The 40,626-nt window shown below is 41.1% G+C and carries 35 protein-coding genes (1 of these 35 cut by a window edge); 16 read left to right on the top strand and 19 right to left on the bottom strand.

What is annotated here, in order from left to right; genetic code table 11:
* Window positions 1-393: 393 nt before the first annotated feature.
* The 10 genes from R2Q80_RS14565 to R2Q80_RS14520 all read left to right on the top strand — a co-directional run bounded on the left by R2Q80_RS14565 (window position 394) and on the right by R2Q80_RS14520 (window position 11,782).
* Complete coding sequence (locus R2Q80_RS14565) at window positions 394-1,344, top strand: outer membrane protein assembly factor BamD (protein WP_316800288.1); 951 nt, start codon at window positions 394-396, stop codon at window positions 1,342-1,344.
* A gap of 3 nt (window positions 1,345-1,347) precedes the next feature.
* A complete protein-coding gene (locus R2Q80_RS14560) occupies window positions 1,348-1,674 on the top strand; it encodes a DNA-directed RNA polymerase subunit omega (RefSeq protein WP_047798485.1) in 327 nt (108 codons plus the stop codon).
* A gap of 77 nt (window positions 1,675-1,751) precedes the next feature.
* A complete protein-coding gene (coaBC, locus tag R2Q80_RS14555) occupies window positions 1,752-2,942 on the top strand; it encodes a bifunctional phosphopantothenoylcysteine decarboxylase/phosphopantothenate--cysteine ligase CoaBC (RefSeq protein ID WP_316800287.1) in 1,191 nt (396 codons plus the stop codon).
* Between the two features lies 1 nt (window position 2,943).
* A complete protein-coding gene (locus tag R2Q80_RS14550) occupies window positions 2,944-3,834 on the top strand; it encodes a DUF4835 family protein (protein ID WP_316800286.1) in 891 nt (296 codons plus the stop codon).
* A 158-nt stretch (window positions 3,835-3,992) separates the two neighbouring features.
* Window positions 3,993-4,364: a BlaI/MecI/CopY family transcriptional regulator gene (locus tag R2Q80_RS14545; RefSeq protein WP_047798488.1), complete on the top strand. Its 372-nt coding sequence runs from the start codon at window positions 3,993-3,995 to the stop codon at window positions 4,362-4,364.
* 25 nt (window positions 4,365-4,389) lie between these two features.
* On the top strand, window positions 4,390-6,273 hold the full coding sequence (locus R2Q80_RS14540; protein WP_316800285.1) for a M56 family metallopeptidase: 1,884 nt from the start codon (window positions 4,390-4,392) through the stop codon (window positions 6,271-6,273).
* A gap of 94 nt (window positions 6,274-6,367) precedes the next feature.
* Window positions 6,368-8,020, top strand: a complete 1,653-nt coding sequence (recN, locus tag R2Q80_RS14535; RefSeq protein WP_316800284.1) for a DNA repair protein RecN — start codon at window positions 6,368-6,370, stop codon at window positions 8,018-8,020.
* 42 nt (window positions 8,021-8,062) lie between these two features.
* Window positions 8,063-9,292 (top strand): carboxypeptidase-like regulatory domain-containing protein, encoded by a 1,230-nt coding sequence (locus tag R2Q80_RS14530; RefSeq protein WP_316800283.1) that lies wholly within the window; start codon window positions 8,063-8,065, stop codon window positions 9,290-9,292.
* 76 nt (window positions 9,293-9,368) lie between these two features.
* The gene (locus R2Q80_RS14525; RefSeq protein ID WP_316800282.1) at window positions 9,369-10,604 is read left to right on the top strand and encodes a carboxypeptidase-like regulatory domain-containing protein; all 1,236 of its coding nucleotides are present in this window, start codon (window positions 9,369-9,371) and stop codon (window positions 10,602-10,604) included.
* A gap of 110 nt (window positions 10,605-10,714) precedes the next feature.
* The gene (locus tag R2Q80_RS14520) at window positions 10,715-11,782 is read left to right on the top strand and encodes a PA0069 family radical SAM protein (RefSeq protein WP_316800281.1); all 1,068 of its coding nucleotides are present in this window, start codon (window positions 10,715-10,717) and stop codon (window positions 11,780-11,782) included.
* A 53-nt stretch (window positions 11,783-11,835) separates the two neighbouring features.
* Here R2Q80_RS14520 and R2Q80_RS14515 read toward each other — a convergent pair whose 3' ends face one another.
* Together R2Q80_RS14515 and R2Q80_RS14510 are read right to left on the bottom strand one after the other, a co-directional pair.
* Window positions 11,836-12,360 (bottom strand): CAP domain-containing protein, encoded by a 525-nt coding sequence (locus tag R2Q80_RS14515; protein WP_316800280.1) that lies wholly within the window; start codon window positions 12,358-12,360, stop codon window positions 11,836-11,838.
* 127 nt (window positions 12,361-12,487) lie between these two features.
* Window positions 12,488-15,037 carry an ATP-dependent Clp protease ATP-binding subunit gene (locus tag R2Q80_RS14510; protein WP_316800279.1) on the bottom strand — a complete coding sequence of 850 codons (2,550 nt, stop codon included), beginning with the start codon at window positions 15,035-15,037 and terminating at the stop codon, window positions 12,488-12,490.
* 779 nt (window positions 15,038-15,816) lie between these two features.
* On the opposite strand from R2Q80_RS14510, the gene R2Q80_RS14505 reads away from it, so the two are divergent.
* Both R2Q80_RS14505 and R2Q80_RS14500 read left to right on the top strand, forming a co-directional pair.
* Entirely contained in the window at window positions 15,817-16,131 is a 315-nt protein-coding gene (locus R2Q80_RS14505) for a hypothetical protein (protein WP_316800278.1), read from the top strand.
* Between the two features lie 41 nt (window positions 16,132-16,172).
* Window positions 16,173-17,696 (top strand): DUF4394 domain-containing protein, encoded by a 1,524-nt coding sequence (locus tag R2Q80_RS14500; protein ID WP_316800277.1) that lies wholly within the window; start codon window positions 16,173-16,175, stop codon window positions 17,694-17,696.
* A 1,293-nt stretch (window positions 17,697-18,989) separates the two neighbouring features.
* On the opposite strand, the gene R2Q80_RS14495 is transcribed toward R2Q80_RS14500, so the two are convergent.
* The 5 genes from R2Q80_RS14495 to R2Q80_RS14475 form a co-directional block, all read right to left on the bottom strand.
* Window positions 18,990-21,179: a hypothetical protein gene (locus tag R2Q80_RS14495; RefSeq protein ID WP_316800276.1), complete on the bottom strand. Its 2,190-nt coding sequence runs from the start codon at window positions 21,177-21,179 to the stop codon at window positions 18,990-18,992.
* A 572-nt stretch (window positions 21,180-21,751) separates the two neighbouring features.
* Complete coding sequence (locus tag R2Q80_RS14490) at window positions 21,752-22,963, bottom strand: hypothetical protein (protein WP_316800275.1); 1,212 nt, start codon at window positions 22,961-22,963, stop codon at window positions 21,752-21,754.
* Between the two features lie 15 nt (window positions 22,964-22,978).
* Window positions 22,979-23,497: a T9SS type A sorting domain-containing protein gene (locus R2Q80_RS14485; RefSeq protein WP_316800274.1), complete on the bottom strand. Its 519-nt coding sequence runs from the start codon at window positions 23,495-23,497 to the stop codon at window positions 22,979-22,981.
* 316 nt (window positions 23,498-23,813) lie between these two features.
* A complete protein-coding gene (locus R2Q80_RS14480) occupies window positions 23,814-24,965 on the bottom strand; it encodes a hypothetical protein (protein ID WP_316800273.1) in 1,152 nt (383 codons plus the stop codon).
* A 185-nt stretch (window positions 24,966-25,150) separates the two neighbouring features.
* Window positions 25,151-25,813, bottom strand: a complete 663-nt coding sequence (locus R2Q80_RS14475; RefSeq protein ID WP_316800272.1) for a DUF6624 domain-containing protein — start codon at window positions 25,811-25,813, stop codon at window positions 25,151-25,153.
* Between the two features lie 730 nt (window positions 25,814-26,543).
* Between R2Q80_RS14475 and R2Q80_RS14470 the strand changes: the two genes are divergently transcribed.
* From R2Q80_RS14470 to R2Q80_RS14455, 4 genes are read left to right on the top strand one after another with little or no spacing between them, the layout of a single operon-like run.
* Complete coding sequence (locus tag R2Q80_RS14470; protein WP_316800271.1) at window positions 26,544-26,966, top strand: DUF1761 domain-containing protein; 423 nt, start codon at window positions 26,544-26,546, stop codon at window positions 26,964-26,966.
* A 9-nt stretch (window positions 26,967-26,975) separates the two neighbouring features.
* Window positions 26,976-27,563 (top strand): YdeI/OmpD-associated family protein, encoded by a 588-nt coding sequence (locus tag R2Q80_RS14465; RefSeq protein WP_316800270.1) that lies wholly within the window; start codon window positions 26,976-26,978, stop codon window positions 27,561-27,563.
* A 38-nt stretch (window positions 27,564-27,601) separates the two neighbouring features.
* Window positions 27,602-28,567, top strand: a complete 966-nt coding sequence (locus R2Q80_RS14460; protein WP_316800269.1) for a YafY family protein — start codon at window positions 27,602-27,604, stop codon at window positions 28,565-28,567.
* Between the two features lie 24 nt (window positions 28,568-28,591).
* Window positions 28,592-29,368: a DNA-formamidopyrimidine glycosylase family protein gene (locus R2Q80_RS14455; protein WP_316800268.1), complete on the top strand. Its 777-nt coding sequence runs from the start codon at window positions 28,592-28,594 to the stop codon at window positions 29,366-29,368.
* 102 nt (window positions 29,369-29,470) lie between these two features.
* Here the strand turns inward: R2Q80_RS14455 and R2Q80_RS14450 are convergent, their stop codons facing one another.
* From R2Q80_RS14450 to R2Q80_RS14400, 12 genes are all read right to left on the bottom strand, one after another.
* Window positions 29,471-30,193, bottom strand: coding sequence for an SDR family oxidoreductase (locus R2Q80_RS14450; protein ID WP_316800267.1), 723 nt, complete (start codon window positions 30,191-30,193; stop codon window positions 29,471-29,473).
* 112 nt (window positions 30,194-30,305) lie between these two features.
* The gene (locus R2Q80_RS21925) at window positions 30,306-30,437 is read right to left on the bottom strand and encodes a hypothetical protein (protein ID WP_410478746.1); all 132 of its coding nucleotides are present in this window, start codon (window positions 30,435-30,437) and stop codon (window positions 30,306-30,308) included.
* Window positions 30,434-30,673 (bottom strand): hypothetical protein, encoded by a 240-nt coding sequence (locus R2Q80_RS14445; RefSeq protein ID WP_316800266.1) that lies wholly within the window; start codon window positions 30,671-30,673, stop codon window positions 30,434-30,436. The genes R2Q80_RS21925 and R2Q80_RS14445 overlap by 4 nt, the downstream gene beginning before the upstream one ends.
* Before the next feature lie 177 nt (window positions 30,674-30,850).
* Entirely contained in the window at window positions 30,851-32,449 is a 1,599-nt protein-coding gene (locus R2Q80_RS14440) for a carboxylesterase/lipase family protein (protein ID WP_316800265.1), read from the bottom strand.
* A 59-nt stretch (window positions 32,450-32,508) separates the two neighbouring features.
* A complete protein-coding gene (locus R2Q80_RS14435) occupies window positions 32,509-32,805 on the bottom strand; it encodes a hypothetical protein (RefSeq protein WP_316800264.1) in 297 nt (98 codons plus the stop codon).
* An 80-nt stretch (window positions 32,806-32,885) separates the two neighbouring features.
* A complete protein-coding gene (locus R2Q80_RS14430) occupies window positions 32,886-33,737 on the bottom strand; it encodes a phytoene/squalene synthase family protein (protein WP_316800263.1) in 852 nt (283 codons plus the stop codon).
* 52 nt (window positions 33,738-33,789) lie between these two features.
* Entirely contained in the window at window positions 33,790-34,833 is a 1,044-nt protein-coding gene (locus R2Q80_RS14425; RefSeq protein WP_316800262.1) for an aldo/keto reductase, read from the bottom strand.
* Window positions 34,834-34,893: 60 nt separating this feature from the next.
* Window positions 34,894-35,385: a MarR family transcriptional regulator gene (locus tag R2Q80_RS14420; protein WP_316800261.1), complete on the bottom strand. Its 492-nt coding sequence runs from the start codon at window positions 35,383-35,385 to the stop codon at window positions 34,894-34,896.
* Window positions 35,386-35,417: 32 nt separating this feature from the next.
* Window positions 35,418-36,530 carry a metallophosphoesterase gene (locus R2Q80_RS14415; RefSeq protein WP_316800260.1) on the bottom strand — a complete coding sequence of 371 codons (1,113 nt, stop codon included), beginning with the start codon at window positions 36,528-36,530 and terminating at the stop codon, window positions 35,418-35,420.
* Between the two features lie 494 nt (window positions 36,531-37,024).
* Window positions 37,025-39,232, bottom strand: a complete 2,208-nt coding sequence (locus R2Q80_RS14410; RefSeq protein WP_316800259.1) for a TonB-dependent receptor — start codon at window positions 39,230-39,232, stop codon at window positions 37,025-37,027.
* Window positions 39,233-40,249: 1,017 nt separating this feature from the next.
* Window positions 40,250-40,375: a hypothetical protein gene (locus tag R2Q80_RS14405; RefSeq protein WP_316800258.1), complete on the bottom strand. Its 126-nt coding sequence runs from the start codon at window positions 40,373-40,375 to the stop codon at window positions 40,250-40,252.
* A gap of 82 nt (window positions 40,376-40,457) precedes the next feature.
* Window positions 40,458-40,626 carry the 3' end of an efflux RND transporter permease subunit gene (locus R2Q80_RS14400; RefSeq protein WP_316800257.1) on the bottom strand. 2,870 nt of this gene lie beyond the right edge of the window, so 169 of the gene's 3,039 nt are visible here — the last part of the coding sequence; its start codon lies off the right edge, out of view; the stop codon is at window positions 40,458-40,460.

The following is a 40,626-nucleotide window of genomic DNA, read 5'->3' as shown; positions in this document are numbered from 1 at the left end:
TAAAATGTATATTAACAATGAACGAATGGTGATTTATATATCCAGAGTTATGAAGCGATATCTACGCCCTGGTATCCGGCAGGTCAGCGATCAATTGCAATAGATAATATCAGTTTTTGTATTTTGGAACATTGAAAGAATGGACAAGTAGCACATGTTAAAATAAGCCGATATTACAAAGCACCGTTATCGACAATTTAAGGTCATTCACACCATACTATGTTGTTGAGATACTTGCGTAGACCTCGCCGATACTACCTTAAAAGCCCTACAACTAAACAAATTCGCTTTTGTTAAAAATTGTTAACTATATATAGGTAGTGAATTGCTTTGCATAGCTTAGCGGCGAATTGTTTTTATTGATGTTATCGTATTATTAATTATCTTTGCAGAATGTTTAAAGTTAAACACTTAATTATTTTAGTATTTATAGCCGCTTTAGGTATTGCGGGTTGTAAAAGTCGTTTCGAGAAATTGAGAGCGAGTAACGACGTTGCAAAAAAATACCAGGAAGCCCTTCGTCTGTATAACAAAAGAGATTACAGTAAGGCACTTGTGCTTTTTGAAGACCTTTCTCAAAAATACCGAGGTCGTGCAGAAGCCGAAGATTTAAACTATTACTACTCTTATACCTTATATAGATTAAGCGATTATACTACTGCAAGATATCAGTTCAAAAGCTTCGCAGATACTTATCCGGCAAGTAAAAATGCAGAGGAAGCCCGTTATATGGCCGCATACTGCTATTACCTGGAGTCACCTGTTTTCTCACTGGATCAGGAAAATACTTACAAAGCAATTGACGCGCTTCAATTGTTTATCAACTTATACCCTACAAGCGACCGTGCAGCGGCAGCAGGCAAGTATATCGCTGATTTGAGAACAAAACTGGAAGACAAGGCTTTTGAAAATGCGAAGATGTACTTAACAACAGGCCCGAGTAATGTAGACAATTACAGAGCAGCAGTTATTGCACTTCAAAACGCACAAAGAGACTATCCGGATATTAAATATGCCGAAGAAATGGATTTCCTGATGATCAGGGCACAATACCTGTATGCTAAAAACAGTTATTTATTCCGCCAGGAAGACCGCTTTAACGAAGCGATCTCTTTATATACTGCTTTTGCTGACAAATATCCCGACAGCCCTTTTTCCAAAGATGCTAAAGGATTAAAAGCTGATGCCGAAGCAGGGATTGTTTTGACAAAACAGGAAATTGCGCTCAATAATAATGAGCAGGAAAAATACAGACAAATGCTGATTAGAACCGGAAAGATTAAAGACACTGTGTCTGCAACTCCTCCAAACAAATCAGAAATAACGAATATTAAAAACAAGTAATACATGAATACTAACAAACCTGCTGTACCAAACACTACAGTTACCAGAAATGTGCACGATTTAGATAGAACTACAGACAACCTTTATGAGTCTTTAGTTGTAATTGCTAAAAGAGCAAATCAGATTTCGAACAACGTTAAAGAGGAGTTGCACGGTAAATTAGCAGAATTTGCATCAAGCAACGATAATTTGGAAGAAATTTTCGAAAACCGTGAGCAAATTGAAATCAGCAAGCACTACGAGCGCATGCCTAAACCTGTTTTAGTAGCGATGGATGAGTTTTTAAATGGTAAAGTTTACCACAGAAATCCTGCTAAAGAACAAAAATAATATTGGCACAATGCATGGAGTTTGGAGCCGGGCGTTTAGAGTATGCTCTTTGCACTATGCTTTAAACTCCTTGCTCAATGCTCAACAATAAAAACATTATCCTAGGCGTTTGCGGCAGTATTGCAGCCTATAAGTCGGCCTTTCTGGTTCGTCTTTTGGTTAAAGCTGGTGCAAACGTCAAAGTTATTTTAACCCCTGATGGCGCAAATTTCATTACGCCACTTACCCTTGCTACGCTTTCTAAAAACCCGGTATACACCCAATACTTCGAAGAAGAAACCGGGGTATGGAGCAACCATGTAGAATTGGGGCTTTGGGCTGATCTTGTACTCATCGCGCCCATCAGCGCAAACACACTGGCAAAACTGGCGACCGGAATATGCGATAATCTCCTCACTGCAGTTTACCTTTCGGCTAAGTGCCCTGTTTATGTAGCTCCGGCAATGGATCTCGATATGTGGAAGCACGAAACAACCCAGCAAAACATTGCCAGGGTTACGAGCTACGCAAATACCATCATCTATCCCACAAGCGGCGAACTGGCCAGCGGACTTTATGGTGAAGGTAGAATGGCCGAACCTGAAGAAATTGTTTCATTCTTAACCAATGCCATTAAACAATCGCTTCCCTTGTTTGGGAAAAAAGCGATGGTAACAGCAGGCCCCACCTATGAAGCGATTGACCCCGTGCGTTTCATTGGCAACCACTCTTCCGGTAAAATGGGTTTTGCCCTTGCTGATGAACTGGCAAGGCTGGGCGCAGAAGTAACTTTGATAGCTGGTCCAACCGCCCAAAAGGCTGAACAGTCTTTAAAAAGAGTCGACGTGGTAAGTGCCGAAGAAATGCTGAATGCCTGTTCTTCCCTGTTTCCTGAAACAGATATCACCGTCATGTGTGCAGCCGTGGCAGACTACCGCCCTAAGACGGTTTCAACCCAGAAAATTAAAAAACAGGAAAATGAGCTGGTGCTGGAACTGGAAAAAACAACCGATATACTGGCCTCACTCGGAAAAGTAAAGAAACCCGGGCAGATCCTGGTTGGCTTCGCGCTTGAAACGAACGATGAAGAAAACTATGCCAAGGGAAAGCTGGAAAAGAAAAATCTCGATCTTGTAGTACTCAACTCTTTAAACGATAAAGGAGCAGGTTTTAAATCTGATACCAATAAAATTACTATTTTTAACAAAGCATTGCAACGTACCACCTTTGAAACAAAATCGAAAGTTGCTGTTGCTAAAGACATTTGTGAGGCTATCTTAAAATTGTAAGATGATAAAGAAAATCGTTTGGATATTATTATTGTTGGTTACCGGCAAAATACATGCCCAGGAGCTTAATGCCCGGGTTACAGTTCTGGCACCTCAGGTTTCCAACATTAGCAAACCTGGTTTAGAGGCATTGCAAAAAACAATCCGTGATTTTTTAAACAATAACAAGTTCAGTAATGAAAACTACAGACCCAATGAACGTATAGATTGCAGTTTTATTATTACCATCAATTCATGGGATGGCGGATCAGGGTATACCGCTGAAGCACAGATTCAGAGTAGCCGACCTGTTTTTAATAGTACCTATAACAGCACTTTGTTGAATATGAGCGATAAAAACTTCGACTTCAGTTTTAATGATGGCTCTACTATAGATTTTTCAGACCAGAACTACATTTCCAATATCAGTGCCTTGCTCACCTACTATGCTTATACTATTATTGGATTGGATAAAGACAGCTTCGCCCGTATGGGAGGAACAACCTACTTCAAAAAAGCACAGAATATCATTAACCTCGCTCAGGCTTCGGGAAATACCGGCTGGAAAGCAGCCGACGGACTTAGAAATCGTTTCTGGTTCAATGAAAATGTTTTAAATCCGGTTTTCAAAGAGTTAAGGAATTTCATTTACAGCTACCACCTTAATGGCCTGGATCAATTAACCGATAATGACAAGGGCCTTACGCAAATAGTAGCAGCATTGCCTGCGTTACAGGAAATGGATAAACAAAAGCTGGGCTCTATTTTTCCAAATGTCTACTTCGCATCAAAAGCCGAAGAAGTAACCAATGTCCTGTCTAAACTGAATACGCAGGAAAGAATCAAAGCTTACAATATGCTGGCCGAAATTGATCCTGCAAATATCGGGAAATACGAGGGACTAAAACAATAATCAATAGATTTCTTGGCCTGATGCAGAGGCTAATCCATGTTCCTGAGCTCCATTGGAGCAAAAAAACTGAACATCAATAATTTTTTTCTAAAATATTTTGTTTATACGAATATCTTCGTACATTTGATTACGAAATAATTCGTACAACGTGTAACAATATGACAGCCAGTAACATCAAACCTACAGAAGGCGAAATGGAAATCCTGCAGGTGCTTTGGCAAAGAGACCGGGCAACTGTGAGGGAAGTTCATGAAGCGCTGAATAAAAAAGATGCCGGATATACCACCACTTTAAAACTGATGCAAATCATGCACGAGAAAGGCATGGTAGAAAGAGATACCAATCAGAAAACACACATTTATAAGGCAATTGTAAACCAGGATAAAACGGAAAAACAACTGGTAAATAAAATGATTGATAATGTTTTCAATGGTTCAGCTGCAAGGCTTGTGATGCAGGCACTAGGTAATCACAGTGCAAGTGCGGATGAAATTGATGAAATTAAAAAATATTTAGATAGCCTGAAATAAGTCGAAGAACCCAAAAATCACCATTATGGAAACTTTAGTACAACAGTTTGTTAAAGCATTTGGTTGGAGTATATTAAACTCCCTCTGGCAAAGCGCCATCATTTATGGTATCCTATTCATTATCATGCTTAGCCTGCCTAAGCTAGCTGCCAAACACAAGCACAACCTCGCTTTTGGTTCAATTATCTTCATGTTTGCAGGTTTTGCCTATAATTTTTTTCAGCAAATTATGATTACCGCACCTAAGCAGTCTCACGGGCTTAGCACAGATCAAATTCAGGCGTACCAGTATTTCAATAACCTCCCTCCTAGTTTCGCCAGCAGGGCAGAGCAATACTTTCCGGTAGTTGTCGCCTTTTATATCCTTGGCATTTTATTACAGCTTTTCGTAATTGCAAAAGGTTATAAACAGCTTTCGAAATTAAAGAAAGACAGCCTGAGTATTATTCCCGACGAATGGAAGAACATTTTTGCACATGTAACCGCGCAGCTGAACATTAAAAAACAAATCCGGTTTAACCTGTCAGCTTTAGTAAATGTTCCATTGGTAATTGGCTACCTGAAGCCGGTGGTATTGTTTCCTGTTGCCTTGGTCAATCAATTGGATAAGGATCAGGTAGAAGCGATACTCATCCACGAACTTTCTCATATCAGAAGAAATGATTTTCTGTTAAATCTGATTAAAACCGCTATTGAAACACTACTTTTCTACAATCCATTTGTATGGATGGCCGGCAGGTTTATCCACATCGAACGCGAACATGCCTGCGATGATCTGGTACTGAAAATTACCGGCAAACCACTGAACTATGCACATGCGCTGCTCAAGCTGGAACTTCTTAAAGATAAATCGAGCCCTGCATACGCAATGGCTGCAACAGGGAAAACACAAAATTTATATCAACGCATTAAAAGGATAACCAATATGAAAACGAATTATTTAAATGCAAAACAACAAATGGCTGCCCTTACCCTGGGAATAGCCTGTATTTTCTCGATTGCATGGATTAATCCCGCAGAGAAAACCAAGGATAATAAAAAGTCTATGGTTGAACAGGTGATAAGTTCTAATAATAAATCGAATGATTTACAAACCATCATATTCCAGGATACTACTAAAAAACGCAAATTAAAAATAGTCACCATAGATAAAAATGGGAACAGAACAGAATACAACTCTATGAAAGAAATTCCGGATAGCATCAAAAAGGATCTTGATGCGAATGAATTATTTTCAGGTCGGAATGTCTTCCGCATCACTTCTGATTCTGGTTTCAAATTCCGTGATTCGGTTTTCCATGCTAAAATATATAAACAGTTCAATTCTCCCGAGGCCCAGGCTAAATGGAAAAAATTTGGCGAAGACTTAGCAAAAAAGTATAATTCGCCAGAAGAACAAGCGAAATGGAAAAAGTTCGGTGAAGATGTGGCAAAGGAATATTCTTCACCCGAAGCACAGGCAAAATGGAAGAAATTTGGTGAAGATATCGCTAAAGAATACAACTCGCCTGAAGCACAGGCTAAATGGCAGAAGTTTGGTGAAGATGTTGCAAAACAGTATTCATCACCAGAAGCTATTGCAAAATTTGAAAAAATTGGTGAGCTCGTTGCTGCCTTGCCTACAGTGGAAAATTTAAAAGGAGATACAAAGGTTAGGCTTTATACGAATGAAAATTACGCTAAGCTGAAGGACCTCAGACGGCTAAAGCTCGATACTGCTTTTAACAGCGGACGAGATGTCTACACTTTTGATTCAAACAATGACAATGTTATATTCCTGAACGGCGAATCCCTCAAGCTTAAAAATTCTGAAGAGTATAAAAAGCTCAAAGAAAAATTCGATAAGGAAGTAAAAGAGCTTAAAGTCAAAATGGAAAAGTCAGAACAAAAAGAAAAGTCTAAAAATTAATCAAACCAAACAGCTCAAACAGCGGAGAAATTTCTCTGCTGTTTTTGTTTTATACTGGCTGTTGGAATAACTTTTAGTATTTTCGTAACCAAGTATGCTACAAAAACTTTCTATTCGTAATTACGCACTAATCGATAGCCTTGATATCGAATTTGATAGAGGATTGAATATTATCACCGGAGAAACGGGTGCTGGAAAATCCATTATACTCGGTGCATTATCACTCATTTTAGGGCAGCGGGCGGAAAGCAAATATTTCTTTAACCAAGATAAAAAATGTGTTATTGAAGGAAATTTTGTCCTCGCCGATGAAAACTTAAAAGAAATATTTGAGGAGTACGACCTGGATTTTGAGCGGGAGAGTATACTTCGCAGGGAGATCTCAATAGATGGAAAATCAAGGGCTTTTATAAATGATAGTCCGGTAAACTTAACTACGTTAAAACAAATTGGCGAAAAGCTGATCGACATCCATTCCCAGCACGCCACGCAGGAAATTAATGATGCATCTTTTCAATTGCTTATTGTAGATGCACTGTCCAGCCACAATACTTTGCTCGGCGATTATCGTTCGGGTTTTAGAATGCTCAGACAAGAACGCACTCGCTTAAAAACACTGATAAGCGATGCGGATGAGGCCAGAAGCAAGCAAGACTACGAACAGTTTTTGTACAACGAGCTGGAGCAGGCGCGACTGAAAACCGGTGAACAGGAAGAGCTGGAAGTTGAACTTGAAAAACTTACCCATGCAGAAACCATAAAAAGGGCGTTACTTACCACTGCAGGTCTTATAACTGAAAGCGAGCCGTCCGGTTTGCAAATGCTGAAAGAGGCCCAGCTACAACTGCAGGGTGTGGAGAGATTCGATCCGACAATCAACACCCTGTATGAGCGTCTTAAATCATGCATTATTGAAATTAAGGATATTGCCGATGAGGTTTCAGTTATCGAGGAAAATACACTCCATAGCGCCGAGCGGTTAGAAACCATTAACCAGCGTTTAGATCTTTTTTATTCTCTGCAGCAAAAGCACCGCGTAAGCAGTAATGACGAATTACTGGCATTACAGCATCAGCTTGAACAAAACCTGAATCAATTGCTTTCATCAGATGAAAACATTGAAAAACTGCAAAAAGAAATTGAAGCGCTTAAAACAACGCTTACTAAGCAAGCCAACCAATTAACTCAAAACCGCAAAAAAGCCATAAAACTTGTGGAGGAAGAAACCAGTAAAACCCTTCAAAATGTCGGTATGGCCAGTGCCCGTTTGGTGCTGGAACAAAAGCCCCTCGACGAGTTGGGCAAAGATGGTTTGGATGAAATTACTTTATTATTTACGGCAAATGCAGGGCAGCGCCCTGCGCCTGTAAATAAAGTCGCTTCAGGAGGTGAACTTTCCCGCCTGATGCTGGCGATCAAAGCATTGCTGGCTAAACATACTTCGCTCCCAACCATTATTTTTGATGAAATTGACACGGGTATTTCAGGGGAAACGGCGCTGAAGGTTGGGGAAGTGATATCGGCTCTCGGAGAAAATATGCAGGTAATTTCAATTACTCACCTGCCACAGATTGCTGCTAAAGGAGAATCTCATTACTTCGTGCACAAGAACGAGTCTGGAGGTAAAACAACCACCGGTATCCGTAAACTGAAACAGGAAGAACGCGTGGCCGTTATTGCAGAGATGTTGAGCGGAAGAAATCCTGGTGCTTCGGCAATAGAAAATGCAAAAGAATTATTAAGCTAAATATTTTTTTCATAAAACTAATTATTTAGTTATTTTTAAGGAATGAAGTCTTTACTTTTCTTTATTCTTCTCCTCGCCTGCTACGCAGTACAAGCTCAGCAAACCATTACCTTAAGTGGAACCATTAAAGACAAAAATGGCGAACCACTTCCAGGAACGGGTGTATACGTAAGCGACTACAAAATTGCTACATCGACTGATGATAAAGGTAGATATGCACTTAAATTAAAAGCTGGAAACTATAATATCCTGGTACAGTTAATTGGTTTTAAGGCCACTAACAAAAATGTAGTGATCAACGATCAACCTGTAAACCTCAATTTCACTTTAGAAGAAAGTGAAACACAATTGTCGGATGTAACCATAAAACCTGATCCCAACCGCTTACATTATCTTAATACCTTTAAAACATATTTTATCGGCTTAACTGAAAATGCTCAGAAGTGTAAAATGCTTAACAGCGAAGTCCTTCGTTTTGATTACGATGGGGAGAAAAGAACATTAACCGTGCAGTCTGATGAATTTCTGATCATAGAGAACAAAGCGTTAGGATACAAAATCAAATATCTCATTAAAGAATTTCAATACGATTACAAAACCAGAATTGTTTATTACGAAGGTTATCCTAATTATGAAGACCTTCCGGGCACAGACAACCAGAAGAAAAAATGGGCGATTAAAAGATCAGAAGCCTATAATGGCTCGTCACAACATTTTTTTAGTGCCTTATTTAACAACTCAATAAAAGAAGAAGGGTTTATCATCAATAAACTGATCAGAAATCAGGTTCAGGAAAATCTTGCAGATAGCATTATCCAGGCACAGGTTGGTGGTTTTACTTCACCTCTGCTTACCCTGCCAGGCACACACCAGTTTGGTTCACCGAAAACTACAAATACTGCGGTTACTATATCCAAACCCAAACAGTCGAAAGGCTTTGCCGCATTAAACAGAGCGGAAATTTTAACAGACACATTAGTTCACCGTTATAATGATCAAATCAAAAAGATAGATTTCACAAATGTACTTTATGTGATCTACACCAAAGAGCGCGAAAGCTCAAGTTTTAAAGCCCGTATTGGCATGCCAGTGAACAGGCCTTCTGAATTGAACAATACGCAAATCTCTTTGATCAACATGACATCCCCACCGGCATATTTCTATAAAAATGGTAGTGTTTACAACCCCCGTGCAATGCTTTATGAAGGCTACTGGGCCTGGGAAAAGATAGCAGACAGCGTTCCAATGGATTATATTCCGACAGCAAAATAAGCCTTAAAATGTTAAAATTGTTAAATATATTCAAAGATTTTAATAAATATTACGCCTTTTGGCTACATTCGTCAGTATGTATAAACGCCTTTTAGTCGCCCTGTTTTTCTTCATTTCAGGCGCTAATGCACTTGCACAAAATACGTTCTCCATCAGTGGAATTGTCAGAGATAAAAAGGATGGTTTGCCTGGAGCAAGCATATACCTGAGTGGATACAAAGTTGCCACAGTAGCTGACAACAATGGGAGGTTTAAGCTCACTAATCTAAAACCCGGAAGCTACGATTTACTTGTACAGATTGTTGGATACCTCCCCTATTCTAAAAGTGTTATTATAGCGGATAAATCAGTAGAGGTTGACCTGGTATTGAAAGAAAATGTTGCCCAGCTGGATGAGGTTACCGTCCGGGCAGATCCCAATCGTCAGAAATATATTAACCAGTTTAAGGAATTTTTCATCGGAAAAACTCCGAATGCAACGCAGTGTAGAATTTTAAATCCACAGGTCTTGAACGTAGATTTTGACATTACCAAAAGTACACTCACTGTTTCTACCACTGAATTTCTGGTCGTGGAAAACAAAGCCCTGGGTTATCGCTTAAAATATATGCTCGATCATTTCGAATACAACTCCAGAACACATATTATTTATTATTCAGGTCATCCGTTTTTTGAAGAGTTAAAAGCATCTGCCGCCAAAAAAAGGAAATATATCGCCGCACGCGAGATTGCTTACTATGGCTCATCACAACACTTTTTCAGGTCATTGTATGCAGGTAGAAGCCAGGAAGAAGGATTTATCATCAACAAAATGGTAAAAATACCAAACCCAAACCGGTATCCTGAATACCTGATCAACGGTAATCTTGAAAAGATTAAAGCCGTTGCCGAAAAAACAGGAATCAGGCAGAACAAAGGAAAGATAGATACTGCTTTACTGGCTTTCTGGACCAAGCAAAAAGAAATGCCGAAAACTATCGACAAATTCTCAAGGGCTGATGTGCTTACCGATACATTGGTGCATTATTTCAATCAGAACCTAAGGTATCTAAACTATACCGACGGCTTGCTGATTCAATATACCAAAGAGAAAGAATCCCTTGCTTATTCTAAAACAGGTTTCTGGATTTTCAGACCTTTAGATGTACCCGAAAATGAAATTTCTGTTGCCAATTTAACCGAAGGTCCTGTTCGGTTCTACGAAAATGGCGGTATTTATGATTCGCGTTCATTACTCTATGAGGGCTATTGGGCATATGAAAAAATCGCAGATATGGTACCCATGGATTACATTCCGCTACCTAAGAAATAAGAACATCTAAGATGGATGGGCTGAACTGATCAAATTATTTTATAGCAAATTGTTGAAAAGTAGCCTCACCTACCCAATCAAATTACTAAATTTATTAGTAATTTTAGATCATGATTGGTGGCGAAGAAAAACAATATTTCAGGGGAAGAGGCGCTCAAGTAAATCCGCATAACAGATTTTTAAAAGATGTTTATGTTAAGGAATACGATGAAGGAATTGACGATTGGGAAGAAAGTGATCGCAAAACAACCTTCCTTTTTGAAAACTCAAAAACCATCGTTAACAAAGTGGATAGCCCGGATGTTGGCATGGCTTATTCTCTGAACCCGTATCAGGGCTGCGAACATGGCTGTACCTATTGTTACGCACGAAACTCTCATCAGTACTGGGGCTACAGTGCAGGTTTGGAATTTGAGCGAAAAATTATCGTTAAAAAAGATGCCCCTGCTCTTTTCAAAGCGTTCCTGGAGAAAAAAGGTTGGGATGCTACCACAATTTCGTTATCAGGTAATACTGATTGTTATCAGCCTGCAGAAAGACAATTCAAACTGACGAGACAACTTTTGGAAATAGCGCTTGAATTTAAGCAACCCATAGGTATGATTACCAAAAATTCGCTTATTCTGCGCGACCGCGATATCCTGCAGGAGATGGCCAAACTTAACCTGTGTATGGTTTATGTTTCCATTAATAGTTTAAATGAAGATTTAAGGCAGGTGATGGAACCGCGTACCACCACCGCAAAACAACGGCTCAAAGTAGTTGAGGAAATGAGTAAAGCCGGGATTCCGATGGGCGTAATGGTTGCCCCGCTCATCCCCGGACTTAGCGATCACGAAATTCCAGCTATACTCAAAGCAGTAGCCGCTGCAGGCGCAATCAAAGCTGGTTATACCGTAGTCAGATTAAACGGCGCGATCGGGCAAATATTTGAAGACTGGCTCCGTAAAAATTTCCCCGACCGGTTTGATAAGGTGTGGCATATGATCCAGAGCTGTCATGGTGGGAATGTAAACGATAGCAGATTTGGCGACCGAATGCGGGGAGATGGAAATGTTGCTAAAATGATCCGGGACAATTTCAGGCTCCATTGCCGGTTAAATGGATTAAACAAAAACGATATCATATTAGACCATACACTTTTTAAAGTTCCGGGTAGCCAGATGAGTTTATTTTAATCTCTGCAAAACGTCAGCAGGTTAATCAATTCCTTACACATGAAGTTTTGAATTTATCTTGCTCCAAAAACCTGCACCCAGTACACCCCTGACTTTGCGGCGCCCATGTCTTTAAAGGATGCATTCATGATGTTTTTGCAATGGCTTTCACTTTTAATCCAATCGATAAAAACCTGCGCTTCTGTTGTTTGTCCTTCAGCAAGGTTTTCCCCAACGGTGAGCCAGATGTAACCTGCTGCTTTTGCCCTGTCGCCAACAGTTTCGCCCTTAGCCGAAGTATGCACCAATTGTTTGATAGATGCCATGTAGTTACTTTGATAAACCGCAGCTGAAGCTAAATTAGCATTCCACGTTACAGTGCCTACAGGAGGCATCGTGGTTGTACCGCATGTACAGCCTGCCAGTCTGGTATCATTCACCAGTTTTAAAAGGGCATCATTGTTAATGTTTGTTGTAGTAGATGCTTCGATTTTTAGGGTTGCGGAAGCTTCTGAAGGAGAAGTGTCAGTTCCTTTTTTGCATGATGAAGCAAGGCAAAGCATCACCACGCACATTATTTGGTTAGTTAAAGATTTCATTAGAAAGTTTGTTCGGGGAAAGATACAGGGATTTTCGAGAAATATTTACGCTCAGACAAAAATATTCGTATTCCTGGATGTGATTAAACAAAAAAAACTCCCAATTTTCATTGGGAGTCTTTCTATTTTATTTACTTGAAGAATCTTCTTCTTTGGGGGCTTCCTTTTCTTTTTCGCCTTTTTTGTGAACAACCGAAATCACTTCCGTTGTTTTGTCATAATCGATTTCTAAAACATCGCCTTCAGTGAGTTCACCTTTCAAAATTTCCTCTGCAATCGGATCTTCAAGATATTTCTGTATCGCCCTTTTTAGCGGACGGGCACCGAAATTACTATCAAAACCTTTTTCAGCAATATATTCCTTGGCGTTCTCAGTTAAAGCAATTTCATAACCTAATGTATGAACACGACCAAATAAAGCTTTCAATTCAATGTCGATAATTCTGAAGATTTCTTCTTTCCCTAAACTATTGAATACCACAACATCATCTACACGGTTTAAGAATTCAGGTGCAAAAGCACGCTTTAATGCGCTCTCAATTACACCACGACTGTGTTGCTCTGCCTGATTAGTTTTTGCTGAAGTAGAGAAACCAACACCCTGACCGAAATCTTTAAGCTGACGGGCACCGATATTTGAAGTCATAATGATGATTGTATTTCTAAAATCAACTTTACGGCCTAAACTGTCTGTTAACTGACCTTCATCTAAAACCTGCAACAGAATGTTAAATACATCAGGGTGGGCTTTTTCAATCTCATCCAGTAAGATTACTGCATAAGGTTTTCTTCTTACTTTTTCAGTCAGTTGCCCGCCTTCTTCATAACCAACATACCCCGGAGGCGCTCCCACTAAACGTGATACCGCAAATTTCTCCATATACTCACTCATGTCGATCTGAATCAAAGCATCATCACTATCAAACATAAAGCGTGCAAGCTCTTTCGCTAACTCAGTTTTACCAACACCAGTCGGCCCTAAGAAAATGAATGAACCGATTGGTTTTTTAGGGTCTTTTAATCCCGCTCTTGTACGTTGAATGGCTTTAGTTAACTTCTTGATCGCATCATCCTGACCAATAATCTTTTCGGCAACCTTATCGTACATATTCAATAGCTTCTGGCTATCTGTTTGTCCAACACGCTGAACCGGAATACCAGTCATCATGGCTACAACTTCAGCTACGTTATCTTCCGATACCTCATAACGCTTGGTTTTAGTTTCAGCTTCCCATTCGGCTTTAGCTTTATCTAATTCCTCGATCAGGTTTTTCTCCGTGTCACGTAATTTCGCTGCCTCTTCATATTTCTGACTGCGAACAACTTTGTTTTTCTCCAGCTTGATATCTTCAATTTTAGCTTCGATATCAATGATGTTCTGAGGAACGTGGATGTTAGTCAAGTGGACTCTCGATCCCGCCTCATCCAAAGCATCAATGGCCTTATCAGGTAAGAAACGATCAGAAATATAACGTGAGGTTAAAGTCACACAAGCTTCAATCGCATCCTGAGTGTAAGTTACACCATGGTGTTCCTCATATTTATCTTTAATACGCGTTAAAATTTCGATGGTTTCATCTGGTGTAGCCGGCTCAACCATTACCTTTTGGAAACGGCGGTCTAAGGCACCGTCTTTTTCAATATACTGGCGGTACTCATCTAGGGTAGTCGCACCGATACATTGAATTTCGCCCCTTGCCAAAGCAGGTTTGAACATATTCGAAGCATCCAGTGAACCCGAAGCTCCGCCTGCGCCAACAATCGTGTGAATCTCATCGATGAATAAAATTACATCAGTTGATTTCTCCAGCTCGTTCATCACCGCTTTCATACGCTCTTCGAATTGGCCGCGGTATTTTGTACCTGCTACCAGTGAAGCCAGATCAAGTGTAACAACGCGTTTTCCAAAAAGTACACGAGATACTTTACGTTGAACGATTCGTAACGCCAACCCTTCAGCAATTGCCGATTTACCAACACCCGGCTCACCAATTAAAATAGGATTGTTCTTTTTTCTACGCGATAGAATCTGTGATACACGCTCGATCTCTTTTTCACGGCCAACAATCGGATCTAAACGACCTTCTTCAGCTGCCTTGGTTAAATCACGACCAAAGTTATCTAAAACAGGTGTTTTAGACTTAATATCAGAAACTTTTTTAGGGGCACTAAAGCTCTCCTCTTCACGATAATCATCATCTCCACCTGTAGATGCGCTGTTTGAAATATCGTCTCTAAAACCATTTTTGTTCACCTCTACCTCTTGTTTAAATACATCATAAGTAACACCATACTGCAAAAGTATCTGTGAGGCGATGTTATCATCATCCCTAAGCACAGACAGCAATAAGTGTTCGGTTCCAATTAAATCGCTTTTAAATATCTTAGCTTCTAAGTAAGTAATCTTTAAAACTTTTTCTGCTTGTTTAGTTAAAGGAATGTTGCCCAGATTAACTGTTACACTCGAAGTACCGCGAACGGCATCTTCAATTGAGCGACGCAATTTACCAGTATCAACTCCCAACGATCGTAAAATCTTTATAGCCATACCATCGCCTTCGCGGATGAGGCCCAATAATAAATGCTCGGTTCCAATGTAATCGTGCCCTAAACGCAGCGCTTCCTCTCTACTGAAAGAGATCACATCTTTAACCTGTGGTGAAAATTTTGCTTCCATAATTCCTTTCTTAACAGCTACGTCCCTAAACTATAAAATAAATTATAAATAGAGCACTTACTGTTTTCTTTATTTTATCAACAATTGCGCCATATAGGTGAATGAACACCCTTTTACTCGTATTAACATGCTCAATACTCAACCAGGAATAACGACGATACTCTTATTTTAGCCTGTATCTATCTACGTAATAAGTGTTTTTTAAGTTTTAAAAACACAATTATTGCAGGCAGTTTTGATTGATTTGCTTAATGTCTGTCTATTGTAAGTATTTTATCGGATGATTAAACTGACAATATGTTACTTTTCACTAAGGCAATTTACAATTTTTGACAGGAAAACAAAAAATTGTGACATCAAATTGCAGTCTTACCAGGTGTATTCCAAAATAACAAATTTCTTCGACTCATCAACTGCAAGTTCCTTTCCGAAATAACCTGCACAATCTCATTTTGTTTTAACATCAGCCTTATTATTAAAAAACAAAATAATCTTCATTAAAGCTTCATAATCGCTACCTACTTTTGTTTCAGAGAGCGTTAATTAAGAATGGGGGCTAGATTGATTATGATCTGGCTCCCTTTTTTTGCTCAGCTGCTATCCCTCAGGGTTTTGAGGGCAAAAGGTCTGAAAAAAATCAAATGGAGCACCGGGCGAAAGCGGACCGCAATTTATAATGGCATCTTTTAGGTCATTTGACAAAAATCAAAAAGCTTTTTCCACTTAAAGAATCTGCACATACAAATTCACCGTATGTACACTAAACTTAAATAGCATTAATGTCCTTTTCTGCATACCGCTTCGTGATTATGATGATGTTGCTCACTGCTTTTGCGGGAAGGATCGCTGTTTACGCCTTAATAGAATCGAAATTTATTACGGAAGTTTCCAAAAATGATTCTGGCGAGAAACAGGAGAAGGAAGATTCCAGAGAAGATAAAATAAAAATTGCTGATATTTTAGTACCTGTCGGCTTTCAGTTTAAATTCATCAATACCATTCATCAAGCATCGAATTTATTTGCAAATAATTTCAATCTTACCATTTGTCACCTTCCTATTTTGATACAGCCGCCTAAAAGCCCGGCTTGTTAATCAGACACAATTACATTTTTTTTTATTTAAACCTTATTGACATGATAAAACTTAAACACTTTATCGTTGTGGCTTTGTGTGCCATAATGAGCCCGATTATATTTTCAGCCTGTAAAAAAGACAGAGGCAATGACCAGGAAATGTTAACTGCAGGACCTGACCTTAATTTCTACGCATTGACATCAGATAGTAAATTACTGTTAATCAATGCTAAAAACCCATCTGCAGTTGTCTCTCAGGTGAATATTTCCGGATTACAAACCGGGGAATCAATTCTGGGAATCGATTTCAGACCAGCTACAGGTCAGCTTTATGGCATAGGAAGCACTAGTCGCTTATATGTTATTGATCAAAAAACCGGGGTTGCACGATCTGTTGCTACTGCTGCATTCACACCTGCTATTTCAGGTTCATCTGTAGGGTTCGATTTTAACCCCACAGTAGACCGTATTCGCCTGGTGACCAACACAGGTCAAAATCTTAGGTTGAATCCAGAAACCGGCACTGTTGCCGCAACGGATGGTGCAATTAACGGGGTTACGAATGCCCGTGTAGCCTCAGTAGCTTATACCCAGAATAAAGCTGGAGCAACAACTACTGTTCTTTTTGATATTGATGCAGCAACAGACAAACTTTACAAACAAGATCCGCCAAATGATGGGAAACTGGTTGAAGTAGGCTCACTTGGTTATGATGTTGATGAAACTGGTGGTTTTGATATCAATCCTGATGGTACCGCAGCAATTGCAGCAATGACCAGCGCAGGTGTTTCGGCATTATATACTATCGACCTGAATACCGGAAAAGCAGCTAAAATTGGTAACATAGGTTCAACAGTTACTGCCATTGCCATCCCAACAGAAGCGGTTGCATATGCGGTTTCTAACAATAATGAGTTACTTATTTTCAATCCATTCGCTTCAACACCTGCAATCAGCACTAAAGCCATTTCAGGCATTCAAACTGGTGAGAGCATTCTCGGAATTGATATGCGCCCTGTAAACGGACAGTTATACGCCCTGGGAAGTACAAGTCGTATCTATACCATCAATGCATCATCTGGTGCAGCAACTTTGGTAGGTACTGGTCCGCTAAGTACACTGCTTACCGCCACACAGGTTGGTTTCGATTTCAACCCATTTGCCGACAGAATCAGAATAGTAGGCACCAATGGGCAGAATTTCAGAATTAACCCGGTAGATGCTTCGTTAACTGTTGACGGTATGATATCAATAACCACTGCAGCCATATCAGGCTCAGCATATACCAATAACTTCGCCGGAACCGCAACAACAGTTTTGTACGACATTGATTCGACAGGCGATAGACTATACAAACAAGACCCGCCAAATGCGGGGACATTGGTAGATGTTGGTGCGCTTGGTGTTAACGTTGAAGCCAATAACGGTTTTGACATCGGCGGCACAAGTGGCCTTGCCTATGCACTACTTACTGTAGGTGGAACCCAAAAAATTTACAGCATCAATTTAACAACAGGTGCTGCAACCGCAGGTGCTACTATTGCTACCGCTGCAAGAGGGTTCACTCTTGGTTTAGGTTTTTAATTTTCAGTATAAAAACGATAAAAAAAGCGACAGTTCTTCAGAACTGTCGCTTTTTTTATGAAACATCCGGCAATGATAAACAACTCCTCAACAAAGTGATCAAAATATATCCTTTTTTATTGCCGGTGTTCTATCTTTGTGCGAATTGGAACAACAGATAGATGCTATCTGAATACTGATCGCCTTTTCCATAATAATATAAAAATTTATAAATCAATATGTCTGACGAGAAGATAATAATCGGAAATTTGCAAAAAATTTTCCACAATTGCGTTTGAGAGTGTTTAAACGAACATTTTATTCCAAAAATGGTCGATATATATGCCTAAAAATCCCCAATAAATCCCTCTTTTAGACGAAAAATATGTAAAATAATCGGCTTAATTTAAATTAATTTTCTAATGGAACGAGGGCGGAAAATAATGATCTATACTTCCAACTTAGGCTGTCATCGGTGTTGTAAATCTTCTAAATCTTCGTCCCGGTGAAATAGCATATAAACTTTAAAAGCGAAACAAGTCTTTCTGTTAAAATGCATGTTTGGAGACAAACTAACGAAATTGAACTCTTAGCGAGAGGGGGCCAATCTGGGTTTCGATGTAGCAATTTCCGGAGGTTTCGATGTAATAGATATTTTGTCTTCATAATTCCTCCTTCGTCGGTTTAGGGATATATTTCGCTATCAATATTATTCTGCTGTCACACTGTGATTGTTTGGAAATGATATTATCCAATGTTGCCATTCTCACCTCTGCCTCCGAAATGGAATTTTGTTGTCCTTTTTGTGAGCTCTATTACAGCATCTGAGTTTCTTCCGCGTCCCGATTTCTAGTATAGAATTTTCGGAACTATTCCAGTTAATTCGGTCAGTCTGTCAATTGCGGACATTAAGATATCTTGCTCTGTCATGTTCAAAGTTTTGTTTTGTTCAAGATACATGAACAATCAAATATAATGAACATTACTTACCAATCAAGGTCTAAATGGATTATTATTCAATAAATGCAAACGTTCACGATAATTGAACGTGATTAAAAATTGTACATTAAATATACTGTCGGCACGGTAACAATAACAAGTTTTAAATAAATATATTTATCGAATATACCGAGGCGTTTAGTGGCAGACTTGTGTCACAGCTAGGTGATAAAACCTTTTAAATAATTATTTTATAAGTACCTATAAGAATACCGCATTCGTTTGGGCTCTTTTATGAGTTTGCATTTGGTTAACTTTTCTTGGAGAAACTTGTGTATGTAGAAAGTCTAAAACTAATTATGATATTAAGAAAATCTATAATATGCGATACCATCTACTCATACCATCACTGATCAATCTGACATAAGCAGATGAATTGAAATTGACCCCTGTAAAAGAGACATTATTAGCTTGTAAATATGAATAAGTAGAGTTAGGCGAAGTTCCAAAAAAATTCGGAATTACCCCTGAATTTACAGTAGACGTAGAGAACAAGGTAAGCATTGTCCCAGTTGGATAGCTAGCTGCAGACGGCAGATTGATAATCACTGTAGTGCCTACATTCGATGCACCGTTGAAGTCGAACACCACGTAACGCGCATTAATATCTGATAACGAATAGTTGGTAGTCCCTCCAGCAGCAACGGGAACGTTAATTACATTACCTCCACTTCCATTAGTGCCGGTAATTCCGGTTGCTCCTGTGGCACCTGTACTTCCAACTATTCCGGTAGCACCTGTAGCTCCAGTTGCCCCCATTGATCCCCCGCTACCAGTTGTTGCTGTCCAATAACTGGGACTTGAGTTAGGGGGCTGACCAATGCTAGACTGTATGGATAGGTAGGTTGTTCCAACATAAGAAACCACACTTCCGGAAGGATATGCTGTCGAAAAACTGTATATGCCTCCAGTGAATGGACCTGTAGCACCGGTAGCGCCAGTAACTCCAGTTGCCCCCATTGATCCCCCGCTACCAGTTGTTGCTGCCCAATAACTGGGACTTGAGTTAGGGGGCTGACCAATGCTAGGCTGTATGGATAGGTAGGTTGTTCCAACATAAGAAACCACACTTCCGGAAGGATATGCTGTCGAAAAGCTGTATATGCCCCCGGTGAATGGACCTGTAGCACCGGTAGCGCCGGTAACTCCTGCAATTCCTCGCTCGCCTGCTAAGCTTATCCCCCAGTTTGAGAAGTTACCTGATCCCATTATGTAATCAATAGTTACATTTAACGTTGTTGCAGCGTAATTATTCACAATACCTTCCATAAAATTGGTTGGGGTATTGTAGATTCTCAGGCGTTGCCCGCCGGCATAGGCCATCCCACTTTGTACCTGAAAGGTTTTTGAACCCGTACTGATTGTATTCAGCGTTGATGACGTTGATGTATAGTTTGATCCGGTTGCGCCAGTAGCACCAGTAATTCCAGTAGCACCTGTTGCGCCAGTGGCCCCAACGGCACCGGTTACACCTGTTATTCCGCTAGCACCGTTTGCACCAGTAATTCCCATAGCACCTGTTGCTCCAGATGCCCCAACGGCACCGGTTGCCCCAGTAATTCCCATCGCACCTGTTGCTCCAGTGGCCCCAACCGAACCGTTTGCACCGGTAATTCCCATAGCACCTGTTGCTCCAGATGCCCCAACGGAACCGGTTGCACCAGTAATTCCCATAGCACCTGTTGCTCCAGTGGCCCCAACCGAACCGTTTGCACCGGTAATTCCCATCGCACCTGTTGATCCAGTGGCCCCAACCGCACCGTTTGCACCGGTAATTCCCATCGCACCTGTTACTCCGGTTGCACCAACGGCACCGGTTGCACCAGTATTTCCCATAGCACCTGTTGCTCCAGTGGCCCCAACCGAACCGTTTGCACCGGTAATTCCCATCGCACCTGTTACTCCGGTTGCACCAACGGCACCTGTTGCACCAGTATTTCCCATAGCACCTGTTGCTCCAGTGGCCCCAACCGAACCGTTTGCACCGGTAATTCCCATCGCACCTGTTACTCCGGTTGCACCAACCGCACCGTTTGCACCGGTAATTCCCATCGCACCTGTTACTCCGGTTGCACCAACGGCACCGGTTGGACCAGTAACTCCCATAGCACCTGTTGCTCCAGTGGCCCCAACCGAACCGTTTGCACCGGTAATTCCCATCGCACCTGTTACTCCGGTTGCACCAACGGCACCATTCGCACCGGTAGTTCCCATCGCACCTGTTACTCCGGTTGCACCAGCGGCACCAGTCGCACCGGTAGTTCCCATCGCACCTGTTACTCCGGTTGCCCCAACGACACCAGTCGCACCGGTAATTCCCATCGCACCTGTTAATCCAGTTGCACCAACGGCACCAGTAATACCAGTTAAGCCTGGAATGCCCTGTGCGCCAGTGGGTCCTGTAGCCCCTTGTAAACCTGTCGCGCCCGTAACACCTCTTAAGCCTTCTACACCTTGTGCTCCAGTTGCACCAACTGTACCAGCAGCGCCAATAACTCCTTGCATGCCCTGTAATCCTTGAGAACCTGTGGCACCAGTGACTCCTGTGGCACCAGTAACACCTCTTAAGCCTTCTGCGCCTTGTGCCCCAGTTGCCCCAGCAGTACCAGTAGCGCCTGTAACTCCTTGTATACCATGTAACCCTTGAGGACCTGTGGCACCAGTGACTCCTCTTAAGCCCTCTACACCTTGTGCTCCAGTAGCACCTACAGTTCCTTGCGCACCCTGAGAACCTGTCGCACCAGTTAAACCTTGAATGCCCTGTGAGCCAGTAGCTCCTGTAATCCCTTGTAAGCCTGTGGCACCCGTGATACCTCTTAAGCCTTCTATGCCTTGTGCTCCAGTTGCCCCAACAGTACCAGCAGCGCCTGTAACTCCTTGTATACCCTGTAGCCCTTGAGGACCTGTGGCACCAGTGACTCCTCTTAAGCCCTCTACACCTTGTGCTCCAGTAGCACCAATAGTTCCTTGCGGACCCTGAAAACCTGTCGCACCAGTTAAACCTTGAATGCCCTGTAGGCCTGTAGCTCCCGTAGCCCCTGGTAAACCTGTGGCGCCCGTAACACCTCTTAAGCCTTCTACGCCTTGTGTTCCAGTTGCCCCGACAATACCCGCAGCGCCTGTAACTCCCTGTATACCCTGTAACCCTTGAGGACCAGTGACACCAGTGACTCTGCAGCACCGGTAACACCAGTTGTGCCTTGAATGCCCTGTAAACCTTGAGGACCTGTGGCACCAGTGACACCTGTAGCCCCTTGTAAACCTGTGGCACCTGTAACACCTCTTAAGCCTTCAACGCCTTGTGCCCCAGTTGCCCCAATAGTACCAGCAGCGCCTATAACTCCCTGTATACCCTGTAACCCTTGAGGACCAGTGACACCAGTGACTCCTGCAGCACCGGTAACACCAGTTGTGCCTTGAATGCCCTGTAAACCTTGAGGACCTGTAGCACCGGTAGCGCCTGCTAGGCCTTGAACCCCTTGTGCGCCAGCAGTTCCTGTAGCCCCTTGTGAACCTGTGGCACCCATAACACCGGTTAATCCCTGATTACCTTGTACGCCGGCAGAGCCTGTGACTCCTTGTAGACCTTCAGGACCTGTAGCACCAGTAACACCCCTTAAGCCTTGAAGGCCCTGTGCGCCAGTAGCACCCATAACTCCTTGTAATCCCTGTAACCCTTGAGGACCAATGTCACCATTGACTCCTTTGGCACCAGTAAAACCTATTATGCCTTGAATTCCCTGTGCACCAGCAGGGCCTGTAACTCCTTGTAAACCTGTAGCCCCAGTAACACCTCTTAAGCCTTGAACGCCCTGTGTTCCAGTAGCGCCTGTGGCTCCTATGACACCTTGGGGACCTGTTGCCCCAGTAGCACCCTTTGCACCTGCAACACTATTAAATGCATAAGTTGCGTAAGGAACGCTTAGTAATTTAGTGGCGCCCATATCTATAAAGCCATTGCCAAGATTTATCTCAGTTTGAATATATTTTTGGGATGCCCCCCAATTAATTGCACTGAAGGTTCCAGTGTTAACAGAACCTTCACCAATTTCGATGCTGAACGTACCAAACTGGTTAGTTGTTACATTCTGTGTTTCCCGATATTCGATAGTACCTGTTGCTGTACCACTATGCACAGTAATCCTAATACTGATTGATGTATTAGTTATTAGGTTCCCATTTTTATTTCGAGCGACCGCCTGATACTTAAAAGCCTGACTCTGTGCATTCGCCTCAAATGAAACAAGCACAATCATAAAAAACACAAAACCGAGTAGCTGTCTGACCATGTAATGAGGTAGTAATTATAGTTTCACCAATTTAACATGGCCCTGGATCGATTCATTCTTTACGCGTACATAATATGTCCCACCTTTGAATCGTTCGATGTTTAGATCAAAGTTAATTTTATTATTTTTTGTGTAAGCAACAGTTTGGGTAAATAATATTCGACCAAGTGCATCGATAATATCTATCTGATATTTGCCATCTGGTATATTTTTAATATCTAGTTTTGCAATTCCCCCAACAGTAGGATTTGGGTATATCACTAATTCCTGGGATATATTTTTGACTGCAATCGGTAATAAAGAATTTGCATCTGACTGGATAAAACCTATTGATAAGCTTCCAAATACAGGATTACTCAGTAACTCTGTAACAGGTTCGCCGATATTATAAGCTAGCAACAAATTACCTGTACTGACAGATTCGCCGCCAGAACTGATGATATCTCTCGCGATATTTTGGGCTCTAACATTCTGATTCAAGAAAAAAAACAATATCGCCTGCAGAATTAGATGCGAAGGTATGCGCCAGTTCATAAATTGCACTAAAGATAACTTCCTAAAATTATATCCATTGTAATATTTCAATTACAATGTAATAAAAATTGTACACGTTGCCAAGGTAGATAGGTCTGGATTTCATAATATTTTATGCTTTCAATGTTCAGTGAGTGTCTGTATTCATCAGCCTATCGTAGGATTGATGCCATGATTGTGATTCCGCGCAATCGTTTTAAATGAATTGTTTTGTTAGCAATATTTGTATCCAGCCTTTAAGTAACCAATAAGTTAATTTAGAGAAACCCGCTTTTATGGTCTTTAAAAATCTAAATGGATGAAAAAAAATTTGTAACTACTCTAGGTCAGCGTATTTAGTATCATAGATCTTGTTAGGTTTAAGATAAATGACATTCTTTTGAAAATCAAGAAATGTGTTGAAACGTTTCAATACATCATTACCTAAAATGTGGATATTAATTCCCCGCATGGGTTTGTTTTTCTCTAATATCTGAGCTGGAACATCATTCAGTAAGAAAGGGCCAATTTTTAATTTGTTAAGCTTCGCTGTGACCACTGGGATTTCGTTGTTTTGCACGCCATGCATCATAACCTTTTTGATAACTGGCATCTGATCGGTTGGGAAGTTTCCGGCTTTTAGAAGGTCTCTATAAAGCATTACTGTTCGTTGGTATCCCAGATCAAAAAGAAACCAGTTTTTATTTACCGTTCCACCTTGCACAATTTGGCTTTCAATAAATGGTTTATTGTTTATATACTTAATTTCGAATTTCGAAAATCCTGTTCTGTTGTCCACTGTTTTCGGCAATCTGGAATGGATGATCATTAATTTCAAATCGTAATTAAGTTCCACAATATACCCATCAAACAAATCCCAGCCCATCAATCCATCTGCTTGATCTCCGACATTCTTCGTATCATATATTTTTGTGAAGTAGTTGTGGTGGCCAAGCTTAATTTTATGGTCTGTGTTATAAAGTTTCGGCTTGGACTTAAGCCGTTTATTAATTACTGAGTCAAGGAGTGAAAATTCGGTGGCACCTGTATCAAAATTCATCCTTAGCGTATCCGTATCATTCAGTACTACCTCTACCAAATTGGTGTTGAAGTTATTTACTAAAAAAGGGATGGAATCGGCAACCTTTGGTTTTAAAGAATAATAATTTTTTTTCGCTGGTGCCTGGATCCTGGTGAAACAGGAATCTCTTCCATTTAACAGAACTATAAAATCATAATGGCCACCAGATTTGACTCTGAAACTAATCGAATCAGTATCTGTTTTAAATTTTACAAGCTTTTTTGTGGTAATTTTACCAGTCAGATAGGTATCCAATTTAACGCCTGGCTCAATACCCCAGCCTTTAACAACGTTTCCCTCCTCGTAGATTCTGGCAGTTTTAGAATTTGCTTTGATTACCGGTATTTTTGTTTGTGCAAAAACCCCCAACGATAAGCATGAGAGTAAGGATATGATTATTAGCTTCACTTTATTACAATGAAATTCAAATGATAGGTGTTTCAAGGCCTTTGAATGATTTATATGATGTTCAATTATATGGCCCGGTTTTTTTAGCGCTTCTATAATTCTTTACTATCCAAATATATTAAAATGAATATAGATGACTGGAAAAAATTTTGTCTTTACCAAGCCATACTGGCGATTTCCTACGCTTAAAGCTTTATTTTTTTCTGCATTTTTTCTTTTGCTTCTTCAACGGTCATGTTCTCATCAAAATTGATTTTGGCCTGATATGTTCTTTGGAGTAGCGAAATGTATTCCTGCATTGGAATCAATCCCATGCTTTTGCGGCGGAGATCGAGTTGGTTGGGATCAGCTATTGGCCATATGGTAACAGTATCTCCGATCTTAAAGGTCTGTGTTCCATAGGTTTGTTTCTGGCCCGAGCGGAGCGCCATTCTATCTTGTAGAGTAGCAAGATCACTTTTGGCCACAATTCCAAGATCTGCCTGGGCTTTGAGCAAGGGGAAGTATTTGTTCATGTAAGCACTGTCAGCATGATCGATCACCAAAAAAATGGTGTTGTTTTCGATTGCGCTGAGTGCCTTTGGCCACCCGCACCGGTCTAGAATGGAGGAGATAAAATCTTGGTTTAGCCGGTCAGATGCTTTCATTTGAATGGCAATTTTCTTTATTTCTTCAGGATTTTTGGAGGCCATCGTTTTTATCAGTTGTGATCTGATCTGTTGATCACTTATCCGGATACTTGCCAGTTTTTCACGGATGGCAATTGTATCCTGACAGGAGATCCCCTGTGCGTGGGCGTTTAACAAATTGATTAGCACTAGCAAGGTAAAAATTAAAGCCTTTTTCATGACGTTAGTTTGAGTTAAGGGTAAGGTTAGTAATGTACAAAAAAACGAAAAACTTTTAAACCTACGAAATTATCGTAGATTTTATTATGGCTTGTCACGTTCAAATCCATCTATGGCAGCATGAAGCTCCTAATGAAGGTAGTATGGCTATGAATTACTGGCATTAGCGAAGACTTGTTTTAAGCCGCAGAAGAGTCTGCTAAAGGTGATAAATATCCATTCAGTGTGAGGATGCTATATAGCTACATGTTATATTTTAATGATGTTATATTATAGCAGATGTAGGGTTGATTAAATGCAGCAACCTGAAAAATTATTAACTAATTCAAAAACACCAGAAGCACCAACACATTTCGAATCATATTTCAAACAACAACTCATTTTTTTATAAAAAATTTAAAAAATAAAATTTGCTGTGACAAACACCTGTCACAGCCGAGCATTTCTTTGTAGAAAATTAATGACAATGAAAAGCAATACCCTAAAGTTGAAAAAGTTCGTTGCAGAGCCTCTTACAGGTGATCATAAAACAAATAATTACATGTCTGAACTGATGTTGTTGGAATCAATTATGTGCCAGACAGAAGGAAGTGCTTCTCTTTACAACCGGAGAAGTCCAAATCAGTGCAGTAAAAATGAAAGGTTTGTCGAAGACTACTGGATAATTTTGTGAACTCAAATTAACATCATCACTCATCTTAAATAAAGTAAACAATAAAAACAAATAAATATGAACTTGATTAATTTAATGACGACAATTAACTGGCTTGGTGTAATCCTAGCATTTCTGGCCTACTTTTTCCTTGGGGCATTATGGTACATGCTGCTTTTCCCCAAAGCTTTGAGGAAAACGCTTGGCAGGGATCCTGATGTAAATCCAAGCGAAGCCCCAATTTACATCATCGGTCCAGGTGCGTGTGCTTTGATTGTGACGATCACATGTGCAATACTAATTTATGCACTGGATCTGAGCGAGTACACTGAGGTACTGAAGTTTGCGTTTATCGTAGGTATTGGCTACCTGTTTACCAATACCATCAACATTGGTATCAATCCAAACATTCCAAAACACATTCCATACGGCATGATCACCGGATTTTACCATCTGGTAGGAATGATTATTGTATGCAGCATCATTTTCTTTATGAAATAGATTTTAAAAATGGATAACAGCGCTCCCCAGGAATCTTTCTGCCCGTCCAGCCGCCAGGAATGGCGGGAATGGTTAATTCAAAATCATGGAAGTCAACAATCGGTATGGTTAATCTACTATAAGAAAAAAGCTGACATGCCTACCCTCACATGGGACGAAGCTGTTGACGAAGCGCTTTGTTTCGGATGGATTGACAGTATCGGGAAGCCAATCGATGATAGGCAATACATGCAATTTTTCTCCAGGCGCAAACCAAAGAGCGCCTGGTCTAAAATCAACAAAGAAAAAATTGAGCGGCTGTCTGAGCAGGGATTAATTATGGCTGCCGGGTCAGCAGCAATTGAAACTGCAAAACAGAATGGTTCCTGGAGTGCCCTGGACGAGGTTGAGTCCCTGATCCTTCCTAAAGATTTAACAAAGGCGTTTGGAAGGAAGATAGCCGCAAAACGATTCTTCATGGGTTTGAGTAAATCGCGAAGGAAAAATATCCTGCAGTGGATACATTTTGCAAAACGTCAGGAGACACGTTCAGCAAGAATCACCGAAGTAGTTAGATTTTGTACAATTAAAGAAATCCCAAAACAGTTCCGGCCATGATATTTTCTTAATTTTAGATTTTAAGTAAATAGAATTTGATGGATAATATCAAAAGATTTGACAGGATCCTGCAGCTGTATTTTATCCTGCAATCAAAAGTATTGGTCTCGATCGATGAACTCGAGGAACGTTTTGATATGAGCAGGAGAACCATATATCGAGACATTAAAGCCTTGGAGGATGCTGGAGTCCCCATATCCAGCATCCCAGGTACTGGTTTCTCGATTATGGATGGGTTCAGAATCCGTCCGTCAAAATTTACTCCGGAAGAGGTTATGAGTTTGATGATTGCAGAGAAGATCATGCATAACCATGAAACTAAATTTGTTAAAAAACATTTTGAGCATGCCCTGGTAAAAATCAAAAGTTCGTTTCAGATTACTGAAAAGAACATATTGGCCAACCTGGGTGAAACCGTGTTGATAAATGATAAAAAAAAACAAACCCTCTACCTGCCAGATGTAATCAATTTGCTGGTGAACAGCGCAGCAAATCGCGAGGTTGTTTCTATCGTTTACCGGAAAAGTTCGGATAAAGAATACCTACCCAGGACTATTGAGCCGATAGGGGTATTTTATGAAAGCGAATACTGGTATCTTTTAGCCTACTGTGGAATGAGGGGCGACTACCGCAATTTCCGCCTGGACCGGATTCAGCAGGTCAGGGCCATGGGTGAAAAGTTTAAAAAATCGCATCCCAGTATGGAAACGCTCAAATCTGAAGTCACAAGCAAACCTGTAACGCTGGTCACAGTGAAAATGGACTACAAGTTTGCGCACTACCTTTTTTGGGAGCGAGACAATTTTGGCTTTGTAAAGGAGTATAAGTCAGATGATGATGTGATGATGGACTTCGAGTTGACTGAGCATCCAACATCTTTCGTGCGGTGGTTTATGAAATTTGCTGATCTGGGTGAAATCGTTTCCCCAGAGACGTTAACTTTTGAGCTAAGGGAACTCATAAAAGCGGCCTACAAAAATACTGCTGAAAATAACATAGTCTAATAAAATACATTAAAAAAACTTAACATGCCTGAACTTCCGGATTTAGAAGTCATATCCAAAAACCTGAACAAGAAAATAGCCCATCAGAAATTAATCAACATCGAGCTTTTGGTAGACAGAAAAAGTAATGCAAGCGAGCAAGAACTGCAACATGCCCTTACAGGTAAGGTACTTAATCAGATTTTTCGCACCGGTAAGGAGTTGCATTTCTCATTTTCTGAGGGCGTTACCCTCGGATTACACCTGATGCTGCACGGCGAAATTAAAATAGCTGATAAAGACGATCAAGTCAAACACACTATATTAAAATTAACTTTCCCATCATCAAGTTTAGTTTTAACAGACTGGCAAAAACAGGCCACCCCAACACTAAACCCCGAGCCATCCAGTGTTCCGGATGCGTTGGACCAAAGCTTTAACAGGCAATATTTAATGACTGCATTAGCCAAAAAGAAAGGCGAGATCAAGTCAGTGCTGATGGATCAAAAATTTGTCCGTGGTATAGGCAATGCCTATGCAGATGAAATTCTGTACAAGGCATCGATTTCCCCAATGTCAATCGCTATCAAACTAGATGAACCTGCCATAACTTCTTTGCATAATTCCATCATCGAGGTCCTGAACAATGCCATATCTTCCATCACATCCGCAGATCCGGATCGTATAAGTGGAGAGAATAGAGAGTTCATGGAAGTTCATCGCCCGAAGACCAAAAACACTAAAAAGGGCGAGCAGATATTGATCAATGAAAAAGGTGGCCGGAAATCTTATTATGTAGAAAGTCAACGATCATATACCTAAACTTTAATCGCAGTACATTTCATTGGGCGTAATTTTAACGGGAAGAAAAAAGGGTAAGGTGTAGAACACCTTACCCTTTTGATCGAATCCAATATCCAGAGCCTAAGGATTCATTTTCGCAAACGTTGCCGCTATGACATCCGGAGCAGCATCTTTCATGATTTCGCTGAAGCCGAATGTGAGTTCAGTTTTACCTTCCTGCAGCTGTATAAAGATGGCCTCGATAAAAGCACTTACCGGTGGATTTGCATCATGAATCCCTTTACCGCCCAGATCAGTGTTAAGCGCAGGCGGGATAACCTCTATCACTTCAATTCCCTTTGGCTGTAACAGATACCGTAATGAAAGTGTGAATGAACGCAAAAACGCTTTTGTGGCACAATATACAGGTACTTTGGAAAGCTGGACAAAAGCTAAACCTGAAGTCACATTCATAATCGTTTTAAGCTTCGGCAGACTGCTGAGTAAAGTAATCAGATGTAACGGCGCTACGACATTGGTTTCGATTTCACCAACCGCTTTCGGATAAAATTGATCATCTTCAATACCCATCCAGTTTTGTACACCTGCATTGTTTACCAATACGGTTAAATCAGAATGCTCTTTAAGTAGCCACTCATAAAGATCTTTTCTTTCAGATTCCTGTGAAAGATCGCAAACACGGGCAATTACGTTAGAATGTTTATCTGTTACTTCTTTTAAAACTTCCTCCCGGCGTCCGCAAATGATAATGGTATTATCTTCCTGTAAGAATCGTTCTGTTAAACCTAAGCCTATTCCTGTGGCACCACCTGTAATCAGGATTTTATTTTTTGTTAGTTCCATGTTGTATTTTTTATTTAGTACAAAAGTATTGGTATTCAAGAATCATCTTTTGTCTTAGTTTAAGAAATCGAGCTCATCCATCCTAAATTTATTCGTTATAGCGCTGGCAAAGTTATTCGGGACAGTGATACATTCGAGACTGTGAGCGGAAGCGACTTGGCGTCTGGCCAGCATGCTTTTTAAAAAAGTGGGTAAAACTGGCAGAGTCGTAGGTAAGACGGTAAGCAATTTGCGTAATTGTCAATTCAGAAAATGCAAGCTTTTCTTTGCTTCGACAGCCAGTTTACTTTCGCAATGCTGACACGGCGCCATTCCGGTCACTTCTTTGACCGTATTACTTAAGTGAACCGGATGCACACAAAGCATATCTGCAAAATGCTGGATCTCATGGAACACTTCTTCCCTCCCGGAAACAATATCCAGAACGTGCTTATCCAATTCCGCCAAAAAACTAGCTGTGATTAATTCTGGCCTCTTCATAAAGAAAATGTCGTGATTAATAATAAATATACTTAATTAAACTTTTTAAAGCTTATGCGGTTTCCCAAACGTCATTTCTCAGACGGCAATAATAAAACCGCAACAGAAATCAGGAGCAGCCGGCACTTATTTCAATGGCCTAATGGTTCGTAAAAGCCTGAATTTCTCTTCCGAAGTCTACGTTTCCATTCTTGTGTCCTTGCCGATTCTCAAATACGATTGCGGCTTTCCAGGAACGATCTTCTCCCATAGTGGATTTACGTGTCCGAGTGTATCCGGTCCATTTGGATTGCCCTGCCTGATAAAGTTAATGAAATAGCTTTGCATCAACCTGGAAACAGTATAGTCATCCGGTTTCCAGTCGTAATTTTTCTGAACCGGAAGATTCCCTAAGGCATATTCAATTTCAGCAGCATGAAACGAACTGCCCTTTATTGTTTTATTGATTAAACGCTTAAGCAGTTTCTGAAAAAAACCGCCGCTATTCATTGCCTTAAGGGTGAGACCAGGATGTGGCTGATCAAAAAGATAACGATAAACGTCCTGAGACCTGGAATGACGATCAGCAAGATTCCAGGTACTGTAATTGATGAGCCAACTGCTCGCCAAATCTCCGCCTGCTGCTTTAGCCTGCGAACTGTTATTAACCAGGTAATAATCAATTAACGACTGACCACCTTCCCCATAAATCCTAGTAACACCTTTTCTGAAACTCGCAGGTCTGATTTTACGAATCCTGTAAAACGCCCTTGCGGGAACTTCATCCTTATTCCAGCCTACCAATAGCGGAACCGGGGCCTGCCTACCTTTGGTGAAAGTCTGATCAGGAAATTCTTTTAAAAAGTATTGATCGACAACAGGCTTAAACCGCCTTGAATCACCTTTGGAAGCTGCTTTTAAAAGAATTTCTGCTGAAACTGCCCGGGCATCTTCAAGGGTCTGTACCTTAAGAATTTTAAGCAGGTTTTTGCCCATGCTGTCAGAAACCAATTGCGGCAGAATGACTTGGCGGTTATCTAGCAGACTACCACTTTCGACGATGGCACGAGCAAACAGCCCGCGGGAAAGTGGTGAAGACATATGAGCGCTTACCGAGTGTCCGCCAACCGATTCTCCCCCGATGGTAATATTATCCGGATCACCTCCAAAAGCCGATATGTTAGCCCTGATCCAATTCAAGGCTTGGAGCTGATCCAGCAGTCCATAATTTCCAGAAGCGCTGAACTCACTTTCCCTGGTAAGTTCCGGATGCGAAAGAAAGCCAAATACGCCTAACCTATAATTTATGGTCACATATACAATATCATTTTCTGCCATGCTTTCTCCATCATAAGCAGGCTGCGAACCATCCCCTCGAACAAATGAGCCTCCGTGAATAAATACATAAACCGGCTTTCTCTCTTTAATAGTCTTTGCATTTGTCCAGACATTCAAATACAGACAATCCTCACTCATTTCCAAAGACCTGAACTCGTAAAGGATATTAGACCCTTGCACAGGCCTCGGCCCGAATTCAAAAGCAGTTTTGACTCCTTCCCAATTACTCAAAGGCTGAGGAGCAACCCAGCGCAGCGGTCCTACAGGAGGCTTTGCATAGGGAATACCTTTAAAAACCAGAATTCCATTTGCTGAAATTTTCCCTTCAATCTTTCCATTTTTTGTATTAAGAATAGAGGTGACTTTGCCCTGAGCATAACCACCAGGAGATATAAAAAGAAATGCAATCGCAAGCCAGCGGATTTTGAGCATCAGTTTAGAAAAAATTGTTATCATCATTGTGTTTTATGCAGATTACTGAAAGGTGATCTTACCGTTTATGGGTAGTCATTACTTTTTTATGAAGCGTCTCCGGTTTGGGCATCGCTGGAAGACAATACATCCCCTATCAATGAGGATTCAGGATTACCGAGATATACCGCCATCAGTTCAGATATAATACCGAGATCATTAAAAGTTTCCTGAATTTTTTTCGATAAATCAACTCCTGACATAACACGAAGCACCCGATCACAGTCTTGCAAATCCAGTGTCCAGCTTAGGACATTTTCCAGCCCCCCCAAAATTTTCTCTATCCTTAATAGGTCATCGATACTGCTAGTTTGGGTATAAAAAATTAATATGAATTTTATCATAGGGCTTTGTTAATTGAAAATAGTTTAGGGGTTATCACCTTGATGCTTTGGTATATCTGAAACGGGCTATTCACATTGCTCTAGTGACCTCGGTAATGCAGTTGCTTTAGCCATGGCCCGTAATAGGAATAGAAAACCAGAAGTAGTTTTTGCCAGTTTGCGACCCGAATTCTTTCTGACATCATCTGCTGTGCTGTCAACTTAGAAATCTTTGTCAGCAACCTGGTATAATAAAGGTAGGCAAGATATACGCCTCTTTGACAGGATTTAGGAAGTTGCTGGATACCCTTCAGTGCTTCTTCAAAATCGCATTTAATGTCCTGTTCTATTAGTCTCTTGCTTTCGTCATCAAATGCTGAAAGGTTAAGTCCTGGAAAGTAGCTTCGGTTTAATGTGAAATAATCAGCTTTGACATCCCTTAAAAAGTTTATTTTTTGAAATGCCGAACCCAGTTTCATAGCCGGGTATTTTAACCGCTCGTATTCTTTCGCTGTGCCGCTGGTAAAAACACGCAGGCACATTAAACCCACTACCTGCGCCGATCCGAAAATGTACTGCTCATATTTTCTCTTCGTGTAATGCTGATCAGATAAATCCATTTCCATACTCTTTAAAAATGCTTCGATCAGTTCGTGATCAATATAAAATTTGTTCACGACGATCTGAAAGGCATTGAGGATCGGATTCAAACTGATACCCCGTTTGATTGCTGAAAAGCAATCTAATTTAAATTCCGCCAATAATTCTGTTTTTTCAAATTCATGAAAGCTATCCACTATCTCATCAGCCAAACGGACAAAACCATAAATATCATATATAGGTTGTCTCACCTCTTTGCTAAGGAAAAGAATACCGAGCGAAAAGCTGGTGCTGTATAGCCTGGTTGTCGCTTTGCTGCAGATCTGAGATAATTGGTCGTAGGTAGACTTCATGTTAAGGTAAGAAAAGAACAGGATTGTTGATATATCCCGTTCTGTTTGTAGATTAATATTGTTTGCTTAATTCACCCGTATGCAATAAATGCTCACGAGGCGCACTGCTGCCCATCATCCATGCAGGGTATTCAGGAGTGAGCTGGCTGGCATCATTCAGTTTTTTAATGTCATTTTCTGATAAGATGATGTCAGCAGCCTTCAAATTATCTTCCAACTGCACTTTACTTTTAACCCCGACGATAACACTTGTTACCGAACGCTTTTGCATTAGCCAGGCTAGAGCTGTCGCAGCCATGCTCGAATTATTTCCAACTGCAACTTCTTCCAGTGCAGCAAGGATAGGTTCACCTTTTACTTCATCAACAGGTGGGAACTGAATCGTGGCACGTCTGCCCTTGCTGTCACGACCGCGGTATTTACCAGAAAGATAGCCACCTGCAAGGGGACTAAAAACCATCAAACCCAGTTTTTCACTTTCTAGCATCGGTAGTATATCACGTTCAAGATCTCTGCCGGCCAGAGAATAATATGCCTGAACGCATTCAAATCGTGCTATGTTAAGCAGTTCCGACTTACCCAAGGCTTTTTGGATTTGCCAGGCAGCCCAGTTGGATACCCCAATGTGACGGACATGACCCAGCGCGACCAGATTTTCAAGCGCTCTTAGGGTTTCTTCAACAGGCGTGGCTTCATCCCATCCATGCAATTGGTAAAGATCAATATGATCTGTTCCCAACCGTTTCAGACTTTCCTTCACCTGGTTCATGATATGATAACGCGTGTTCCCGCCATCATTTGGGCCTTCACCTGTAGCGTGCCCCATTTTTGTTGAAATCACCAGATGCTTGCGGGAAAGGCCAAGATTTTTGATGGATTTCCCCACGATCTCCTCTGACTGTCCACCGGCATAAACATTCGCGGTATCAATAAAATTCACGCCTGCATCAAATCCCAACCGGATAATATCGTCCGCCATTTCCTGAGTGACGCCCGAGGCGGCAGCATACCTGCCGGCCGACTGACCAAAGGTCATGGTACCCAGGCACATTTCTGATACAAACAGGCCAGTCTTTCCTAAAACTCTATACTTCATGATTTTTGACAATTAATTACATTTTAATAATTAACAACAAAAATACTATTTGGTTCTTAACTAAAAGAACCAATATGAGAATATTTTATTTTTTTGGGATGCTTCCCATTCACTTAGGGCATCTTCCATTTTTCCGAACATAAAATCGGTAAACTCTTTTGCCTGGACCAGCAATTGATTTGTTTCAGGATATTTGTCCGAACGGAAGGCCAGGGCTTCAGGAATCACCTGAATGGTGAAAGGCCGTTGCGTACGTACGATAGTCTTCATAAATTCATACCATGCCGTTCGCTGAATCCGAAAGAAACGCTTACGGTTACCGTTTACGGTAAAATATTCTACCAGGCACCTGGATTGTAAAAGCGCCAGTCCATTACTGACTGCGCTCTTACTCATACTTAGTGTCTGCTGTAGTTCTTCAAAAGTCTGGTGAGGAGGATCGGCAATCAACAGTAAAGAGAGGATGCGTGCAGCGGCTGGCGGATAACCATCTCTCTCGGCACGCACCCCCATCTTTTCAACCATTTGTAGTATTTCTTCTTTCTTAGCCATGCTTCAATAATAATAAATTCATATGTCAAAAACTAACCTTTAACAAGCTTTAAAACAGTTATCTCAGATGTAGTGCCAAGCCGAATTGGTGGACCCCAGAAACCTGTACCAGGATTAGTATAAACCCACATTTTCCCACACTTATTCAACCCTACAGCGAAGGGCTTGAACGCTTTCATGAACAGGCTCCAGGGTAGTAATTGTCCGGCATGTGTATGTCCTGAGAGCTGCAGGTCGAAAATCGCAGCAGCCTCATTCGCTACATCCGGGCGGTGGGAAAGCAGGATTTTTAAATCAGCGGGCTTCGCATTTCTCATAGCCAACTGAATATCTGGCTTTTGAGTGGGATCAACATCTTTCACCTCTGGATCAATGATTCCCGCGAAAAGCAATTTTGCTGTATTATGATTTACAACGATATGCGAGTTGAAAAGGGACTTGAAGCCCATACGCTCAAAGTGGCTACGCCATTCTCCGGTATCCTTAAGATATTCATGATTGCCTGGAATATATAATACTTGTGCTTTATCATGAAGTTCGGCAATGGGTGCAATGCGATTGTGATATTTAGAAAATTTACCATCAGCAATATCGCCGGTTAAGGCGATGATATCCACTTTAATGTTCTTTACTTTTTTAATTACATTCTCCACGTAATGCCGATCTATAGCCGGGCCGGCATGAAGGTCACTGATTTGAAGAATGGTATAGTCTTGCAGGGATGGCGCTAAGTTCAAGACAGGTATATCCACATATTTAATCACCGGACCTGCCTGAGCATGCCTGTAGCCCAGCATTAATAGCAATAAGGAAACACCGAAAATAAGGATTGTAGCTAAACCAGAGAATACCGGATCAAAAAAGCCGGGCTTAGCAAAAGACAGGGGCACAAAGACGATATCACGAATTATAATAAAGACAAATATCAAACCCAATAACCCCATGTCAAAGTGCGTTACCACCCTCGTAATTTTGTTTATCCTCTCTGGCAGTACATCGTACCAAACTAATGGATAAAGTACTAACAAGGCTGTCACCACCCCTGATATCATCCAGGCAGCATGACCAATCCCCGTCAAACGATATCTTAAGAAAACAAAAAGCGCAATCAAGATAACTGCGGCAACTACTACAAATTTGTTCATTGGACAATACTTATGTAATCAAAGAAAAAGCAGCACAAAAGTAATTATTTGTTCTTAACTGGAAGAACCAAAAGCAAATAACTCTTGATATTTGTTCATTATAGAGGTAGAACACATTTAGAGTTGAATAACCCCGAAAAAGTACCCAGAGGATGTTTGTTTTTGGTAACGGTAAAATAACAGGCGAAAAATCCTGTAGCAGTTTGAGGGATAAGGGAGGGGTTTGGAAAAGACCCACTCCACCACCCTTATTGTTGCTTGACTACGGTTGCTTTAAGTTACAGTGATAAGCTTGCATATAGTTTTGTATTTCCACAACACGAATTGTTGTAGAATAATATCAGAAATGGCTAACATTTAGTGTTTTTAAATTTCGGTATAAACAAGACATGCAACCTTTAGCCAAATTTTGTTAACCGATGTTTAAATCATATTCGAATATTCAAAACGTTTTCAGTCTATCATTCTTAATATGCAACTAAAAGCCTGGAAAATTAAAACCTCATAGATACTGTTGCTCTAACATTAAATGGAGTACCAGGTGTGAAATGGATTTCATCCACCGGGAATGTTTCATTATTCAATCTCGATTCCGTTGCAAACTGAGTTTCGTTCCAGGCCCGATCGAAAATATTCTCGGTGATGATGCCAATGGTAAAACGCTTCCATGTATAGTTGAGATTTGCATCGGTGATGAAATAGCCTTTGGCAATGATGGAATTGTTTTCGTTGGCGGGGCGGGATGCGAGATAGCGTACTTTTATGCTGCCAGAAAATCTGGCCAGTTCCCTGATACTCAATCCGCCGGTAAAGGTAAATGGTGGCGCAAGGGGAATATAGTTTGCGCCCTGCTGTTCATCAAGTGCCCGACCATGGTTGTAGGTGATGTCACCATTGAGGAACAGCCAGTTGTTTATTTGGTAGCGCATTCCGAAATCGATACCCTTTCTTGCCGTTCTGCCACTTGGTTCGATAACCCCTTCATCACCTACGTAAACAAATTCCTGCTGGAGATAAAGGTACCAAAGTGCAGCATTGATGATCAGTCTGGGTACAGGTTTCCAGCTTGCGCCCAGGTCTGCGCCATAAGCGGCTGGAAGAATCTGTTTGGTGGTCTGGGCGGTAACTACCCTGGTATCGTTGCTATGGAATGCCTTGCCGAGTTTCAGGAAAAATTGCAGGTCTTTATTCTGGTTATATATAAAATTCAGTTTTGGGCTTAAGGTCGATTTTCTCGTTAAGGATTGAAGGTTGTCATTCAAATGGTCAATATACCTGAAGTCAAAGTAATCCAGTCTCAAAGCCGGATTGATCATAAGCTTACCCAAATCTATTTCAGCATTGATAAAGGCGTAGGTATTAAGCTCACGAACGTCACCAAACTGGATCCGCTCGAGGGTGGTTGTTCTGTTCAAGGTATGGGATAGTTCAATATCATTCACCACATCTCCCCGAAGCCCGGCACCAATCTGCAGCCCGTAATCTGCTCCGGCAGAACTATATTTTTTATGTAAGACCGATTGAAACCCATAGATATTTCTGCCTTCTTTTTGCTTAATCTGGTCGCCATTGATAGGATCATTCAGAAAAAAGGTAAAATTGCTATAGAGTTCGAAATCATAACGGTTGTAAAATGCACTGCTCTTTAAATTCGTAGATTCATTGATGAACTTGTCATACTTCAGATTCAGGTTTGTCCTACTTGTCTTTCCGCCCTCATTGGCATCAATCGCTCCAAACCTTCCGATCAGCCCCTGGTCAACAGCACGCTGTGGGATCTGGCCCGAGGCCAGCCACGAGCTGTTGAAATGCATCGCAGAAAAGCTTAACTTATCCTGGTTTTGAAATAATCTCGTGTATTTACCCGTGAGATTCAATCTTTTGAAATCCTGACTGGCCTCAAATGGGCCATCTGTTTTCAGGTAGTTTCCGGCCAGGTATGCAGATTGTTTTTCATCGTTTAGAAGATTAAACATCCCCAAACCTTTGAAAGTGTTGAATCTTCCCGCTTCTACACTTATTGTATTTTCATCCAAACGATCTTTGGTCTGGAAGGCGACGTACCCTGCCGTTGCGAGGTTACCCTTATCGGCATGATATGGACCTTTGTCAAAGTCTATCTTTTCCACCAGTTCGGGAATAAGAAAATGTAGGTCGGCATATCCCTGACCATGTGCATGGCTGACCATGTTAACGGGCATACCATCAACGCTGATATTGATATCGGTACCATGGTCGAGGTCAAATCCCCTAAGGAATAATTGCTCGGCCTTGCCGCCACCTGCGTGTTGGCCGATAAATAGCCCCGGTACTTTTCTCAGGAGTTCCTGAGAAGAATTCACGGGCCCGGTCTCAATATCCACGGCCGCTACCGAAGAGAGGTGGTTGACGCCTTCAGAAACCACGACCTCGTCGAGCTGGAAGTTTGAAGGGTATAGGGTAATTGCATTTTCGATTGCACCCACAATAAACACTCTAGGCTGATAGCCAAGCAGCGTCACGCGAAGCGAATCGCCAGGCCTGGAATCCTTCATCAGGAACAGCCCTGATTCATTGGAATGGGCATGCTTGTTATTGCGAAGGTTCTGCAGGTATACGTCTTCAAGCGGCTTCTGTTCCGGGGAAACTACTTTTCCCTTAAAGGTCTGCGCAGACAATGTAGAAAAACAAAAACTAAATACAATGGCGTAGAATATCTTCATGCCCGCGAAATTACATATTGCGAAGAAGTTTTGCTACAGGTAACGCTTTCTTTTCATCCGGAGCGTTGCTCCGGTTAGCGAAAGCAGTCCCGGAAGCAGCCCCAGTAAAACATAGAACCATTTTAAATCAGCGCCTCCGAATTCTATGTGACACTGATAAATCCAAGGGTCAAACCGTGCTGCAAATGGCTGCTTTTCGATCTAAAAGGCCTTTAATAGTTCATCGTTTTGTGCGTCAAATGAAAATCCTCTGGCTTTACCCCGGTATAGCCCATAACCGCTACTCGGCATGTGCCCGCGGACTTGAAAAGGAATGTGCGGCGTTATAGGGATATTCACTGCAATTGGATCGAACCCTTTTACAAGCCTTTTGGACCGGCCTATCAGGGAATAACCACTCCGTCAGCACCATCACCGATTGACAATTTGCAATATGTTTACCGGTTTTCGCATCTAAAACAGGCATGACCTTATTGGAACAAATCGCAAACAATCTCGGATTAGCCCCCGGTGAATTACCAAACCTAATGGCTCTTCCCTTCAAGTTTATATCTAGATAGCACTTTGAACCTTTATCCATCAAACAAACAGTCTCATTTGTATCTTAAATAGTTACAAAGATTTCCGTTTTCTATAGGATACACCAACCTCGGGTTTTGCATCTAATGAAATAGTGGCTACAACTTTATGGGTTTGAGGATAAGCAACAGTGACATTATGGCTTTTTCCAATTAAAACATATACTGTCTGTGAATATTTATCATTAAAGGTGGTACCAGGGTTTTAGCCAACATTAAGCTGCGATTTTTAAGCTAGTTTCCTTAAGCAAAAACAGAACATGTAGCCGATTTACCATTAGTCGAAAATCCTTCGACTGAAACACTTACTACATCTATTCCATGTACACCTTGAGGATTATGGATTATACGAATTGAATTGCCAGTTGATTTATTTAATACATCTACCTGTGTTACGCGAAAAACACAAAAAAATACTATTTTAATGATATACGGTATGTTAACACTTTCCTCCACCGCTTCCTATGTTGTGGGTAGCCAATAGATGAATTCCTGTTTTCTTTTGTACTTTTACCGATATACCTGTTGCGAACAGCAAAGCCATTGTCAAAATTTTCTTTTTCATCTGTTTTTTTTGATGCAGTCATCCTGATCGTCATTACACTGGGTGATTTTAAAAATTATGCCTGTCTTATTTTATTTTTGAGTTAAATTTTCAAGTGTTTTTTTGAATACAACTTACAGATCAGACTGGGAAGGGCAATTAGTAATAGCGGCAACGCTACAATAAATCCTCCGATTACAGCAATTGCCAATGGTTGGTGAAGTTGTGCACCAGCACCTATTCCTAAAGCCAGTGGCATCAGTGCAATAATC

Origin of the sequence: Pedobacter frigidisoli (genome assembly GCF_032678525.1) — a bacterium.
GTDB classification, from domain to species: Bacteria; Bacteroidota; Bacteroidia; order Sphingobacteriales; family Sphingobacteriaceae; genus Pedobacter; species Pedobacter frigidisoli_A.
This window is presented reverse-complemented; position numbering and strand designations above follow the sequence as displayed.

Excerpts from the sequence above, each read along its gene's own strand:
- R2Q80_RS14530 (WP_316800283.1), top strand. The coding sequence starts at position 8,063 with ATGAAGTCTTTACTTTTCTTTATTCTTCTCCTCGCCTGCTACGCAGTA.
- R2Q80_RS14510 (WP_316800279.1), bottom strand. The coding sequence starts at position 15,037 with ATGGAAGCAAAATTTTCACCACAGGTTAAAGATGTGATCTCTTTCAGT.
- recN (WP_316800284.1), top strand. The coding sequence starts at position 6,368 with ATGCTACAAAAACTTTCTATTCGTAATTACGCACTAATCGATAGCCTT.
- R2Q80_RS14470 (WP_316800271.1), top strand. The coding sequence starts at position 26,544 with ATGAACTTGATTAATTTAATGACGACAATTAACTGGCTTGGTGTAATC.
- R2Q80_RS14520 (WP_316800281.1), top strand. The coding sequence starts at position 10,715 with ATGATTGGTGGCGAAGAAAAACAATATTTCAGGGGAAGAGGCGCTCAA.
- R2Q80_RS14405 (WP_316800258.1), bottom strand. The coding sequence starts at position 40,375 with ATGAAAAAGAAAATTTTGACAATGGCTTTGCTGTTCGCAACAGGTATA.
- R2Q80_RS14540 (WP_316800285.1), top strand. The coding sequence starts at position 4,390 with ATGGAAACTTTAGTACAACAGTTTGTTAAAGCATTTGGTTGGAGTATA.
- R2Q80_RS14495 (WP_316800276.1), bottom strand. The coding sequence starts at position 21,179 with ATGCAAGGAGTTATTGGCGCTGCTGGTACAGTTGGTGCAACTGGAGCA.
- R2Q80_RS14550 (WP_316800286.1), top strand. The coding sequence starts at position 2,944 with ATGATAAAGAAAATCGTTTGGATATTATTATTGTTGGTTACCGGCAAA.
- R2Q80_RS14410 (WP_316800259.1), bottom strand. The coding sequence starts at position 39,232 with ATGAAGATATTCTACGCCATTGTATTTAGTTTTTGTTTTTCTACATTG.
- R2Q80_RS14505 (WP_316800278.1), top strand. The coding sequence starts at position 15,817 with ATGTCCTTTTCTGCATACCGCTTCGTGATTATGATGATGTTGCTCACT.
- R2Q80_RS14450 (WP_316800267.1), bottom strand. The coding sequence starts at position 30,193 with ATGGAACTAACAAAAAATAAAATCCTGATTACAGGTGGTGCCACAGGA.
- R2Q80_RS14415 (WP_316800260.1), bottom strand. The coding sequence starts at position 36,530 with ATGAACAAATTTGTAGTAGTTGCCGCAGTTATCTTGATTGCGCTTTTT.
- R2Q80_RS14425 (WP_316800262.1), bottom strand. The coding sequence starts at position 34,833 with ATGAAGTATAGAGTTTTAGGAAAGACTGGCCTGTTTGTATCAGAAATG.
- R2Q80_RS14440 (WP_316800265.1), bottom strand. The coding sequence starts at position 32,449 with ATGATGATAACAATTTTTTCTAAACTGATGCTCAAAATCCGCTGGCTT.
- R2Q80_RS14545 (WP_047798488.1), top strand. The coding sequence starts at position 3,993 with ATGACAGCCAGTAACATCAAACCTACAGAAGGCGAAATGGAAATCCTG.
- R2Q80_RS14560 (WP_047798485.1), top strand. The coding sequence starts at position 1,348 with ATGAATACTAACAAACCTGCTGTACCAAACACTACAGTTACCAGAAAT.
- R2Q80_RS14525 (WP_316800282.1), top strand. The coding sequence starts at position 9,369 with ATGTATAAACGCCTTTTAGTCGCCCTGTTTTTCTTCATTTCAGGCGCT.
- R2Q80_RS14515 (WP_316800280.1), bottom strand. The coding sequence starts at position 12,360 with ATGAAATCTTTAACTAACCAAATAATGTGCGTGGTGATGCTTTGCCTT.
- R2Q80_RS14485 (WP_316800274.1), bottom strand. The coding sequence starts at position 23,497 with ATGAACTGGCGCATACCTTCGCATCTAATTCTGCAGGCGATATTGTTT.
- R2Q80_RS14460 (WP_316800269.1), top strand. The coding sequence starts at position 27,602 with ATGGATAATATCAAAAGATTTGACAGGATCCTGCAGCTGTATTTTATC.
- R2Q80_RS14420 (WP_316800261.1), bottom strand. The coding sequence starts at position 35,385 with ATGGCTAAGAAAGAAGAAATACTACAAATGGTTGAAAAGATGGGGGTG.
- R2Q80_RS14490 (WP_316800275.1), bottom strand. The coding sequence starts at position 22,963 with ATGGTCAGACAGCTACTCGGTTTTGTGTTTTTTATGATTGTGCTTGTT.
- R2Q80_RS14430 (WP_316800263.1), bottom strand. The coding sequence starts at position 33,737 with ATGAAGTCTACCTACGACCAATTATCTCAGATCTGCAGCAAAGCGACA.
- R2Q80_RS14475 (WP_316800272.1), bottom strand. The coding sequence starts at position 25,813 with ATGAAAAAGGCTTTAATTTTTACCTTGCTAGTGCTAATCAATTTGTTA.
- R2Q80_RS14565 (WP_316800288.1), top strand. The coding sequence starts at position 394 with ATGTTTAAAGTTAAACACTTAATTATTTTAGTATTTATAGCCGCTTTA.
- R2Q80_RS14455 (WP_316800268.1), top strand. The coding sequence starts at position 28,592 with ATGCCTGAACTTCCGGATTTAGAAGTCATATCCAAAAACCTGAACAAG.
- R2Q80_RS14435 (WP_316800264.1), bottom strand. The coding sequence starts at position 32,805 with ATGATAAAATTCATATTAATTTTTTATACCCAAACTAGCAGTATCGAT.
- coaBC (WP_316800287.1), top strand. The coding sequence starts at position 1,752 with ATGCTCAACAATAAAAACATTATCCTAGGCGTTTGCGGCAGTATTGCA.
- R2Q80_RS14500 (WP_316800277.1), top strand. The coding sequence starts at position 16,173 with ATGATAAAACTTAAACACTTTATCGTTGTGGCTTTGTGTGCCATAATG.
- R2Q80_RS14465 (WP_316800270.1), top strand. The coding sequence starts at position 26,976 with ATGGATAACAGCGCTCCCCAGGAATCTTTCTGCCCGTCCAGCCGCCAG.
- R2Q80_RS14445 (WP_316800266.1), bottom strand. The coding sequence starts at position 30,673 with ATGAAGAGGCCAGAATTAATCACAGCTAGTTTTTTGGCGGAATTGGAT.